The sequence below is a fragment of the Burkholderia sp. MR1-5-21 genome, from assembly GCF_053427715.1.
In genome coordinates, this window is the sequence record NZ_JBSAXD010000008.1 from 169,077 (window position 1) to 225,065 (window position 55,989).

Sequence of the window (55,989 nt, forward strand, 5' to 3'; positions counted from 1 at the left end):
GCGCGCCGAACATGCCGGCCGCGATGTGATTCTTGAACACCCACGCGCGCGACAGCGGCAGCTCGGTCGCATGCGCGGGCCCGATCGCGGTCAGCCCGAGGTAGTTGGTCGTCGACAGCACGAGGATCACGCACAGCGTGCCGAACCAGCAGCGCCGCACGATCGGCGCCCAGTTCGACTGGCGGAACGCGAGCGCGGCGAACGGCAGCAGCAGCAGCTTGTCGTACTTGGCGACCCAGCTCCACGCCTTGTCGTGCGGTGCGACGGTGTACGCGACGCTGGCGGCCAGCGCGGCCATCAGGAGCAGCGCCGCGAGCGACGCAGGCTGCGTGACGAACGAGCGGAGATCGCGCCAGAACTCGGGCGTGGTGACGAGCGCGACGGCGAACAGCGCGCAGAACACGTTCGTCAGCGCGGTGGAGACGGGCACCATGCACAGCGCGGCGACGGCGAAGGCGCGGGCGGCGGTCAGGCGCCGCGAGGCGGGAGCGGAAAACGAAAGCATCGAAACCTGTCGGATGGGCGTTTGCGGCATGCGGGCACCATGCTGCGCGCCGCGGTCCCGGCGGCACAGGCCAGGACAAACTGCGGAGTATACGCGAACCGTCGCGCGTTTCCGCACGGTTTCCGGGGACGTATCAGCTGAACGCGCGTTTGATCCGCGAGCGCAGCAGCGCGCGCTTCAGGCGGCCAGCGACAGCCGGCGTGTCGAGCGCGACGCGCGTGCCGGCCGCTTCGCCGCGGTGCAGGTAATAGCGGTCGAAGGTCGCCTGCGTCATGCCCCATTTGTTGAGGAACTGGCGGCGGCCGTCGTTCTTGACGATCTTGCCGGTGCTCTTCTGCTGGAAGTGGTAGACGAGGCTTTCGCCGACGCCAAGGAAGATCCGGCAGCCGGCGTCCCAGAATTTCATCGAGAAGTCGTTGTCGCTGCTCATGCCGGGCGACAGTTCGCTGCTGTAGCCGCCGATCCGGTTCCACCAGTCGCGGTGCACGAGGGTCGGCGGCCAGGTCGAGCCGAGCCAGTCCGCGCGCGCGAGCGTCGGGGCGGCCGCGACGAGGCCTGCCGCGTCGAAATGCTCGGCGTCACGGCCGAAATCGCTGACGACGACGCACGGGTTGCGCGTGTCGACCGGCTCGACCATCGTGCCGGACAGCATGAACAGGTCGGTCGGCATCTGCTCGATGCGGCGCACGAGCGCCGCGTCCCAGCCGGGGCAACAGAACATGTCGTCGTTCATGTAGACGACATAGTCGCGCGTCGCGCGCGCCGCGGCGAGGTTCACCGCGTGGCAGATGCCGATGTTGGCGGGCGACGCCGTGTACTCGATCCCTTCGCTGCGGACCCAGTCGAGCGTGCCGTCCGAGCCGTCGTTCACGTGCACGATGATCTGGTGCGCGTACGCGGAATGCCGGCGCAGGCTGTCGACGACGAGCTTGAGGTACGGCAGGTTGTTCCAGGTCGGGATGATGATGGAGAACATGGCGGTCGGAATCGGTGGTCGTCGTGTCGGGCGGCGCGCGGCGTCGCCGGTGGGCTCGGCGGTGCGAGCGCCGCGCGGGCAGGCCGGCATTGTAACGTCCCGGCGGCCGTGCGCCGCGGCGGCCTGGCGCGCCGGCGGCCCTGGCAGGCCGCCGGCGCGCAGGCGCGTCAGCGCGCGGATTCGTGGCCGAGCTTCAGGAAGCGGTAGTAGACGGTTTCGGCGTTGAACACGGCGATCATGAAGCCCGCGCGCCCGTCGAGAAAGCCGCGCCGCAGCACGTAGGTCCGCACGAACGCCCACAGGCCGCGGGCGACGGCCTTGCCGAAGCCGCCGCGCTGGCCGGCCGCGCGGCGCTGCCGGGCGCCCGCGGTCGAATACGCGTCGAGCTTGCGCACGACGGTCTCGAAATCCTCGTACGAGTAGTGCATCAGCTTGCCGGCAAGGCGCTGCGCGGGGGTGTCGAATACGAGGCGCTCGTGCACGAGGTCGTCGGAGAAGCGTGCCGCGCCGCGCCGGAACAGGCGCGGCACCCAGTCCGGATACCAGCCGCTGTGGCGGATCCACTGGCCGCAGAAGCTCGACAGCCGGTCGAGCGCATAGACCTGCGCGGCCGGCTGGCGGATCGCCGCGCGGATCGATTGCGCGAGTTCCGGGCTGACGACCTCGTCGGTGTCGAGCGACAGGATCCAGTCGGTGGAAAGCGCGGCGAGCGCGCGGTTCTTCTGCGGGCCGAAGCCCGGCCAGTCGCGCTCGACGATCACGCGCGCGCCGTGCGCCTGCGCGATCGCGACGGTGTCGTCGGTGCTGCCGCCGTCGATCACGACGACGTCGTCGGCGAACGCCAGCGCGTCGAGACACTGCGCGAGCCGCGCGGACGCATTGAGGGCGATGAGGGCGACGCCGAGGGTGGGTTCTGCCATGAAATCGTCAGAGGGATGGAGGACGCGGTGAGCGGCAGTATACCCGCGCGCCGGCTGCCCGCCGGCGTCGGCGGCGGCCATGCCGGCATGGGCTGTGCGGCTATAATGTTGGGCCTTTTCGGCACCCGCCCGGCGGGGTCGGATTCCCGGGCCGATGTCGTCCCCGGGCGCCGCGCCGCGGCTCAAGAAGGATTGCCTTGGATACTCAGAACACGCTTCGCAAACCCATGGACGCGTCCGGCACGTCGCCGGTGACCGTCCTCAAGCGCCTGTGGCCGTACATCAAGCCGCTGCTCGGCGTCGTCGTGCTCGCCGTAATGACGATGGGCGTCGTCGCGGCGACCGAAGCCGGGATTCCCGCGCTGCTCAAGCCGCTGCTCGACCACGGCTTCGGCTCGCACGGCAGCGACCGCGCGAAGTGGTACGTGCCGGCCGCGGTGATCGGCCTCGCGCTCGTGCGCGCCGTGTCGCAGTACGCGTCGAACTACCTGCTCAACTACGTCTCGAACCGGATCCTGCTGCAGCTGCGGCTCGAGATGTTCCAGCGGATGATCCACACCGGCGCGTCGTTCTTCCAGCGCGAAACCGCGAGCACGGTGATCAACGCGATCGTGTTCGAGGTCAACCAGATCCTGTCCGTGCTGACGGGCGTGATGGTCACGCTCGTGCGCGATTCGCTGACGGTGATCTTCCTGCTCGGCTACCTGTTCTACCTGAACTGGCGGCTCACGCTGATCGTCGCGGTGATCCTGCCGGGCATCGGCTGGCTGGTCAGCAAGATCAACCGCCGGCTGCGGCGCCTGAACCGCGAGCACCAGACGCTCACCAACGAGCTGTCGTACATCGTCGAGGAGACGGTCGGCGGCTACAAGGTCGTCAAGGTGCACAACGGCGAGTCGTACGAGATGGACCGCTTCACGGCGATGAGCAAGCGCCTGCGCGGCTATGCGATGCGCATGACGGTGTCCGGCGGCCTCGCGCAGCCGCTCACGCAGTTCCTCGCGTCGATCGCGCTCGCGGTCGTGATCACGATCGCGGTCGTGCAGTCGTCGAACGACCAGACGACGGTCGGCGGCTTCGTCGCGTTCGTCACGTCGATGCTGCTCGTGATCTCGCCGCTCAAGCACCTGATCGACGTGAACCAGCCGCTGCAGCGCGGGATGACGGCGGCCGAGCTGATCTTCGGCCTGATCGACGAGCCGGCCGAGCCGCAAGGCGGCGGGCGGCCGCTGCCGCATGCGCGCGGCGAGATCGAGTTCCGCAACGTGTCGTTCGATTACGGCGTATCCGAGCGGCCGACGCTCGACCGGATCTCGTTCAAGGTCGCGCCGGGCGAGATGGTCGCGCTCGCCGGGCCGTCCGGCAGCGGCAAGACGACGCTCGTGAACCTGCTGCCGCGCTTCTTCGACCCGACGGGCGGGGCGATCCTGCTCGACGGCGTGCCGGTCGCCGACTACGACATCCATGCGCTGCGCAGCCAGATGGCGATGGTCAGCCAGGACGTCGTGCTGTTCAACGACACGATCGCCGCGAACGTCGCATACGGCCAGACGCCGGACCGCGCGCGCGTGCAGGCCGCGCTCGAGGCCGCGAACCTCGCGGACGCGGTCGCCGCGATGCCCGACGGGCTCGACACGATCGTCGGCGGCAACGGGATGCGGCTGTCCGGCGGCCAGCGGCAGCGCCTCGCGATCGCACGCGCGATCTACAAGGACGCGCCGATCCTGATCCTCGACGAAGCGACGTCGGCACTCGACTCCGAATCGGAGCGCCACGTGCAGGCGGCGCTCGAGCGGCTGATGGAAGGCCGCACGACGCTCGTGATCGCGCACCGGCTGTCGACGATCGAGCGCGCGGACCGCATCCTCGTGCTCGAGGCCGGCAAGATCGCCGAAGAGGGCAGCCACGACGAGCTGCTGCGCGTCGGCGGCCTGTACGCTCACCTGCACCGGATCCAGTACCAGCAGCAGGCGGCCTGACAAGCGCGCGGTGCGGGCGCCGCGCGCGTTTGCATCATGCCGGTGTGCTAGTCTTCACTGCGCAAGCCGCAGGCGTTTCGTTCGACGTGACAACACGGAGGGAAGGCACGATGAAGAAGATGCACGGCATGATGTTGGCTGCACTGATCGCGGCGGGTTTCGCCGCGCCGCTCGCGATGGCGCAGGACCATGGTGACCATAACGACCAGGGCGGCCCCGCGATGCACCACGACCATGGACCGAAGCGGATGCCGCCCGGCCACGCGATGCATCAGGAGGAGGACGTGCCGCCGCGCTGGGCTGACGAGCCGCATCGCGACTGGCACAAGGGTGACCGGCTCCCGCCCGAGTTCCGTGACCGCCAGTATGTGGTCGAGGACTGGCGCGGCTATCACCTGAGCGCGCCGCCGCGCGGCTATCAGTGGGTCGGCATCGGCGGGGATTACCTGCTCGTGCAGATCGGCTCGGGTCTCGTATTCCGGGTCGGTCCGTAACGTTCCCGATCATCGTGTCGCCGGGCGCTGCGCGCCCGGCACGCGTCGACATCATCCCGCCGACCAACAGCGGACATCGCACCGCCGCGCCACCGCGCTACGCGCGTCTGAACCAGCGCCGCTCGATCCTCGACATCCCCCAGCACACGCCGAGCGCGCATACCGTGCCGAGCGTCACTTCACCGAGCCGCACGAGCGGAATGTCCCACAGCGGGCCGCTGCCCGGAAACAGCATCACGATCGTCGCGGTGACGCCGCCGAGCCGCGCCGCGCTGCCGACGTTCAGGCACCAGCAGCTGACGATCACGACCGCGACCGCGACCGCATAGGCGAGGATGTCGTGGCCGCCGCCGACCGCCGCGCCCGCGAAGCCGAGCACGCCGCCGACCATCGCGCCGACGAACTGGTCGCGCGACAGCGACATCGTGTCGGAATAGTTGTGCTGGGTGACCGCGATCGCGGTGATCGCCGCCCAGACGGCCTGCTCGGTGTGCAGCGCGCGGCCGATGCCGTACGCGAGGCATGCTCCGCAGACGGCCTGCAGTGCCATCAGGCCGCCTTGCGCGAGCCGCTCGCGCAGCGACAGTCCCTTGAACAGGTCGAAGATCGATTGCTGGATCTGCTGCCGGGTTTCGTTGAGTGTCCTGAGCGTATTCATCGGGTTGCCGTCATGAATCGGGGGAATCGCGGGGCGTGCCCGCGTCAGTGTGCTTCCTCGGGCGCCTCGGCAGCGGGCGCCTCGGCCGCATCGTCGCCATTCTCGACGCGCGTCTCCGGCATGCCGAGCCACACCAGCAGCACCGCGAGCGCGCCTGCGGCGGCGAGCCCGAAGAAGCTGACCGCATTGCCGAAGTGATCGGCGACATAGCCGGCCGCTGCCGTGCTGAAGGTTGCGCCGATCCCCGCCGCAAGGCCGAACAGGCCGATGCACAGGTTGTAGCGGCCTTTGCCGCCCGCGACGTCCGCGGCGATCAGCGGCAGCATCACGCCGAACACGGCGGCGCTGATGCCGTCGAGCATCTGCACCGGCACGAGCAGGTACGGGCTGCTCACGCCGGCGAACAGCAGCGCGCGCACCGGCAGCGCCGAGAAGCCGAGCAGCAGGATCGGCCGGCGGCCCCAGCGCTGCGCGGAGCGGCCGACCCACGGCGACAGCATCGCGACGATCGCCTGCGGCACGATGATGCACGCGGCGATCACGAGCTGCACGTTGTCGCCCATCCCGGCCGTCACTTCGCCGGCCGCGAGGTTGAGCATCGCCGCGTTCGACAGGTGGAACAGCACGACGCACGCGGCGAAGATCAGCATGCGCCGGTCGCGCAGCAGTTCGAGCAACGTCTCGCGCCGTTCGCCGTCGGCGTCGTCCTGTTCGTTGTCCCTCGCGCCATGCCGGGGCCCGCCGTGCGGGATCACCGTATGGGTCGGCTGGATCATCGCGAGCGCGAAGAGGGCGGGCAGCGCGAGCACCGCGGTCAGCCAGAACACCGCGCGCGCGGAGAAGTATTCGCCGGTGAGCCCCATCAGGCCCGCCGCGACCGCGCTGCCGATCGACGCCCAGCGCGCGTTGCGGCCGAGCCGGTCGCCGAGGTCCGCGCGGCCGACGAGCGCGAACGAGATCGCGGCCATCGCCGGCACGAGCATGCAGCTCGCGAAGCCGTGGAACACCTCGGCCGCGATCACCGGCACGATCGTCGGACTCGTCGCGAGCAGCACCGCGGACAGGATGATCGCCGCGATCGCCCACGCGGCCGCGCCTTTCTTGTTCTTCAGCGCGTCGACGGCCGCGCCGCCCGGCACCTGGCTCACCATTGCGCTGATCGTGCCGATCGACAGCACCATGCCGATCTCGCCCTGCGTCCACTTGTGCGATGCGAGGTACGAAGCGATGAAAGGACCGAAACCCGTTTGAACGTTTGCGACGAAGAAGTTGAGCCAGTCGAGGGCCCGCAGACTGCGCACGCTGACGGAATGCTGGATCGTCATCGTGCGGCACTCGCGGAAGACGCCGGCGTGGCGGCGGCGGGCGGCGATACCGCGACGACCGGCTTGTCGGCCGCGTAGGGCGGCGACGCCTTGATCTGCGCGTCGTTCAGGTCGAGCAGCGGGTGCAGCGCCTGGTCGCGCGTGACGAAGCGCAGCGCGGCCCAGTTCGCGGCGATCGTGCGGCCGTTCGGGTCGACGAGGCCGCCGAGATCGAGCACGATCGCCTGCGGCTGCGCGTCGCGGTCGATCAGCACGTCGACGACGCGGCCGATCTTCGCGCCGTTCGGCCGCTCGACGTCGCTGTCGAGGATCGGCAGGCGCGTCGCGGATGGCCCGGTGCCCGGGCCCGAACGCGGCAACGTCTTCGGGCGGGCGGCAGGTGGCAGCGCACCCGGCGGCACGTCGAGCACGATCGGCTCGCGCTTGCTGCCGGGCGTGAAGCGGAACACGTTCCACGGGAAGCTGACCTTGCGGTCGCCGACGCCCATGAAGCCCTGCAGGTTGACGATCATTTCGCGCGGCTTGCCGCTTGCGTCGGTCACCATGTCGATCGCGCGGCCGATCACCTTGCCGCCGCGCCGCTGCACCTCGCTGTCGAGCAGCGCGTGCAGCTGGTTGCGGTCGAGCGTGCGCGTCGCGATGAGCGGCGCCGGCGCGGGCGGCGCGGGCGGCGGCGAGACGGGACGCTGGACGGGCTTCGGCCGGACGGGTTCGCGGGGCGGCTTTTTCGGCGCCTCGGCACCAGGCGCGACCGGCGCGGGCATGGGCGGCATCGTGAGCGGCTCGCCGGCGGTCTCTTCGACCGGTTCGACGAGTGCCTCGCTGATCGGCGCGGGCGGGTTCTGGGTCGGCAGCAGCCCGCAGCCGGACAGCAGCGCAGCGGCGGCGAGGGCGAGGAAGGCTGTCGAGGACGGGAACGACATGCGGGACGCGGGAAGCGGATATCCGCCGCTCATTGAAACTCACTCCAAGGGTCGGGACGTGCGCGAATGCACGTGGCTGGCGATGGACGGCGGGTGCGGGCGGCGCACCACGCGAGGGGAGAGTTTAACGTGTCTCGCGGGAAAGGCCGATGAAGTCGGGGCGATCCCCGTAAATCGGCGAAGGAAACCGGGATGACGGGAGGGTCCGGCGGGCGCCGGCGTGGCCGGTACGCTTGCGGCCCCTCCGTCGTGCCGATCGACGGCGAAGGGGCCGCGTGGGGCGTTACTTGACCAGCCCGCCGAGCGCGGTCGTGACGGGCGCGAGCAGCCCGGTGCCGGTCTTCGTCAGCGCGCCACCTGAGGTGCCGCCTGTCAGCCCGCCGACCGGCGAGCCGCCGGCGGCACCCGAGACCGCGCCAGTCACCGTGCCGACGGCCGACGTGAGCGCACCGGCCGGGCTGCCGCCGCTTGTTGCACCGCCCGTTGCGCTGCCCAGCGCGCCGGTCGCAGTCGACACGAGCCCCGTCACCGGCGCGAGCGGATTCGTCGCGCCCGGGCTGCTGCCGCCGCCGAGCAGCGTGGTGCCCGCGTTCGCGACCGTGTTGCCGGCGGCCGTCACGACGTTGCCGACCCCGGTCGTCACCGGGTTGTTGCCCGTCTTCGCGATCGTCGTGCCGGCACCCGCGACGCCGTTGCCGACGGTCGTGACGATATTCGTGAGCGGTGCGCCGACCGGCGTGCTCGACGCAACGGTCTGCGTGACCGAGCCGACCGTCGACGTAATCGGCGTGATCGCCGAGCTCGCGGCGCCCGTGACCTGCGCGACGGGGGCCGTCGACAGCTGCGCGCCGAGCGTCGTGCCGCCGCCCGCGATCGTGTTGCCGAGCGTCGTGATCGCGCCGCCGACGGGCGACGTGACGGGCGCGAGCGGGGACAGCGCCGAACCGCTGCTGCCGAGGCTGGACACGACGCCGCCTGTCGCCGCGACCGCATTGCCGAGATTCGTGACCACGCCGCCCGTGCTGCCGACCGTCGTGCCGACCGGGTTCGACGACGCGCCGAGCTGGCCGAGCCCCGAGCCGATGCCGTTGCCGAGCGTCGTCACGGCGGCGCCCGTGTCCTGCACGACCGCACCGAGCCCTTGCGTCGTTGCGGGGCTGGCGCCCGGCACCGACTGGCCGGCGATCGTCGTGCCGACGCCGGAGACGGCGCCGCCCGCGGCAGTCACGATGTTGCTCGACGCGGCCGCCGTCTGGCCGACCGCATTGGCCGATGTGCCGCTGCTGCCCGACGTGCCGCCCGTGGTGCCCGTGCTTCCGGCGATGGTGCCGCTGCCGCTCGCGCTGCCGGAACCGCTGCCGCTGCTGCCCGAGCCGCTGCCGGTGCCGCCCGTCGTCGCGGTCGTGGTGCCCGAACCGGAACCGGAGCCGCCCGTGCCCTGGCTCAGCGTGCCGGAGCCGCCGCACGCGGACAGCGAGAGCAGGGTCGCGACGCCGGCCGCGATCAGGGTCGTTCGGAGTACTTGGCAATGAGTGTTCAACATGGTCGTGTCTTCCTCGTGTCGGGTCAATGGAACGGAGTCAGGCGGGCATCGCCGTCGGCAATGCGTCGCTGGCGAACATCTCGCCGAAGGGCGGGGGTGGTCGGCGCGTCATCGGTTGTCTCCCTGTTGTCCTGTCGTCGTCGTGCCTTGCTGTTTGCCTGGATCGGAATCCGGATCGCGTTTGAAACGAACGGTTGACATTCTTTCGTATTGCTTGCCGATCGCGTTGCGATTCGTCGGATTCTTCGCGATCAGAGTAGGTGAACGTTTGCGACACTTCCTTTAATCATCGTTAAATTGAAGTAAGCATCCGATTCACTTGTCCGATCAGGGAATGCGAGGTCAACGCGGTCGCGGGTCCGGGCGTGCGGGGGCTCGATGTGTGTGTCGTGCGTGTCGAGCGCAGTCGCGCATCGTGGCGGAAGGGGTGAGAGGGTGCAGCAGGAGAGGCAGAGGACGGGCAGAGGACAGGCAGGCGCCGGTGCGGCGCACGTGCGCGCGGCAGCGGTCCGCATCGACAGCCGGGCACGGGGCCGCGGCCGTCGATGCGACAGGACGATCAGGCCTCGGGATACCAGGCGTCGGTGAATGCGCCGAGTTCGACCTGGGCGAGTTCAGGGCGCGCTTCGAGCCACGCGCGGACCGTCTCGCGATCCGCGTCGGTCGTCGTGCCGCGCGGTGCGCCGGAGATCACGTAGGCGAGGATGCCTTCTTCCGCGGAGGCGACGGTCAACAGGCCGTTCGCCTCGACGAAGTCGATGAATGCGTCGACCATTTCGCCGCGTTCGAGGTCGGTCGGTTCGTTGCGGAATTGCGCGGAGATGGTGAAGGCCAGTTCCTGGAATTCGCCGATGTGGAGTTTCTTGCGCTGGCGGCGGTTGTAGTGCTTGCTCATGATGTGTGATGCGTGTGACTGGGTGGAAAGGGGAAATGCTGCGCCCGGTGCGGCCGGACGGCCGCGCGTTACATCAGCACGATGTCGTATTGCTCCTGGCTGAGATTCGACTCGACCTGCAGCGACACGGGCTTGCCGATGAAGTCGATCAGCATCGCGAGATGTTGCGATTCCTCGTCGAGGAACAGGTCGATCACCTGCTGCGCGGCGATCACGCGGAACTCGCGCGGATTGAATTGCCGCGATTCGCGCAGGATCTCGCGCAGGATGTCGTAGCACACGGTGCGCGGTGTCTTTACCTGGCCCTTGCCCTGGCAGGTCGGGCACGGCTCGCACAGCACGTGCGCGAGCGATTCGCGCGTGCGCTTGCGCGTCATCTCGACGAGCCCGAGCTGCGAGAAGCCGTTGACGGTCACGCGCGTGCGGTCGCGCGCGAGCGCCTTCTTCAGCTCGGAGAGCACCGCATCGCGATGCTCGGCGTTCTCCATGTCGATGAAGTCGATGATGATGATCCCGCCGAGGTTGCGCAGCCGCAATTGCCGCGCGATCGTGTGCGCGGCCTCGAGGTTGGTCTTGAAGATCGTGTCGTCGAAGTTGCGCGCGCCGACGTAGCCGCCCGTGTTCACGTCGATCGTCGTCATCGCCTCGGTCTGGTCGATCATCAGGTAACCGCCCGACTTCAGGTCGACGCGCCGCGACAGCGCGCGCTGGATTTCCGTCTCGATGTTGTACAGGTCGAACAGCGGCCGCTCGCCGGTGTAGTGGTGCAGCTTCGGGCTCACGGCCGGCGTGAACTCGCCCGCGAATTCGGCGAGGCGCTGGTACGTCTCGCGCGAATCGACCTGGATGCGCGTCGTGTCGTCGTTCGCGAAATCGCGCAGCACGCGCTGCGCGAGGTCGAGATCCTGGTACAGCAGGCTCGTCGCCGGCAGCCGCTGCGCCTGCGCCACGATCGTCGCCCAGGTCTTGCGCAGGTACGTGACGTCGCCGGCCAGTTCGTCGGACGTCGCATCCTCCGCGATCGTGCGCACGATGTAGCCGCCTTTCTCGTCCGGCGGGATCACCGCGGTCAGGCGCGCGCGCACGGCCTCGCGCTCGGCCTCGCTCTCGATCTTCTGCGAGATGCCGATGTGCGGCTCCTGCGGCAGGTAGACGAGCGTGCGGCCCGCGATGCTGACCTGCGTCGACAGCCGCGCGCCCTTCGTGCCGATCGGATCCTTGATCACCTGGACCATCAGCGTCTGGCCTTCGAACACGGTCTTCTCGATCGGCTGGTGCGGCGCGCTCGACTGCGGCTCGCCCGCGAGGCGCGGCTGCCAGATGTCGGCGACATGCAGGAACGCCGCGCGCTCGAGGCCGATGTCGATGAACGCCGACTGCATGCCGGGCAGCACGCGCACGACCTTGCCGAGATAGATGTTGCCGACCCGCCCGCGCGACAGCGTGCGCTCGACGTGAAGCTCCTGCACCGCGCCTTGCTGGACGAGTGCGACCCGCGTTTCCTGCGGCGTGAGGTTGATCAGGATTTCTTCGTTCATTTTGGGATTCAGAAGTCGACGCACGCGGCGCGCAGCAGTGCCGCGGTCTCAAAGAGGGGCAGACCCATGATACCCGAATGGGAGCCGGCGATTTGCTCGACGAATTCGGCCGCGCGCCCCTGGATCGCGTATGCGCCGGCCTTGCCGAACGGCTCGCCGGTCTCGACGTAGCGCGCGAACGCGTCGCGCGATGCGGCCGCGAAGCGCACCGACGAACGCGACAGCGAAGGCGGCAGCAGTTCGCCGCGCGCATCGACCACCGCCACCGCGGTCAGCACTTCGTGCTCGCGCCCGGCGAGGCGGCTGAGCATCGCGAGCGCGTCGGCGGGGTCGGCCGGCTTGCCGAGGATCGCGCCGTCGATCGTCACGGTGGTATCGGCGACGAGCAGCGGCGCGGCCGGCTTGCCGCTCGCGACGAGGCGTGCACGCGCGGCCTCGGCCTTCGCGACGGTCACGCGCAGCACGTAGTCGTCGGCGGCTTCGCCGGGCAGCTCGGCTTCGAGCGCTTCGGCGTCCTCGTCGGGGCGGGGCAGCAGCAGTTCGAAGCGCACGCCGATCTGCTGCAGCAGCTCCTGGCGGCGCGGACTTTGCGAAGCGAGGTAAAGCGTCGGGAAAAGCTCGGAGGCGGTGCTGGACGGCGGCATGGTGTCGTTATCTCGTGGGGCGCGCGACGCGCGCGTCGCGAGGACGACGCGTCACGCGCGGTGATAGGGGTGATTCTGCGTGATGCTCCACGCCCGGTAAAGCTGTTCGGCGAGCAGCACGCGCACCATCCCGTGCGGCAGCGTCATGCTCGAGATGCGCAGCAGCAGGTCGGCGCGCGCCTTCAGCTCCGGATCGAGGCCATCGGCGCCGCCGATCACGAACGCAACGTCGCGGCCGTCCTGCTGCCAGCCGGGCAGCGCCTGGGCAAGCTGCATCGTGGTCCAGTCACGGCCGCGCTCGTCGAGCGCGACGATCCGCGCGTTCTTCGGCAGCGCGGCCTCGATCTTCTGCCGCTCGGCGGCCATCACGCTTTCGGCGCTGCGGCCGCCGGAACGCAGTTCCGGCTTGATCTCGCGCAGCTCGATGCGCAGCTCGGGCGGCATCCGCTTCGCATATTCGTCGAAGCCGGACGCGATCCAGCCGGGCATCTTGTGGCCGACCGCGAGGATGAAGAGCTTCATCGGGACGATTCGTGACGACTCAGCGGCGGCGCGCGGGCGTCTTCCGCGCCGGACGGGCGACTTCTTCCTCGTCTTCGTCGTCGTCGTTGCTTGCCGCAGCCGCGCCGTTCGGGCTCTTGCCGCCGCCGAGCTTCATGCGGACCGGCTTGTCGCCCCAGATTTCCTCGAGGTTGTAGTACTGGCGCAACGCGGGTTGCAGGATGTGCACGACCGCGTCGCCGCAGTCGACGAGCACCCATTCGCCGGTGTCCTCGCCTTCGGAGCTGACGACGTCGCCGCCGGCTTCCTTGACCTTCTCGCGCACGCTCGACGCGAGCGCCTTGGTCTGGCGGTTCGACGTGCCGGACGCGACGATCACGCGATCGAACAGCTCGGTCAGGTGGCTCGTGTTGAACACTTTGATGTCTTGCGCCTTGATGTCTTCGAGAGCGTCGACGATCACGCGCTGCAGTTTGCGAATATCCATGGATTCAGGATTGGTAGAGACGATGTTGAAGAATATAGGCCCACACGGCGGGCGGCACGTGCTCGGCCGCCGCGTCGGGCATGTGCGCACGGCGAGCGAGGCAATCGCGCAGGTGCGCGCGGATGTCGGTCGCGGCGATGTCGAACGCGAGTGTCGTGTCGATCAGCAGGCGCCCGGCCGGCGTGGCCATCAGCACGTCCGCGCCGGCCTGCCGCGCGGCGACTTCCTGCGCGACCGCCTGCGGCGCCGCAGCAAGCTCGAAACCGGGGCGCGTCGACACGCAGATGTGCGCGTAGTCGAACAGCCGCCGCCAGTCGTGCCACGTATCGAGGCGCACGAGCTGGTCGGCGCCGATCAGCAGCGACAGCGATGCATCCGGACCGACCCGTTCGCGCCAGCGCGCGAGCGTATCGACCGTATAGGTCGGCCCCACGTGCTCGATCTCGTCGGTCGCGACGCTGACCGTCGCGCCAGGCAGCGCGAACGCGCTCGCGGCGGCGCGCGTCATCGCGAGGCGGTGCTCGGCCGCGGACACGTCGCGCTTCTGGTACGGCTGCCCGGCGGGCAGCAGCACGAGCTCGGTCAGGCCGAGCACCTCGGCGAAGCGGCGCGCGAGCGCGAGGTGGCCGTCGTGGATCGGGTCGAACGTGCCGCCCAGCAGGCCGATACGGCGTGGCAGCGGGGCGGGTCGGGCGGTGGTGTCCAGAAAAAGCGTCCTTTGTGTTGCGGTGCGGTACGTTGCGATGGGCGCGCGCGGGGCTCAGACCCAGTCGCGCGGCACGATGAAGTCGCTGTACAGGCGCGCTTCAGGCGTGCCCGGCTCGGGCTGCCAGTTGTAGCGCCAGTTCGCGACGGGCGGCATCGACATCAGGATCGACTCGGTCCGGCCGCCGCTTTGCAGGCCGAACAGCGTGCCCCGGTCGAACACGAGGTTGAACTCGACGTAGCGGCCGCGGCGGTAAGCCTGGAACGCGCGCTCGCGCTCGCCGTACGGCGTGTCGCGGCGGCGCTCGACGATCGGGAGGTAGGCGGCCAGGAACGCGTCGCCGACGCGCTGCATCATCTCGAACGCCCGTTCGAAACCGGGCTCGGCGAAATCGTCGAAGAAGATCCCGCCGATGCCGCGCGCTTCATTGCGGTGCTTGAGGAAGAAATACTCGTCGCACCACTTCTTGAAGCGCGGATACAGGTCCGCGCCGAACGGATCGAGCGCATCCTTGCAGGTCTGGTGGAAGTGCCGCGCGTCGTCCTCGAAACCGTAAATCGGTGTCAGATCCATGCCGCCGCCGAACCAGAACACGGGTTCCTCGCCGGGCTTCGTCGCGATCAGCATCCGCACGTTCATGTGCACGGTCGGGCAATACGGATTGCGCGGGTGCAGCACGAGCGACACGCCGATCGCCTCGAAGCCGCGGCCCGCGAGCTGCGGGCGCGCTGCGCTCGCCGACGGCGGCAACGCGTCGCCCGCGACGTCGGAAAAGCCGATGCCTGCGCGCTCGAACACCTGTCCGTCCTCGAGGATGCGCGTGCAGCCGCCACCGCGCAACCGCTCGCCGGGCGCGCGCTGCCATGCGTCGGTCGCGAGCGGCGTGCCGTCGAGCGCGCCGAGCGCGTCGGCGATGCGCGTCTGCAGGCCTTGGAGGTACGCGCGCACGCGCGCCACGTCGTAGGTCGAATCGGTCATGTCAGGACTGGGTGCCCCCTTCGGAAAAGGGTGTGCGTAAAAATGCATCTGCCGGGCATTCTATCGAACCCCGGCAGAGGAGAGGGCACGCCGCTCGGCGGCGCGCCCGGTTGCCAACGTCACACGCTCTTGCGATTCAGCGCGCGGTAGCCGATGTCGCGGCGGTACTGCATGCCTTCGAAATTGATCTGGTTGATCGTTTCGTAAGCGTGCTGCTGCGCCTCGCGCACCGAATCGGCGAGGCCGACCACGCACAGCACGCGGCCGCCCGACGTCGTCAGCTTGTCGCCATTGAGCGTCGTGCCCGCGTGGAACGTCACGGCCTGCTCGGTCTCGGCCGGGATGCCGTTGATGCGGTCGCCCTTGCGCGGCGCGTCCGGATAGCCGTGCGCGGCCAGCACGACGCCGAGCGCAGTGCGGCGGTCCCAGTCGAGCTCGACCGTGTCGAGCGTGCCCGCGATCGCCTGCTCGACGACCTTCGAGAAATCGCTCTTCAGGCGCGCCATGATCGGCTGCGTCTCGGGGTCGCCCATCCGGCAGTTGAATTCGAGCGTGCGCGGATTGCCTTCCTTGTCGATCATCAGGCCCGCGTACAGGAAGCCCGTGAAGCGGATGCCGTCCTTCTCCATCCCGCGTACGGTCGGCATGATGATCTCGCGCATCACGCGCGCATGCATCTGCGGCGTGACGATCGGCGCGGGCGAATACGCGCCCATGCCGCCCGTGTTCGGGCCGCGGTCCTCGTCGAGCAGGCGCTTGTGGTCCTGGCTGGAAGCCAGCGCGAGCGCGTGCTTGCCGTCGACCATCACGATGAAGCTCGCTTCCTCGCCGTCGAGGAACTGCTCGATCACGACGCGCGCGCCGGCATCGCCGAGCTTGTTGCCCGACAGCATCATGTCGACGGCCGCGTGCGCTTCTTCCAGCGTCATCGCGACGACGACACCCTTGCCCGCGGCGAGGCCATCGGCCTTGACGACGATCGGCGCGCCCTTCGCGTCGATGTACGCATGCGCGGCGACCGCGTCGGAGAAGGTTTCGTAGTCGGCGGTCGGGATGCCGTGGCGCTTCATGAACGCCTTTGCGAAATCCTTCGAGCTTTCGAGCTGCGCCGCTTCGCGGGTCGGGCCGAAGACCTTCAGCCCGCGCGCGCGGAACAGGTTGACGATGCCGGCCGCAAGCGGCGCTTCCGGGCCGACGAGCGTGAACGCGACGCCTTCGCTTTCCGCGAAATCGGCGAGCGCGTCGAGCGACGTGATGTCGACATTCTTCAGGCGCTCGTCCTGCGCCGTGCCGCCATTGCCGGGCGCGACGTAGACCATCTGGACGCGCGGCGACTGCGCGAGCTTCCACGCCAGCGCATGTTCGCGGCCGCCGGAACCGACGACGAGTAGTTTCATGGGATTCCCCGCAGACTAGAAAACAGGGCGGCCGGCACGCTCAGGCGCGCCGGCCGCGATATCGGTCGGGCCGCCGCCGCGAGCGTTGCACGGCGGCAGGCATCTCATTCCTCGACGACGATGGCGTTCGTGTACACGTCCTGCACGTCGTCGAGGTTCTCGAGCGCGTCCAGGAGCTTTTGCATCTTCACCGCGTCATCGCCGGTGAATTCGACTTCGTTCTGCGGCTTCATCGTCACTTCGGCGAGTTCCGCCTTGAAGCCGCCGGCTTCGAGCGCGTCCTTCACCTTCGAGAATTCCTGCCAGTCGCACAGCACTTCGATCGAGCCGTCGTCGTTCGTGCTGACGTCGTTCGCGCCCGCCTCGAGCGCCGCTTCCATCAGCGCGTCTTCCGACGTGCCCGGCGCGAACAGGAACTGGCCGACGTGATCGAACATGAACGCGACCGAGCCGTCGGTGCCCATGTTGCCGCCGAACTTCGAGAACGCGTGGCGCACTTCGGCGACCGTGCGGGTACGGTTGTCGGTCAGCGTGTCGACGATGATCGCCGCGCCGCCGATGCCGTAGCCTTCGTAGCGGATTTCCTCGTAGTTCGCGCCGTCCGCGCCGCCGACGCCGCGGTCGATCGCGCGCTTGACGTTGTCCTTCGGCATGTTAGCGTCGGCCGCCTTGTCGACTGCGAGACGCAGGCGCGGGTTCGAGCCGATGTCGCCGCCGCCGAGGCGCGCCGCGACCTGAATTTCCTTGATCAGGCGGGTCCAGATCTTGCCGCGCTTCGCGTCGGCCGCTGCCTTCTTATGCTTGATGTTGGCCCATTTCGAGTGACCAGCCATACGTTTCTCCGTCGCCCGGGCGCAGTGCGCGGGCGTTTAAGCCAATGTGTCGTTGAATCGGCGGCCGCTTGGGCGGGCATGAAGCCGCGGGGCCGCGTGTCGAGTGGATCGGGATTTTATCACGCGGCGGGCGCTCGCTTGAGGCCTCCGCGCATGGCCGAACGGCCGGAGGCGGCTGCCAGGGAGCGTCCGCCGCCTCGCACGGCCGAAGGCCGCGGATTCGCAGGACGGACACCGCGGCGTCCGTCCGCCGGACGGATCGCCCGCGGTTCGCCGGCGTCCGGGTGGCCGGCCCCGGATGGCCGTCCCCGGATGGCCGTCCCCCGGTTCGCCGGCCGTCCCGTCAGTTCTTCGTGCCGAACAGGCGGTCGCCCGCGTCGCCGAGGCCCGGCACGATGTACGCGTGCTCGTTCAGGTGCGAGTCGAGCGACGCGACGTACAGCTTCACGTCCGGATGCGCATCCTGGAACACCTGCACGCCTTCCGGCGCGGCGACGAGCGCGACGAACATGATGTTCGCGGCCGGCACGTTGCGGCGCTTCAGCACGTCGACCGCATGCACGGCCGAGTAGCCGGTCGCGACCATCGGGTCGCACAGGATGAAGATCCGGTCCTCGAGGTCCGGCAGGCGCACGAGGTATTCGACCGGGCGGTGGTCGTCCGCACGATACACGCCGATATGGCCGACGCGCGCCGACGGAACGAGGTCGAGCAGGCCGTCCGACATCCCGACGCCCGCGCGCAGCACCGGCACGATCGCGAGTTTCTTGCCGGCGATCACCGGCGCGTCGATCTCGACGAGCGGGGTTTCGACCCGCTTGGTCGTGATCGGCAGGTTGCGGGTGATCTCGTAGCCCATCAGCAGCGTGATCTCGCGCAGTAGCTCGCGGAACGTGCGCGTCGACGTGTCCTTGTCGCGCATGTGGGTCAGCTTGTGCTGGATCAGCGGGTGATCGAGGATGAAGAGATTCGGGAAACGGCTGTCCTGTTTCATGACGGGGTGCCCAGGGGCAAAAGGGGATCGGGGCGGCAGGCGGGCGGCGGGCCCGTTTGCGCGCAATGACGCAAGTTTACCAAGACGGCTCGCGCGATCCGGATATTATCGACGTCTCACCGACAACCCGCGCGCTGTCAGCGCCCGTTTGCGCGCGTTCGTGCGCGCGTCGCCGGCCCGTGTCCGGCGTGAACGGGCGGGCGGCCGGCGGCGCGCCTCAACCAGGGACATCGACGATGGATCTCGGCATCGCAGGAAAGACCGCGCTCGTGTGCGCGGCAAGCAAGGGCCTCGGGCGCGGCTGCGCGGAAGCGCTGGCCGCCGAGGGCGTGAATCTCGTGATCGTCGCGCGCACGCGCGACACGCTGGAGGCGACCGCGGACGCGATCCGCCAGGCGTCGGGCGTGTCCGTGACCGCGATCGCGTGCGACATCACGACGCCGGACGGGCGCGCGGCCGCGCTCGCCGCCTGTCCGCAGCCGGACATTCTCGTGACGAATGCGGGCGGCCCGCCGCCGGGCGATTTCCGCGATTTCTCGCACGACGACTGGATCCGTGCGCTCGAGTCGAACATGCTGACGCCGATCGAGCTGATCCGCGCGACCGTCGACGGCATGATCGCGCGCCGCTTCGGCCGGATCGTCAACATCACGAGTTCGGCGGTGAAGGCACCGATCGACGTGCTCGCGCTGTCGAACGGCGCGCGCTCGGGGCTGACGGGGTTCGTCGCGGGGCTCGCGCGCAGGGTCGCCGCGCACAACGTGACCGTCAACAACCTGCTGCCGGGCCTGTTCGACACCGACCGGATCGCGACGACGCTCACCGCGCAGGCGAGCGCGCAGGGCGTGACCGTCGACGAGATGCGCGAGCGGCGCGCGAAGGACATCCCGGCCGGACGCCTCGGCACGCGCGACGAGTTCGGTGCCGCGTGCGCGTTCCTGTGCAGCGTGCACGCGGGCTACATCACCGGGCAGAACTGGCTGCTCGACGGCGGCGCCTATCCGGGAACGTTCTGACGGGCGCGGCGCTTGCCGCGCTGCTTGCTTTCAACTGACGACAACACACTGAACGACGAAGGATCTGGAGATGAGCACACCCCGCATCGCGCTGATTGCGCACGACGCGAAGAAGGACGAGATCGTCGCGCTCGCGGGCGAATATCGCGCGACGCTCGCGCAATGCCGGCTGGTCGCGACCGGCACGACGGGCGGCCGCATCGCGGCCGCGCACGGGCTCGACGTCGAGCGCAAGCTGTCCGGGCCGCTCGGCGGCGACCTGCAGATCGGCGCCGAGCTGGCCGAGGGCCGGGTCGACATCGTCGTGTTCCTGCGTGACCCGATGACCGCGCAGCCGCACGATCCGGACATCACCGCGCTCGTGCGCGCGTGCGACGTGCATAACGTGCCGTGCGCGACCAACGCCGCGACTGCGCGGATGCTGCTCGACGACCTGATGCGGAAGGTGGTGGGGGCCGGCTAGGTGAGGGCCGCCTGGGTGCGGCCGGCCCGGCGAGGCGCCGGAACACGGTAGTCGTCGGAATTGTCCCTGTTGTCGGCAGGGCAATGCAGGGATCGTCGCGACGCGCGAGAATCGGGCGTCGCGATGCACGGCTCGCCCGGAATCAGGCCGGAGCAGGGCGCGCAGCATCGCCGGACCCGAACTTTCCCCAGACAGAACACGAAGACAAGGAGCGAAACGATGCCGAAAGCAATCCGATACGACCAGGCCGGCGGCCCGGACGTGATGAAGTGGGTCGATGTCGAGGTCGGCGAGCCGCAGGCGGGCGAGGTCCGCATCAGGCAGCACGCGGTCGGGCTCAACTACATCGACGTGTATTTCCGTACGGGCCTCTATCCGCAGCCGCTGCCGGGCGGCCTCGGGATGGAGGCGGCGGGCGAGGTGACGGCGGTCGGCGCCGGCGTCACCGCGTTCAAGCCGGGCGATCGCGTCGCCTATTGCGGGCAGCCGCCGGGTGCGTATGCGCAGGAGCGCGTGATGTCCGCCGAGCGCCTGGTCAGGCTGCCGGACGGGATCAGCTACGACGACGCGGCGTCGGTGATGCTGCAGGGCCTGACCGCGCATTACCTGCTGCGCCGCACGTACCCGGTGAAGGCCGGCGACACGATCCTGATCCACGCGGCGGCGGGCGGGGTCGGCCTGCTCGCGTGCCAGTGGGCGAAGGCGCTCGGCGCGACCGTGATCGGCACGGTCGGCTCCGACGAGAAGGCCGAGCTCGCGAAGGCGCATGGCTGCGACCATCCGATCGTCTACACGCGCGAGAACTTCACGCAGCGCGTGAAGGAGATCACGAACGGCGCGGGCGTGCCGGTCGTCTACGATTCGATCGGCAAGGATACCTACATCGGCTCGCTCGACTGCCTCGCGCCGCTTGGGCTTTTCGTCAGCTTCGGCAACGCGTCGGGCCCGCTGCCGCCGATCGACTCGAAGGAATTCTCGTCGCGCGGCTCGCTGTTCTTCACGCGGCCGACGCTGTTCTCGTACATCGCGAAGCGCGCGGACCTCGAAGCGGCAGCCGCCGAGCTGTTCGACGTGCTCCTGTCGGGCAAGGTGAAGACCAGCATCAACCAGCGCTATCCGCTCGCGGAAGTCGCACGCGCGCACGCCGATCTCGAGGCGCGCAAGACCACCGGCTCGACGATCCTGATCCCCTGACCCCGCCGCGCCGGCCAGGCGCCGGCACGTGACCTCCCGGGCGGCGCTGCGGCGCCGCTCGTGCGTTTACGCCTTTTTTACATCCGCCCCGGCACCTTTGACCCGTCCTTTACGCGCGTTCCAATAACGTTCTAGTCGTCTGATTTCGACGATGGAGCACACAAAAATGGATGCGGTTTTCATCGGCGGTCTTGTGCTGTTCACGGCACTGATCGTTGGCTTGGTCGCCGGTTGCGAGAAGCTTGCGCAATACGGTCGCGGGGGGCGAGCATGACCTGGATGCTGTGGTTGGCGGGTGCTTCGACCGCCTTGCTGTTCGCGTATCTCGTCTATGCGCTGCTGCGCGCGGAGGACATCGAATGAACGCGAACAATCTGTTCCAGTCGCTGCTGTTCATCGTCGTCTTGCTGGCGGCGGCCGTGCCGGTCGCGCGCTATCTGACCGCGGTGATGGACGGCAGCTCGCGCGTCGTGCGTGTGTTCGGCCCGCTCGAACGCGTGCTGTATCGCATCGCCGGCGTCGACGCCAGCCGTGAAATGAACTGGAAGCAATACGCGATCGCGACGATTGCGTTCAACGCGCTCGGCGCGCTGTTCCTGTATGCGCTCTTGCGCGTGCAGGGCATGCTGCCCGGCAATCCGCAGCAGTTCGGCGCGATGACGGTCGACGGCGCGTTCAACACGGCGGTCAGCTTCGTCACCAACACGAACTGGCAGGACTACACGCCCGAGCAGACAGTCAGCTACCTGACGCAGATGCTCGGTCTCACCGTGCAGAACTTCCTGTCCGCGGCAACCGGCATCATCGTCGTGATCGCGCTGATCCGCGGCTTCGCGCGCCATACCGCGCAGACCATCGGCAACTTCTGGGTCGACCTGACGCGCGTGACGATGTACGTGCTCGTGCCGATGTCGGCCGTGATCGCGGCGCTGCTGATCAGCCAGGGCGCGATCCAGAACATGAAGGCGTACGAGGACGTGCCGGCGCTGCAGACGACCACCTACGCCGCGCCGAAGCTCGATGCACAGGGCAACCCGGTCAAGGACGACAAGGGCAACCCGGTGACGGTGCCGACCCAGCTCACGAAGCAGACGCTCGCGATGGGCCCGGTCGCGTCGCAGGAAGCGATCAAGATGCTCGGCACCAATGGTGGCGGCTTCTTCAACGCGAACTCCGCGCACCCGTACGAGAACCCGACGCCGTTCGCGAACTTCATCCAGATCTTCGCAATCCTGATCATCCCGGCCGCATTGTGTCTCGTGTTCGGCCGCATGGTCGGCGACCGCCGGCAGGGCATCGCCGTGCTCGCGGCGATGACGGTCGCGTTCGCGATCGCCGTCGGCGTCGAGGTGAGCGCCGAGCAGGCTGGCAACCCGACGCTCAATACGCTGCGTGTCGACCAGTCGGCGAGCGCGCTGCAGTCGGGCGGCAACATGGAAGGCAAGGAAACCCGCTTCGGCATCGCGCAGAGCAGCATCTTCACGGTCGCGACCACGGCCGCGTCGTGCGGCGCGGTGGACACGATGCACGATTCGCTGACGCCGCTCGGTGGCCTCGTGCCGATGCTGCTGATCCAGCTCGGCGAAGTGATCTTCGGCGGGGTCGGTTCGGGCCTCTACGGGATGCTCGTGTTCGCGCTGCTCGCGGTGTTCGTCGCCGGCCTGATGATCGGCCGCACGCCCGAATACGTCGGCAAGAAGATCGAGTCGTACGAGATGAAGATGGTGTCGATCGTCGTGCTGCTCACGCCGCTGCTCGTGCTCGTCGGCACGTCGATCGCGGTGCTCGCGGACGCCGGCAAGGCCGGTATCGCGAACCCGGGCCCGCACGGCTTCTCGGAAATCCTGTACGCGTTCAGCTCGGCCGCGAACAACAACGGCAGCGCATTTGCCGGTCTGACGGTCAGCACGCCGTTCTACAACTGGCTGACGGCGATCGCGATGTGGTTCGGCCGCTTCGGCACGATCGTGCCGGTGCTCGCGATCGCGGGCTCGCTCGCCGCGAAGAAGCGCATCGCCGTGACGAGCGGCACGCTGCCGACGCACGGGCCGCTGTTCGTCGTGCTGCTGCTCGGCACGGTGCTGCTGGTCGGTGCGCTGACCTACGTGCCCGCGCTCGCGCTCGGGCCCGGTGTCGAGCACCTGATGATGTGGTTGGGCGCCTGAGCGGCGCGCTGACAAACAAAAGGCATTGAAGAGATCGCAATGACTCAACATTCCGCAACACGGTCCATGTTCGATCCGGCGCTGCTGCGCCCGGCGATCGTGGACTCGTTCAAGAAACTTACGCCGCGCACGCAGTTCCGCAATCCGGTGATGTTCTGCGTGTACGTCGGCAGCATCCTGACGACGATCCTGTGGGTGGCCGCGCTCGCGGGCCAGGCCGAGGCGCCTGCGGGCTTCATCCTCGCGGTGTCGCTGTGGCTGTGGTTCACGGTGCTGTTCGCGAACTTCGCGGAGGCGCTCGCCGAAGGGCGTTCGAAGGCGCAGGCCGCATCGCTGCGCAGCGCGAAGCGCGACGTGATGGCGAAGAAGCTCAACGAGCCGCATCCGAAGTCGCCGATCCGCATCACGACCGCGACCGAGCTGCGCAAGGGCGACGTCGTGCTGGTCGAGGCGGGCGACGTGATCCCGGCCGACGGCGAGGTGGTGGACGGCGTCGCGTCGGTCGACGAGTCGGCGATCACCGGCGAATCCGCGCCGGTGATCCGCGAATCGGGCGGCGACTTCTCGTCGGTGACGGGCGGCACGCGCGTGCTGTCCGACTGGATCGTCGTGAAGGTCACCGCGAACCCCGGCGAGGCGTTCCTCGACCGGATGATCGCGATGGTCGAAGGCGCGAAGCGCAAGAAGACGCCGAACGAGATCGCGCTGACGATCCTGCTCGTCGCGCTGACGATCGTGATGCTGCTCGCAACCGCGACGCTGCTGCCGTTCTCGATCTTCTCGGTCGAGGCGATGAAGGCCGGCCACGTGGTGACGATCACCGCGCTCGTCGCGCTGCTCGTGTGCCTGATCCCGACGACGATCGGCGGCCTGTTGTCCGCGATCGGCGTGGCCGGGATGAGCCGGATGATGCAGGCGAACGTGATCGCGACGTCGGGCCGCGCGGTGGAAGCGGCCGGCGACGTCGACGTGCTGCTGCTCGACAAGACCGGCACGATCACGCTGGGCAACCGCCAGGCATCGACGTTCCTGCCCGCGCCGGGCGTGACGGAAGAGGCGCTTGCAGACGCCGCGCAGCTGTCGTCGCTCGCCGACGAGACGCCGGAAGGCCGCAGCATCGTCGTGCTCGCGAAGGAGCGCTTCAACATCCGCCAGCGCGACATGGCGCAGCTGCACGCGACGTTCATCGGCTTCTCCGCGCAGACGCGGATGTCCGGCGTCGACATGTCCCCCGAGGGGACTTCCTCCGGGGCGCCGCACCGCGAGATCCGCAAGGGTGCGGCCGATGCGATCAAGCGCTATGTCGAGACGCACGGCAGCCGCTTCCCCGAGGAAGTGCGCCGCGCGGTCGACGACGTCGCCCGCCGCGGCAGCACGCCGCTCGTGGTGGCCGAACTGCATGAAGCGGCCGCGCGCGTGCTCGGCGTGATCGAGCTGAAGGACATCGTGAAGGGCGGCATCAAGGAGCGCTTCGCGGAACTGCGCAAGATGGGCATCAAGACCGTGATGGTGACGGGCGACAACCGGCTGACCGCGGCGGCGATCGCAGCGGAAGCGGGCGTCGACGACTTCCTCGCGGAAGCGACGCCGGAAACCAAGCTCGCGACGATCCGCGAGCACCAGGCGGCAGGGCGCCTCGTCGCGATGACGGGCGACGGCACCAACGACGCGCCGGCGCTCGCGCAGGCGGACGTCGCGGTCGCGATGAACAGCGGCACGCAGGCGGCGAAGGAAGCCGGCAACATGGTCGACCTCGACTCGAACCCGACGAAGCTGATCGAGATCGTCGAGATCGGCAAGCAGATGCTGATGACGCGCGGCTCGCTGACGACGTTCTCGATCGCGAACGACATCGCGAAGTACTTCGCGATCATCCCGGCCGCGTTCGTGACCACGTATCCGCAGCTGAAGGTGCTCGACATCATGCACCTGACGTCGCCGTCGTCCGCGATCCTGTCGGCGGTGATCTTCAACGCGCTGATCATCATCGCGCTGATCCCGCTCGCGCTGAAGGGCGTCACGTACCGTCCGCTCGGCGCCGCGTCGCTGCTGCGCCGCAACCTGCTGGTCTACGGGCTCGGCGGCGTGCTGCTGCCGTTCCCGTTCATCAAGCTGATCGACATGACGCTCGCCGCGCTCGGCTGGGCCTGACACGGCCCGGCCCAGGCGGCCCCATTTGAAGGAAATTTGCTATGAAAACGTTGATTCGTCCGCTTATCGTGATCTTCGTCGTGCTGACCGCGGTGACGGGGCTCGCCTATCCGGCCGTGATGACCGTGTTCGGCCAGGTCGCGTTCCCGTCGCAGGCGAACGGCAGCCTGATCGAGAAGGACGGCAAGGTGGTCGGCTCCGCGCTGATCGGCCAGCAGTTCGATGCGCCGAAGTACTTCTGGGGCCGTCTGTCGGCCACCTCGCCGATGCCGTACAACGCGACCAACTCCGGCGGCTCGAACCTCGGCCCGCTGAACCCGTCGCTCGCCGACCAGGTGAAGGCGCGCATCGCCGCGCTGCACGACGCAGGCACCGACATGTCGAAGCCGGTGCCGGTCGACCTCGTGACCGCGTCCGCGAGCGGGCTCGATCCGGAGATCACGCCGGCCGCCGCGGCCTACCAGGTCGAGCGTGTCGCGAAGGCGCGCAACCTGTCGCCGGACGCGATCGCGCAGCTCGTCGCCGCGAACACGAGCGGGCGCCAGTTCGGCGTGCTCGGCGAGCCGCGGGTGAACGTGCTGAAGCTGAACCTCGCGCTGGACGCGGCGCAGGCCGCGCACTGAGCGCGGCGCGCGCACACCCGGCAGCACCCGGCATCCCGCGCGGCACCGCGCCGCGCGGGATGCGCTCTGGCTCGACGGCGCACGTGCGCCGTCTTTGCCTTTTGTGGCGATTTGGATCAACAATGCTCGTACATACGCTTACACACGCGCCTCGCACGCCTCACGCATGAACCGTCCCGATCCCGACCAACTCCTCGACAAGCTGCAGCGTGACGAAGAAAAGCAGCGGCGAGGCCAGCTCAAGATCTTCTTCGGCGCATCCGCCGGCGTCGGCAAGACCTACGCGATGCTGCAGGCCGCGCGCCAGCGCAAGCAGGACGGCGTCGACGTCGTCGTCGGCATCGTCGAGACCCATGGCCGCAGCGAAACCGCCGCGCTGCTCGACGGCCTCGACGTGCTGCCGCTCACGCGGATCGAATATCGCGGCCGCAAGCTGGCCGAATTCGATCTCGACGCCGCGCTTGCGCGCAAGCCCGAGCTGGTCCTCGTCGACGAGCTCGCCCACTCGAACGTGCAGGGCGCGCGCCACCTGAAGCGCTGGCAGGACGTGTACGAGCTGCTCGATGCGGGGATCGACGTCTATACGACCGTCAACGTTCAGCATCTCGAGAGTCTGAACGACGTGGTCGGCGCGATCACCGGCATCCGCGTGTGGGAAACCGTGCCGGACCGCGTGTTCGACGCGGCCGACGAGGTGACGCTCGTCGACCTGCCGGCCGAGGAACTGCTCGCGCGGATGCGCGACGGCAAGGTCTATCTCGCGCAGCAGGCCGAGCGCGCGGTGCGCAACTTCTTCCGCAAGGGCAACCTGATCGCGCTGCGCGAGCTCGCGCTGCGGCGCACCGCGGACCGCGTCGATGCGCAGATGCGCGAATACCGGGCGGACCGCTCGATCCAGCGCATCTGGCAGGCGCGCGAGCGGCTGCTCGTGTGCGTCGGGCCGGGCCCCGAGGCGCCGACGCTCGTGCGCGCGGCCGCGCGTCTCGCCGCGAGCCTGAAGGCCGACTGGATCGCCGTCTACGTGGAGACGCCGAAGCTGCAGCGGCTGCCCGACGCGCAGCGCGAGCGCACGCTGAACGCGCTGAAGCTCGCCGCCGAGCTCGGCGCGGAGACGGCGACGCTCGCCGGCGGCGACGCGGTCGCCGCGCTGATCGGCTACGCGAAGGTGCGCAACGTGTCGAAGGTCGTCGCGGGCGGCTCGCAGAAGACCGGGCTCGCGCGCTGGTTCGCGCGGCCGTTCGGCGAGAAGCTCGCGGAGCGCGCGGGCGACGTCGACCTGATGCTGATCCGCGCGTCGGCGAGTGACGAGGTGCGCGCAGCGCCCCTCGACGCGCGCGCGCGCGACTGGCGCGACGCGTTCGCGAGCCTCGGCGGCCATCGGTCGCCGCCGCGCCATTACGCGTACGCGGCCGCGATCTGCGCGGCGATCACCATGGTCGCGAGCGTCGTGTCCGAGCGGCTCGACCTGACGAACCTCGTGATGCTGTACCTGCTCGGCGTCGTGTTCTCGGCGGTGCGCCTCGGGCGCGGGCCGGGCGTGCTGCAGTCGTTCCTGTCGGTGGCCGCGTTCGATTTCTTCTTCGTGCCGCCGCGCATGTCGTTCTCGGTCAGCGACACGCAATACCTGCTGACGTTCTTCGGGATGCTGCTGACGTCGCTCGTGATCAGCCACCTGACGTCGACGCTGACCCGCCAGGCGAGCGTCGCGCAGCGCCGCGAGCGCCGCACGGGCGCGATGTACGCGATGGCGCGCGAGCTGGCCGCGGCGCTGACCACCGAGCAGATCGTCGAGATCGGCAGCCGCCACGTGAGCGAGGTGTTCCGCGCGCGCGTCGCGATCCTGCTGCCCGACAGCGTGGACAAGGTGCAGCAGAAGATCGAGGAGCCGGACGCGGCCGTCACGCTGACGGGCGCCGATCTCGACAGCGACGTCGGCCAGTGGGTGTACGACCAGCAGAAGCCGGCCGGCCGCGGCACCGACACGCTGCCCGCGACGGCTGCGCTGTACCTGCCGCTGAAGGCGCCGATGCGCACGCGCGGCGTGCTTGCGGTCGTGTCGAAGGATCCGCGCGAGCTCGAGGTGCCCGAGCAGCAGCGGATGCTCGATGCGTTCGCCGCGCAGATCGCGCTCGCGCTCGAGCGCGTGCACTATGTCGAGATCGCGCGCGACGCGCTCGTCAGCATGGAATCGGAGCGGCTGCGCAACTCGCTGTTGTCGGCGATCTCGCACGACCTGCGCACACCGCTCACGACGATCGTCGGCTTTTCGTCGATGCTCGCGAACGCGCGTGCGGCCGCGCAGCGCGGCGATCCGGCGGCCGTGCCGCGGCACGGGCCGCGCGAGGACGAGCTTGTCGAGGCGATCCACGACGAGGCGCTGCGGATGACGGGCATCGTCACCAACCTGCTCGACATGGCGCGGCTGCAGGCGGGCAGCCTGCAGCTGAAGCGCCAGTGGTCGCTGCTCGAGGAAACCGTCGGCGCGGCGCTTGCCGCGTGCCGGCGCGTGCTCGCGCGACATCCGGCGCGCGTCGCGCTGCCGCCCGACCTGCCGCTGCTGCAGATGGACGCGGTGCTGATGGAGCGGCTCTTTTCCAACCTGTTCGAGAACGCCGCGAAATACACGCCGGCGGACACGCCCGTCGAGATCGGTGCCGAGCGCGTGACCGAAGACGGCCTGCCGTTCGTGCGCGTGCACGTCGACGATTACGGCCCGGGCCTGCCGCCGGGCATGGAAACGCGGATCTTCGACAAGTTCACGCGCGGCGAGAAGGAATCGGCGACGCCGGGCATCGGGCTCGGCCTCGCGATCTGCCGCGCGATCGTCGAGGCGCACGGCGGTAGAATCGGCGCGTTCAACCGCACGGCACCCGACGGGCGCGTGACAGGCGCGCGCTTCTGGTTCACGCTGCCGGTCGAGACGCCGCCCGCAACACCCGCCGTGTCCGAAGACGAAGCAGAGGCGCTGCACGCGCTGCCAGATGCGCCACGAGATGCGCCACCCTCATCCGAGCCACCGCCAGACCATGAGTGAACCGAGCCTGACCGTCGTCCTGATCGAGGACGAAAAACAGATCCGCCGTTTCGTGCGCGCCGCGCTCGAGGAGGAGGACATCGCCGTATTCGAGGCCGAGACCGGCAAGCAGGGGCTCATCGACGCGGCGACGCGCAAGCCGGATCTCGTGATCGTCGATCTCGGCCTGCCGGACACCGACGGCCTCGACGTGATCCGCGAGTTGCGCGGCTGGTCCGAGGTGCCCGTGATCGTGCTGTCCGCACGCACGCAGGAGGAAGAAAAGGTCGCCGCGCTCGACGTCGGCGCCGACGACTACCTGACCAAGCCGTTCGGCGTGTCGGAGCTGCGCGCGCGGATCCGCGCGCAGTTGCGGCGGCGCAACCAGGGCGGCGCGAACGAGTCGCCGAAGGTGAACTTCGGCACGGTGTCGGTCGACCTCGCGCTGCGCCAGGTCTGGCGCGACGGCGAGATCGTGCACCTGACACCGCTCGAATACCGGCTGCTCGCGACGCTCGTGCGCCACGCGGGCCGCGTGCTCACGCACCGCCAGCTGCTGCGCGACGTATGGGGGCCGTCGCACGTCGAGAGCCATCACTACCTGCGCATCTACATGGCGCACCTGCGCCAGAAGCTCGAGCGCGACCCCGCGCAGCCCGAATACATCATCACCGAGACGGGCGTCGGCTACCGGCTCGTCGGCGCTGCGTGACTCGGGCAGCGCGTGGGCACGGCGGCAGCGCGGTGTGTCGCGCGGCTGCCATTCATCGCCCACCCGCTGCGAATTCCCCGTTATGCTGGCCGTTCTGCGAACGGAACGAGGAGCGTACGATGCTTGCCCGACTGGCCATCTCCTGTGCGCTGGCGCTCGCCATGTCCGGCGTGTGCGCGCAACCGCTGCCGCCCGGGCAGCAGCCGCAGCCGCCGAAGGCGGCGCTCGCGAATCCGGCGTCCGTGAACTGCGTGAAGCTCGGCGGGCGCCACGTGATCCGCAACTCGCCGCAGGGCGACGTCGGCATGTGCGTGTTCAAGGACGGCCGCGTGTGCGAGGAATGGGCGATGTACCGCGACGACCGCTGCGTCGGCGCCGGCAAGCCGAAACGCGTGTCGCACTGACCGCGCCGCGCCCGGCCGCCCGGCTGCGGGTTTCGCCGCCGCAGCCTGCACGGCTGTAAGCAGTTTGTTATACTCGGCGCCGCCCGGGGACGACCCCGGGTCATTCGTTTCAACGGGGACGGCCCCATCCGATCCATGGAGCGCGTCGAGATGGCGTGGGGATTGTTGTTGATCGCCGGTTTGCTGGAAGTGGCCTGGGCGGCCGGCATGAAATCGTCTGAAGGCTTTACGCGGCTCGGGCCGTCGGTGTTTACGATCGTGACGGCGCTGGCCAGCTTCGGGCTGCTCGCGGTCGCGATGCGCCAGCTGCCGCTCGGCACCGCGTATGCGGTCTGGACCGGCATCGGCGCGGTCGGTGCGTTCGTGTTCGGCATCGTGATGATGGGCGAGGCATTGACCTTCGCCCGGCTCGCGAGCGCATCGCTGATCGTCGTCGGCTTGATCGGTCTCAAGCTTTCGTCGGTCGCCTGAGGGTTCTCCGCAACGGGGATTTGCGCCGGACGGCCGGCTTCCCTGTCTATAATGGAACGCATTCGAGCCTGAATGCCGTGCTGTCGCGCGCCGAGCGCGACCCGGCATGCGCCGCCGGGCGCCACGCGCCGCGCGGCCGGCCATTCTCATCGATCGGCGAAGCGCACGGAAAGTGCAAGGAGAGGGCCATGATCGAAGCCATTTCGCTCGGCGCGGGGCTGGCGTGGGCGAGCGGTCTGCGCCTGTACCTGACGGTGCTGATCGCAGGCGTGCTGGCGCGCGCCGGCTGGCTCCACCTGCCCGATACGCTTGCGGTGCTCACGTCGCCGTGGGTGATCGGCGCCGCGGCCGTGCTCGCGCTCACCGAATTCCTCGCCGACAAGATTCCCGCGTTCGATTCGCTGTGGGATGCGGTGCATACGTTCATCCGCATTCCCGCCGGCGCCGTGCTCGCGGCCGGTGCGCTCGGCCATGCCGATCCGACCGTGCTCGCGATCGCGGGGCTCGCGGGCGGCTCGCTCGCCGGCGCCGCGCACATCACGAAGGCCGGCACGCGCGCGCTCATCAACCTGTCCCCCGAGCCGATCTCGAACTGGATCGCATCGTCGACCGAGGACGGCCTCGTGTTCGGCGGGCTCGCGCTCGCGTTCTTCGTGCCGCTGCTGTTTCTCGTGCTGCTGGCCGCGTTCATCGCCTGCTCGGTGTGGGCGCTGCCGCGGCTGTGGCGCGGCGTGTCGGGCGGCTTCCGCGGGATGGCGAACCACATGGTGACGCGCCTCAACTCGATCGGGAGCAAGCGGGATTGAAGGGGCGGCCATCCGTGGGGCGGCCATCCGTGGGGCGGCCGTCGGGGGCGCAGCCGTCTGTCGCCGCGCGCGACGGTAGCGGGCCGGCGCACGTCGGGCGGTTCGGCTGGCCCGACCTGATCCGGCAGGCCGCGCGGATGACCGGGCGCGACTGGCGTGCGGGCGAGCTGACGCTGCTCGTGCTCGCGCTGGTGCTGGCGGTCGCGGCGCTGACGAGCGTCGGCTTTCTCGCCGACCGGCTGCGTCAGGGGCTCGAGCGCGATGCGCGGCAGATGCTCGGCGCCGATTTCGTCGTGCGCTCGGATCGTCCCGTCGACGCGTCGTTTGCCGAACAGGCGCGCGCACTCGGCCTGCGCACCGCGACCACCGCGATCTTCCCCAGCATGATCAGCTCGACCGTCGGCGAAGCGACCGGCGATGCGCCGCCCGCGCGGCTCGCGGCCGTGAAGGCCGTGTCGCCGGACTATCCGCTGCGCGGCGCGGTCGAGATCGTGCCGGCCGACGGCGCGCCTGCGCGCAAGGCGGCCGCGATTCCGGCGCCCGGCACCGTGTGGGCGGACCCGGCGCTGCTCGATGCGCTGCACCTGAAGATCGGCGCCACCGTGCGCGTCGGGCTGCGCACGTTCACGGTCGCGGCGTCGATCTCCCGCGAGCTCGATCGCGGCTTCTCGTTCGTGAATTTCTCGCCGCGGCTGATGATGCGCGCGGACGAACTGGCAGCAACCGGGCTCACCGGCTACGGCAGCCGGGTCACCTACCGGCTGCTGGTGGCGGGCGACGACCAGGCGGTCACGCGCTTCGAGACGGTTGCGCATGCACGCGTCGACGGCGGCAAGCTGCGTGGCGTCGGCCTCGAATCGCTGCAGGAAGGGCAGCCGCAGGTGCGGCAGACGCTCGACCGCGCCCGCCATTTCCTGACGCTCGTCGCGCTGCTGACCGCGCTGCTCGCGGCGGTCGCGATCGCGATGGCCGCGCAGCGCTACATGCGGCGCCATCTCGATGGCTGCGCGACGATGCGCTGCCTCGGCGTCAGCCGCCGTACGCTCGGCGCGCTGTTCGCGCTCGAATTCGCCGGGGTCGGCATTGCGTGCGGCGTGGCGGGTGCGCTGCTCGGCTACGGCGGCCACTGGCTGCTGCTCGCGTCGCTCGGCAGCCTGATCGACGTCGTGCTGCCGCCACCGACCGTGTGGCCGGCGCTCGTCGGCATCGGTGCCGCGCTGGTGCTGCTGCTCGGCTTCGCGCTGCCGCCGCTCGCGCCGCTGACGCGCGTGCCGCCGGTGCGCGTATTGCGGCGCGAATGGGGTGATGCGGCGCGCATCGCATGGGTCGCTTACGCGGTCGGCATCGCGCTGTTCGCGGGGCTCCTGATCGCGGCCGCCGGCAACCTGAAACTCGGGCTGATCGTCGCGGGCGGCTTCGCGGGCGCGCTCGTCGGCTTCGCGCTGATCGTCCGGCTCGCGCTGTTCGCGGCGGCGCGCGCGGTGCGCAACGGGCGCGTCGCGACGGGCATCGGCTGGCGTTATGCGCTCGCGTCGCTGCACCGGCGCGGCACCGCGAGCGCGCTGCAGATCACCGCGCTCGCGCTCGGCCTGATGTGCCTGCTGCTGATCGCGATCACGCGCAACGACCTCGTCGACGGCTGGCGGCAGTCGATGCCGCCCGATGCGCCGAACCAGTTCCTGATCGACATCCAGCCGGACCAGCGCGCGGACGTCGCCGCGTACCTGGCCGCGCACGGCGTGCGCGACGCGGTGCCCGCGCCGATGGTGCGCGGCCGGCTCGTCGCGATCAACGGCAAGCCGGTGAATCCGGACGCGTATGCGTCCGACGACGCGCGCCGGCTTGTCGACCGTGAATTCAACCTGTCGTATACGACCGAGCTGCCGCCCGACAACCGGGTCACGGCCGGCGACTGGTTCGGCATGTCGGCGACGCCGCAGATCTCGATCGAAGCGGGGCTCGCGAAGATGCTCGACGTGAAGCCCGGCGACGTGCTGCGCTTCGACGTGACGGGCCTGCCGGTCGAGGCGCCGGTCACGAGCGTGCGCAAGCTCGACTGGAACACGTTCCGCGTCAACTTCTTCGTGCTGATGCCGCCGGCGGTGCTGCGGGATTTCCCCGCGATCTACCTGACGAGCTTTCATCTGCCGGCCGAGCGCGCGGCGCTGCTCGATCCGCTGATCGCGCGCTATCCGAACCTGACCGCGATCGACGTGGCGCCGATCCTCGCGCAATTGCAGCGGATGATGCTGCAGGTCGTCGGCGCGGTGCAGTTCCTGTTCGTGTTCACGCTCGCGGCCGGCGTGCTGGTGCTCTATACCGCGCTCGCGGGCTCGCGCGACGAGCGGGTGAGGGAAGCGGCACTGTTGCGCGCGCTCGGCGCGTCGCGCGCGCAGGTCAATGCGGTCCAGCGCGCCGAATTCGTCGTCGTCGGCGTGCTCGCCGGCGCGCTGGCCGCGGCGGGCGCGATCGGCGTCGGCTGGGTGCTCGCGTCGCGCGTGTTCGATTTCCGGCTCGCGATCGATCCGTGGCTCGTGCCGGTCGGCATTGCGGCCGGCGTGGCTTGTGCCGGTGCAGCCGGCTGGCTGAGCCTGCATAATGTGCTGCGGCGTCCCGCGCTGCAGTCGCTGCGCGACGCGTGAGCGTCGCGGGTGCCCCTGAAGATCCCGTTTTCCGATTATCCGTATGACTGATGTGAATGATGATGATGCGCCGTCGCAGCCGACGGCGTTCGAACTCGTAGGCGGCGAAGGCCGCGTGCGCGAGATGGTGGACCGCTTCTACGACCTGATGGACCTCGAGCCGGAGTTCGCGCAGATCCGCGCGGTGCATCCGGCGTCGCTCGACGGTTCGCGCGACAAGCTGTTCTGGTTCCTGTGCGGCTGGCTCGGCGGGCCGGACCACTACATCAGCCGCTTCGGCCATCCGCGCCTGCGCGCGCGGCACCTGCCGTTCCCGATCGCGTCGGTCGAGCGCGACCAGTGGCTGCGCTGCATGGCGTGGGCGATGGAGGACGTCGGCCTGCCCGAGCCGCTGCGCGAGCGCCTGATGCATTCGTTCTACGAAACGGCCGACTGGATGCGCAACCGGCCCGGTTGATCCACCGGTACGCCGCCGCCCGGCTGCCGTCCGCAGTGCGTCTGGCCGGCGGCGCAGCCGCGCGCGACACTGGTCGTTCCCCTTCACGACGAGAGTGCTCCGATGACGACACATGCATTGTTTCGGGAAAACGCGTACCTGGCCCACTGCGAAGCGGTCGTCACGGCGGTCGACGAGGACGGCATCCGGCTCGACCGCACGGTGTTCTATCCGCTCGGCGGCGGCCAGGCCGGCGACAGCGGCGTGCTGATGCTGCCGGACGGCGCATCGATCGCGATCGCCGACACGCGCAAGGCGAAGTTCGACGGCGCGACGCCCGACGACGCGGTGCACGTGCCGGCGCCGGGGCAGGACGCGGGCATCGCGGCGCTGGCGCCCGGCGCTCGGGTCGTCGCGGAGATCGACTGGGCGCGCCGCTACCGGCACATGCGGCTGCACACGGCCGCACACCTGATGTGCGCGGTGCTGCCGTATCCGGTCGACGGCTGCAGCGTGACGGCCGACTATGTGCGGCTCGATTTCGCGACGGCCGAGCCGATCGACCGCGACGACGTCGAGCGGCGGCTGGCCGCGCTGATCGGCGGCGCGCATCCGGTGACGACCGAATGGATCACCGACGACGAGATGGCCGCGCGGCCCGATCTCGTGCGCACGATGAGCGTGAAGCCGCCGATGGGCCTTGGCCGTGTCAGGCTGCTGCGGATCGAAGGCGTCGACCTGCAGCCGTGCGGCGGCACGCACGTGCGCAACACGGCGGAAATCGGCGGCCTGCGGGTCGCGAAACTCGAAAAGAAGAGCGCGCGCACGCGGCGCCTCGTGCTGGAGCTGGCATGACGGTCAATTACACGAACAACGATGACGCGGCGCTCGATCCGCGCGCGGGCGAGGTGCTGGATTTCTGGTTCGGCGTGCCCGGCTCGGCGGAATTCGGCCGCGAGCGCAAGGTGTGGTTCAACGGCGGCAAGGCGTTCGATGCCGAGTTGCGCGAGCGCTACGGCGCATTGCTCGACGCGGCCTGCGACGGCGCCTGCGACCACTGGGCCGTGTCGCCGCTCGGCACGCTTGCGCTGATCGTCGTGCTCGACCAGTTCTCGCGGAACATCCATCGCGGCACGCCGCGCGCGTTCGCCGCGGACCCGAAGGCGCTTGAGCTCGCGCGCCGGCTCGTCGCCGCGGGCTGGGACGCGAGACTGCCGAGCGGGCAGCACCGCGCGTTCGCGTATCTGCCGTTCGAGCACGACGAGTCGCCGGCCAGCCAGCGCGAGGCCGTGCGGCTCTGCGAAGGCATTCGGGACGAGGCGGAGTGCGCCGGTTATCACGACTTCGCGCTGCGGCACGCGGCGGTGATCGAACGCTTCGGCCGCTTCCCGCACCGGAACGCGATTCTCGGACGCGCGTCGACCGATGACGAGGCCGCGTTTCTGCGCGAGCCGGGTTCGTCGTTCTGAGCGGCGTCCCGGCGTTCCGGCCGGCGGGTCAGCGGTCGGCGCGACGGGGGCCGCGCCGCCACGCGTGATCGCTTATTGCAGGTGCCGCTCGGGCGTGCGCACGTACACGCGCAGCAGTTCCTCGTCGTCGCCGGGGCGCGCGCCCGACCAGAACAGCTGCCATTCGCTGCCGGGCTTCGGGTCGACCGCGCGCACGCCCTGGACGATCATCCACGTGCAACGCGTCGTCTTCGCGTTCGAGATCGGCGTGTGCTGGATGCCGGAGAAGTAGTACAGCATCGGCGCTTCCGATTCGCCGAGCCCGTGGAGGCTCGCCATGCAGTCGCCGTCGTTCCATTCGAGCGCGAGGTGCGTGTTCAGGTCGTCGAACACCGAGCGATAGCTCTTCGCGACATCGAGCCACGGCAGCAGCAGCGTATAGACGAGCCCCCACGCGACGAGCGCGCCCGCGGCCCACGACAACGCGCCGCGCCAGCGGCCCGTCGTGCGCAGCGTCGGCAGCAGCCAGAGCCAGCCGATCGTCAGCGCGAGCGCACCGAGCACGAAGCCGGGCTCGATCGGCATGGTCCAGTCGAGCGGCAGCCAGCGGCCGAGCGGTGCGAGCCGCGCATGCGACGCGGCCGGATCGGCCATCACCGACCAGATCGTCCACGCGAGCAGGATGACGGTGCCGAACAGCGCGCGGCTCAGGTAGTCCCAGCCGGTATGCAGCGCGCGCGGCAGGCGGTCGATTGCCTGCGCGGCGACGAGCGCGAGCGGCGCGATGAACGGCAGGATGTAGAGCTGGCGCGACGTCGCGGACACCTGCAGCACGAGCAACCCGACCCCGGCAAACACGACCGGCAGCGCGATGCGCGGCGCGCGCCAGTCGCGCCATGCGCCGCGCGCGAGCGCAACGATTGCGAGCGGCGCGACCGGGAAGCCGACGGTCAGGAATACGCGCAGGATGTACAGCGGCTTGTCGTTTTCGGCACCGAGTTCGGGCACGGAGAAGCCGAAGAAGCGTCCGACGTTGTTGTCCCAGAACCACGCGAGAAACAGCGTTTCCGAGCGCAGGAACAGTGCGGTCGGCCAGATGATTGCGAACGGCGCGAACACGAGCGCGGCGACGCCGAGCGCGCGCGCGAACGCACGGGTGCGGCAGGCGGGGTACAGCACCAGCACGGCGAGCAGCGTGGCCGCGAACACGAGCGGCACGAACAGTCCCTTCGTCATCAGCGCGATCCCGACGCCGGCGCCGAACATCGGCGCCGCCCAGCGGTTCAGCGGCTGCGCCGGCAGCCCGAGCTGCACTTGCCGTGCGCGGGCCCGATGCAGGATCACGAGTTCGAGCAGGCCGCAAAAGCCGATCGCCGTGCCGGCGAACAGCGCAACGTCCGTCATCATGTCGTGCACGTGCTTGATCACGACGAGGCTGCTCGCGCACAGCGCGACGGGCCCGATCACCTTCGCGTCGAACCAGTCGGCCGCGCCGCTCGCAATGCGCGCGGCGCGAGCCGTGAAGCCGAACGCGAGCACGGCGAACAGCGCGCTCGCGAGCCGCGCCGCGTCGTGCAGCGGCAGCACGCGCTGCAGCAGCCACGCGAGGCTCGTCGCCACCCACGCGTAGAGCGGCGGCTTTTCCATGAACGGCTGGCCGGCATTGGTCGGCACGACGAAATCGCCGGTCTCGAGCATGTGCTGGATGATGCCGAACGTATAGGTTTCGTCCTGTTTCCACGGGTCGTGGCCGAGCACGCCGGGCAACACGTACGCGCAGACTACCGCGGCGACCAGCAGCCAGACGCGCCAGCCGAGCCGCTCGGCGCGGCTGCGCGCAGGCGTCGTCGCGGCGGCGCCGGCCGGAGCAGGCGTGCCGCCGGCGCGAAGGGAGGCGGAGAGGTCGGCTTCGGTGGACGAATGGACGTGCTGAGCCGTGACGGGCACGGACGTGCGTCGCCCGCTGGGCGCTGCGGTTCCCTGCATGGAAAAGATCTCTGGTCGCGCCGGCCGGACGGCTTGGGCCAGGCCGATTGGGGGCCGCACTTCGGCGGCGGGGGACAGGCGGCGGCGCCGACTGTCGTGAACAATGGCCGCTAGTAAATCACGGATTTGTTACGGAGGTTTACGAAATCTGTCGCGGAATTGTGGAGATTTGTGGCGGCCTGGTTAAGTGTTGTGTAGTTGCAACACTTTGGGCGGAAACGGCCGGGCTACCGGCCGCCGCCGACGTCGAGCAGCGTGGCCGTCGTGTACGACGCGGCGTCGCTGAGCAGCCAGACGATTGCCTCGGCGATTTCATGTGCTTCGCCCGCGCGGCCGAGTGGTGTCTGCGCGCCGAGGCGGGCGGCGCGCCCCGGCTGGCCGCCGCTTGCATGGATCTCGGTCTCGATCAGGCCCGGCCGCACCGCGTTGACGCGCACGCCGTGCGGGCCAAGTTCCTTCGCGAGGCCGATCGTCAGCGCATCGACCGCCCCCTTCGAGCCCGCGTAGTCGACGTATTCGTTCGGCGAGCCGAGCCGCGCGGCGATCGACGACACGTTGACGATCGCGCCGCCGCGGCCGCCGCGATCGGTCGACAGGCGGCGCGCGGCTTCCCGCGCGCACAGGTACGCGCCGAGCACGTTCGTGTCGAACATCCGCTGCAGCCGCTCGAGCGGCATGTCGGCGAGCGGCAGCGACGGCGCGACGATGCCCGCGTTGTTGACGAGCGCGTCGAGCCGGCCGAGCGTCGTGGTGACGGTATCGAACATCGCGATGACGTCCGTTTCGTTCGACACGTCGCCCGCCACGACGCAGGCGCGGCCGCCCGCATTGCGCACGGCATCGGCGGTCGCGATTGCCGCCGCCGCGTCGCGCGCGTAGTTGATGCCGACGTCCCAGCCGCGCGCGGCCGCGAGCACGGCGGTCGCGCGGCCGATGCCGCGACTCGCGCCGGTGATGAGGACGACTTTGCGTTCGGACGGTTCGGTCATCGCGCGGCGGTGTCGGTCATTCCGTTTCGTCGGGCGCCCACTTATCGCGTGCGGGCGGCTGGTAGCGGCGCAGGCGTTCGATCAGTGCGGCCGGATCGGCATCGATGCACAGCGCCTCGAAATAGGCCGGCCGCATGAAGCCTTCGTCGACCGTGTGCTTGAGCAGCGCGATCAGCGGATCGTAGAACGCATCGATGTTGTAGAGCGCGACCGGCTTGCGGTGATAGCCGAGCTGCGCCCACGTGTAGACCTCGAAGAACTCCTCGAGCGTGCCGGCGCCGCCGGGCATCGCGACGAACGCGTCGGCGAGGTCGGCCATCATCTTCTTGCGGTGATGCATGTCGGGCACGACGTGCAGTTCCGACAGGCCCGTGTGGCCGACTTCCTTGTCGACGAGCAGCTTGGGGATCACGCCGACGGCGCGGCCGCCGGCCGCCATCACTTCGTCGGCGATCGTGCCCATCAGCCCGACGCGGCCGCCGCCATAGACGAGCGCGAGATCCGCCGCGACGAGCGCGCGGCCGAATGCGCGCGCGGCGTCCGCATAGACGGGCCGCACGCCGGGCGACGACCCGCAATAGACGCACACTGCCTTCATTGCTTTGCGTCCTTCGCACCGGCCGTCCCGCCGGCGGCGCGCGGCGAACCGTCGCGCGGCGGCAGGTAGTCGTAGAACTCGCGCTTCGGCAGCTTGCCGGACGCGAGATCGTCGAAGATCTGCCGCGAGCGGCCGCGCAGGTACGGCGCCATCACGGAAATCACGTGCATGCTGACCTGGTGCAGTTCCTCGCGGATCGCATCCTGGTCGTTGTACTTGCGCGGGTGCATCACGTACTGGTACGACAGCCAGTAGGTCGAGATCACGGCCATGTTGGTTGCGATCACCTCGATCTCGGCGGGCGTCGCGACCATCTCTGCATCGGAGACGAGCAGCTCGCACATCTCGCGTGCGAAGCGCACCTTGTGGCTGATGATCTGCTTGAAGTGCGTCTCGAGCGTGCGGTTGCGCGCGAGCAGGTCGTTGAGGTCGCGATACAGGAAACGGTACGTCCACATGAAGTCGGCCATGTACTGCAGGTACGACCATGTCTCGTCGATTGTCGGACGGTGATCTTCGGGAAAGCGCAGGCGCTTTTCGATCGCCTGCTCGAACTGCGCGAAGATGCTGTTGATGATGTCGTCCTTGTTGCGGAAATGGTAGTACAGGTTGCCTGGACTGATTTCCATTTCCTCGGCGATCGTCGTGGTGGTCACGTTCGGTTCGCCGATCTCGTTGAAGAGTTTCAACGACAACTCGAGAATCCGTTCGCGCGTGCGGCGGGGAGGTTTCGCTTCCATGTCGTCCGGCCCTGTGAGTGCCGGACTGGCGGGCGCTGCAATCGATGCTGCGTGATTCGTCCGGCGCGGGTTACTGTTCTATGTCTAGCGGACGATTATAAACCGGGGTTTCGCCGCCCCGGTTGCATTTCAGCATCGGGGCATACCCGGCGATGATGCACTGCCGCATCGGGCGCACGCGGCCGTTCGCGCTGAATGCGCGAAAAGGGCCTAGTAGCCGAGCCAGCGCATGACGACCGGGCCGAGCACGAAGCCCCACGTCGTCACGCACGCGAACAGCGCAACCGTCACCGCTGCGCTGCCGAGATCCTTCGCGCGCTTCGACAGTTCGTGGCGCTCGAGCGAGATGCGGTCGATCGCCGCCTCGACGCTCGAGTTCAGCAGCTCGACGATCAGCACCAGCAGCACCGACGCAATCAACAGCGCGCGCGACGCGGCCGGCACCGGCGCGAACGCGCCGATCGGCAGCATCAGTGCGGCGAGCGTGAGCTCCTGGCGGAACGCGCTTTCCTCGCGGATCGCCACCTTGAAGCCGTTCAGCGAATGCTTGAGCGCATACCACGCGCGCGTGAGGCCGCGATTGCGCTTGTACGGGTTCGGCGCCAGCGGCGCGAGCGGATCGTCGGGGCCGAGCGGCTCGTGCGGGCCCGCGTCCGCATGATGCGACGGGTCGTCCTCGTCGAACGGCGCGTGCCGTTGCGCTCGCGTGGCGGCAGACAGTGTGCGGTCGTGCGGGTCGCGTTTCAAACGGCAGCACCTTCGGGAGCCGAGTACGCGTCCTTCGGCAGCGGCTGCAGATGCGACGCGAACTGTTCGGATGCCGCGCGCCACGAGAAGCGCTCGGCCCACTCGCGGGCCGTCACGCGCTCGATCTTCAGCGCTTCGAGGCAGGCCTCCTGCAGGTCCTCGTGCATCGCGCCCGCGGTACCGCCGCCGAGCACGTCGATCGGGCCGGTGACCGGGTACGCGGCGACCGGCGTGCCGCACGCGAGCGCTTCGAGCAGCACGAGGCCGAACGTGTCGGTGCGGCTCGGGAACACGAACACGTCCGCGGCCGCGTACACCTTCGCGAGTTCCGCCTGCGACAGCACGCCGAGATAGTTCGCTTCCGGATAGCGCGACTTCAGTTCCGCGAGCGCGGGGCCTTCGCCCGCGACCCATTTCGAGCCGGGCAGGTCGAGCCGCAGGAACGCCTCGACGTTCTTCTCGATCGCGACGCGCCCGACATACAGGAAGATCGGCCGGGCGGTGTTGAGGACCTTGGATTCCATGGGTCGGAAGATATCGAGATCCACGCCGCGTGTCCACAGCACGACATTCGTGAAGCCGAACTTCTCGAGGTCCTGCTTGACGACCGGGGTCGGCGCCATCACCGCGCGCGACGGGCCGTGGAACCAGTGCAGGAAGCGGTAGGTCGCGGCCAGCGGGATGCCGAAGCGGGCCTGCACGTATTCGGGAAAGCGCGTGTGATACGCGGTCGTGAACGGCAGCTTGCGCGCGCGCGCATAGCGGCGCGCGGCGAGGCCGAGCGGGCCTTCGGTCGCGATGTGCAGCGCATCGGGCGCGAACGCGTCGATCCGCGCGCGCAGCTTGCGGTACGGCAGGATCGACAGGCGGATTTCCGGGTAGGTCGGGCAGGGCACCGTGCGAAATTCCAGCGGCGTCAGCATTTCGACGCGGTGGCCGAGCGCGGAGAGTTCGCGGGACGTGCTCTTCAGCGTGCGCACGACGCCGTTGACCTGCGGTTCCCACGCGTCGGTGACGATCATGATCTTCATCGCGGCATGTGTCCTGTAAGGGTGAGTCAGGCGGTGGCTTTGGTCTTGCGCGATGCGGATTCGGACGGCGTGCGCATCACCGTCCAGTAGACGACCTTCAATTCGCCCTCCATCGTTTCGACGAGTGCGGACAGGCTCTCGACCCAGTCGCCGTCGTTGCAGTACAGCACGCCGTCGATGTCGCGGATCTCCGCCTTGTGGATGTGGCCGCACACGACGCCGTCGCAGCCGCGGCGGCGCGCCTCGTCGGTCATCACGGTCTCGAACTGCGAGATGAAGTTGACCGCGTTCTTCACCTGGTGCTTCAGGTACTGCGACAGCGACCAGTACTGGAAGCCGAGGCGGCTGCGGATCCGGTTGAACCAGCGGTTCAGCACGAGGATCAGCGTGTACAGCGTGTCGCCGAGATAGGCGAGCCACTTCGCATGCTGGATCACGCCGTCGAACAGGTCGCCGTGCACGATCCACAAACGTTTGCCCGCGAGCGTCGTGTGGAAGGCCTCGCCGCGCACCTGGATGTCGCCGAACGCGAGGTCGCAGAACTGCCGCGCGCCTTCGTCGTGGTTGCCGGGGATGTAGACGACCTGCGTGCCCTTGCGCGCCTTGCGCAAGATCTTCTGCACGACGTCGTTGTGTGCCTGCGGCCAGTACCAGCCTTTCTTCAGCTGCCAGCCGTCGATGATGTCGCCGACGAGGTACAGGTATTCCGAGTCGTTGTGACGCAGGAAGTCGAGCAGGTAGGGCGCCTGGCAGCCGCTCGAGCCGAGGTGGATGTCGGACAGCCAGATGGTGCGGTAGCGATGGGCGGACGGTTCGTGGTCGTCGTGCTGCCTCGCGTGCGCGGCGGGCGGGTCTTGCGCGGCGAGGGCATCGGCCGCGGCCGAGCCGGACAGGAAAGCGGTGGCGGCGCGGGCGCCGAGAGGGTGACGAAACAGAGGGGTCGCGGACGTTTTCTGGCCCATGCATGACTCGCGCCGGTTGACAGTACCGGCATTCCGCCATGCGGGCGTGACTGTGCCGTGACAGTCACGAGACGTTCTTATTACGGCGTGCAAGCCGTGTTCAGGGGTGAATTTTCACGCGGCGCGGTGCGGCCGGCCGTAACGGTCCGCGTGCGTCGAAACCGCTGGCCGTCGGCATGCGCGTGGAACGCGCGGTGCGGGCGCTATGCGGCTGGTATGCAGGCGTTAGCGCGGCAGCGCGACGATGCGGGTGCGCGCGAGCAGGTCGTGCGGGAACTGGCGCGTAGGGTTCAGCCGAGCGGCACCGGCCCAGATGGCGATCCACGCGCCGGCAAGCGCCAGCGTGACGGGCACCGACAGGCCGAGAAGCGGATGCAGCGCGAGCGGCGGCAGGAACCACAGCCAGCCGAACGCGTAGCGGACGAGCGCATGCCCGGCGGTCAGCGGCCGGCCGGCAGCCGACTCGATCCGCAGGCGCCATGTCTTCATCGGCAGCGTCTGGCCGCCGTGGGTCCAGAACCAGACGAAATATGCGCCGACGACGAGCGCGATCCACGCGGCAAGCAGGTTGTGATGGACGAGGCCGTTGCGCTGCTGCGTCGCGAGGCTGAACGCGAGGCCGGCGAAGAACACGATGCCGAACAGCAGCACGCCCTCGTACAGCATCGCGGCGAGGCGCCGCCGGACGGACGGCGGGGCGGCGAGCACGGTGGAGTTCACGGGGGCGTGCGGCACGGCCGCTCAGGATCCCTTGAACAGCGACGGCGCGTCGGCGGGCGACACGGGCGTGACCGTGGCCGGCACCGGCGTGGTGCCCGAGGTGGACGAAGCGACGGCTGGCGGCGCGGCGGCCGCACCGCTCGATGCGGGCTGCGGCTGCGGCACGACATTCGGGTTGCTGGCCGGATGGTCGTGCGCGTTGACGAGGCGGCGGACGTCGCGGTCGCCCTTGCCGGTCGGCGGCGCGCTGACGACGGAGGGCCGGCGGCGGCGCTCGACGGCCGCGAGGCGCTCCTTCTGCTCCTCGGGCAGTTGCTGGTAGGCCTTCCATGCGCGCTCGCGTGCCTGTGCGGACAGCCCCTTCGCGACCTGGTAGTTTTCGCGCGCGACGCGGCGCTGATCGGGCGTCATCTTGACCCATTCGGTCATGCGCTCCTGCAGGCGCTTTTGCTCGTCAGGCGTCATCTTCGGGAAACGCGACGCGATCTTCAGCCATTTCCGCTTGCGTGCGTCGCTGAACGAATCCCATTGTTCGGCGAACGGCGCGAGCGCGACGTGCTGCGCGGGCGACAGGCGCGCCCACGACAGCGGGCCGCTCGCCGCGGGGAGCGGCGCGAGATCGGTGGTGAGCGCGATGGCGGCGGACGCGATGGCGGGCGCGCCGGTCGCGGCGGCGACCGCCGCGGGTTCCGGGTGAAAGCGCGAATACGTGGCGACGTAGGCGATGGCGATCGCGATCACGCATCCGAAGAATACGGCCAGGCCGTGTTTCTGACTCACCCGTGCGGTCCCCTCGTTGCGTATTGGTTTAGTGGGCGTGCGAAAGATACGCGTTGAACCCGTGATCGAGATAAGCGTTGAGCGGCAGGTCGTCGCTGAGCATCGCCGCGTCGATGTCGGCCAGCTCGGCGGTGCGCTGCATGTCTTCCCAGTACGCGATGCCGACGAGCCCTGCGAGCAGCAGCGCGAGCGGCCACGCGCGCAGCAGGCGGCGCGCGAACGACGCCGGCGGGCCGGCAGGTGCGCGGACCGGCCCGTACGCACCGGCCGCGCCCGCCAATGCGGGCACGAACACCGGCGCCGTTGCGGGCTCGGGTTTCTTGCGCGCGAGCGCAGCCCGGCGGGCCGCAGCCAGTCGGTCGGTGGTGGCAGCAGGCAGCGCGGCGGAACGCTCGTCGAGCGCGCGGCGCACCTTCAGCGCGAATTCGAGTTCTCGGTTTGCGGGATTGGAGCTCATAGCGTGATTCCTTTGGCCTTGAGCGCGTGTGCCAGCGTATGGGTGGCTCGCGAGCAGTGCGTCTTGACGCTGCCTTCGGAGCACCCCATTGCGGCGGCAGTCTCGGCGACATCCATATCTTCCCAGTAACGCATCAGGAACGCTTCCCGTTGACGCGCCGGAAGTTTCTGGATTTCTTCGTCGATCAGGGCCAGGACCTGCTCCCGTTCGAGCTGGTGCTCGCTGCTCTCGACGCCCGGGGTCTGGTCCGCCGATTCGAGCGTCTCTAGGGGGTCGAAGTCTTCGTCGTCCGTATTGTTGAGCGACGAAAAGAGCGTGACCCAGGTGTTGCGGACCTTTTGCCGGCGGAACCAGTCGTGGATCGTGTTCTGCAGGATCCGCTGGAACAGCAGTGGCAACTCGGCGGCCGGGCGGTCGCCGTATTTTTCTGCCAGCTTGATCATCGCGTCCTGCACGATGTCGAGCGATGCGTCGTCGTCGCGTACCGCGTAGGCAGCCTGCTTGAACGCGCGCCTTTCGACGCCCGCCAGAAAGTCGGCGAGTTCCTTGTCTGATGCCATTCCGTGAAGGTATGCGCTGCGGACTGCGGCGTGAAGAGGGTCGAAAAATTTCGTAAAACCCGCGGATGCTAACAAATTTTCGCGATGCTTGACACCGGGGCCGGATCCGCGCGTTGTGCGCGAGCCGCGATATGCGGGCGCAGCCGGATGTCGATGGTGCGCTGCGGGACATTTCACTTGACGGCGTCCGCGCGACCCGCTATCGTCGTCCGTTCGCAACATAAGTGATGGTCTCATTTGAGGCTGGCCCAAGAAGCCCGCCCTTCAAACTGGACGCGCCGCTTGAACCCGAGCCACAAGCCCGGCAGAGAGCACCCGATCAATTTTTTGCCGAAAATTCGATAGGTCAACGATGAACATGCCCAGCGCGGAATTCTCCACGTCGGAACCCCTTTCTCCTCCCGATAGCGACTCGATCGGCGCCACCGTGCTCATGAAGGCACTGGCCGACGAAAACGTCGAATTCATCTGGGGCTACCCCGGCGGCTCGGTTCTCTATATCTACGACGAGCTCTACAAGCAGGACAAGATTCAGCACGTGCTGGTGCGCCACGAGCAGGCGGCCGTGCACGCAGCCGACGCGTATGCGCGTTCCACCGGCAACGTCGGCGTCTGTCTCGTGACGTCCGGCCCCGGCGTCACCAACGCGGTGACCGGCATCGCGACGGCCTACATGGATTCGATCCCGATGGTCGTGATCAGCGGCCAGGTGCCGACTGCGGCGATCGGCCAGGACGCGTTCCAGGAATGCGACACGGTCGGCATCACGCGTCCGTGCGTGAAGCACAACTTCCTCGTGAAGGACGTGCGCGAACTCGCCGAAACGGTCAAGAAGGCGTTCTACATCGCGCGCACCGGCCGCCCGGGCCCGGTGCTGATCGACATCCCGAAGGACATCTCGAAGACGCCGTGCGAGTACGTGCCGGTCAAGAGCGTGTCGCTGCGTTCGTACAACCCGGTCACGAAAGGCCACTCGGGCCAGATCCGCAAGGCCGTGTCGCTGCTGCTGTCGGCGAAGCGCCCGTACATCTACACCGGCGGCGGCATTATCCTCGCCGACGCGTCGCGCGAGCTGAACCAGTTCGCGGACCTGCTCGGCTACCCGGTCACCAACACGCTGATGGGCCTCGGCGGCTATCGCGCGTCGGACAAGAAATTCCTCGGCATGCTCGGCATGCACGGCACCTACGAAGCGAACATGGCGATGCAGCACTGCGACGTGCTGATCGCGATCGGCGCCCGCTTCGACGACCGCGTGATCGGCGACCCGGCGCACTTCGCGTCGCGTCCGCGCAAGATCATCCACATCGATATCGACCCGTCGTCGATCTCGAAGCGCGTGAAGGTCGATATCCCGATCGTCGGCGACGTGAAGGAGGTGCTGAAGGAACTGATCGAGCAGCTGCAGACGGCCGAGCACGGCCCGGACACCGAAGCGCTCGCGCAATGGTGGAAGGACATCGAAGGCTGGCGCGCGAAGGACTGCCTGAAGTACGACCGTGAAAGCGAGATCATCAAGCCGCAGTACGTGGTCGAGAAGGCGTGGGAGCTGACGGACGGCAACGCGTTCGTGTGTTCCGACGTCGGCCAGCACCAGATGTGGGCCGCGCAGTTCTACCGCTTCAACAAGCCGCGCCGCTGGATCAATTCGGGCGGCCTCGGCACGATGGGCTTCGGCCTGCCGGCAGCGATGGGCGTCAAGATGGCGCACCCGGACGACGACGTGCTGTGCATCACGGGCGAAGGCTCGATCCAGATGTGCATCCAGGAACTGTCGACCTGCCTGCAGTACGACACGCCCGTGAAGATCATTTCGCTGAACAACCGCTACCTCGGCATGGTCCGCCAGTGGCAGCAGATCGAATACAGCAAGCGCTATTCGCATTCGTACATGGATGCGCTGCCGGATTTCGTGAAGCTCGCCGAGGCTTACGGCCACGTCGGCATGCGTATTGAAAAGACTGCGGACGTCGAGCCGGCGCTGAAGGAAGCGCTGCGCCTGAAGGACCGCACCGTATTTCTCGACTTCCAGACCGATCCGACCGAAAACGTCTGGCCGATGGTCCAGGCCGGCAAGGGCATCACCGAGATGCTGCTCGGATCGGAAGACCTGTAACGGCGCGACGCGCGCCCGGCCGCGGGCGGCCGCCTTCACGAAGGGCGGCGCGGCACGCGGCGGTGCGCGACGCAGGCTAATCGACACGGATATATTCTGGAAGAAGCGAACATGAGACACATCATTTCCGTCCTGCTGGAAAACGAACCGGGCGCGCTGTCGCGCGTGGTCGGTCTGTTCTCCGCACGCGGCTACAACATCGAAACCTTGACGGTGGCGCCGACCGAAGACCAATCGCTGTCGCGGCTCACCATCGTTTCCATCGGCTCCGACGACGTGATCGAACAGATCACGAAGCATCTGAACCGCCTGATCGAGGTGGTGAAAGTGGTGGACCTGACCGACGGTGCACACATCGAACGCGAGCTGATGCTGATCAAGGTACGTGCAGTGGGCAAGGAGCGCGAAGAGATGAAGCGGATGTCGGATATTTTCCGGGGCCGCATCATCGACGTGACCGAAAAGACCTACACGATCGAATTGACGGGCGCGAGCGACAAGCTCGACGCATTCATCCAGGGGCTGGACGCGGGCGCGATCCTCGAGACCGTGCGCACCGGCAGCTCCGGCATCGGACGCGGCGAGCGCATCCTGAAGGTGTGATGCCAGAGAGGCACGCCGGGTGCGCCGTCATGTCCCGGCCCGCAGTACTCAATCGAACGAATTTTTGAATATCTGAATTAGCGAAGGAACAATCATGAACGTTTTCTACGACAAAGACGCCGATCTCTCCCTCATCAAGGGCAAGCAAGTCACGATCATCGGCTACGGCTCGCAAGGCCACGCACACGCGCTGAACCTGAAGGACAGCGGCGTGAACGTGACGGTCGGCCTGCGCAAGGGCGGCGCGTCGTGGAGCAAGGCCGAGAACGCCGGCCTCGCGGTGAAGGAAGTCGCCGAAGCCGTGAAGGGCGCCGACGTCGTGATGATGCTGCTGCCGGACGAGCAGATCGCCGACGTGTACGCGAAGGAAGTGCACGCGAACATCAAGCAGGGCGCGGCGCTCGCATTCGCGCACGGCTTCAACGTCCACTACGGCCAGGTGATCCCGCGTGCGGACCTCGACGTGATCATGGTCGCGCCGAAGGCGCCGGGCCACACGGTGCGCGGCACCTACTCGCAGGGTGGCGGCGTGCCGCACCTGATCGCGGTTGCACAGAACAAGTCGGGCGCGGCGCGCGACATCGCGCTGTCGTACGCAGCAGCGAACGGCGGCGGCCGTGCCGGCATCATCGAGACGAACTTCCGTGAAGAGACGGAAACCGACCTGTTCGGCGAGCAGGCCGTGCTGTGCGGCGGTACCGTCGAGCTGATCAAGGCCGGTTTCGAGACGCTGGTCGAGGCAGGCTACGCGCCGGAAATGGCGTACTTCGAGTGCCTGCACGAGCTGAAGCTGATCGTCGACCTGATCTACGAAGGCGGCATCGCGAACATGAACTACTCGATCTCGAACAACGCCGAATACGGCGAGTACGTGACGGGCCCGCGCGTCGTCACGGAAGAGACGAAGAAGGCGATGAAGCAGTGCCTGACCGACATCCAGACCGGCGAATACGCGAAGAGCTTCATCCTCGAGAACAAGGCCGGTGCGCCGACGCTGCAGTCGCGCCGCCGCCTGACGGCCGAGCACCAGATCGAGCAGGTCGGTGCGAAGCTGCGTGCGATGATGCCGTGGATCGCGAAGAACAAGCTCGTCGACCAGTCGAAGAACTAAGCTCCGCGTGCTGTTCCGGCCCTTCGAGTGGAGGGTCGGTTTCAAAAAGCCGTCCGAAGGCAGCAGTGCCCCGGGCGGCTTTTGTTATGCTACGGGCTTTGCAATTCACCGAATACAGAACGAATCCATGAACTATCCTCATCCGATCATCGCGCGCGAAGGCTGGCCGTTCATCGCGATTGCAGCTGTCGTCGCGCTGTTGATCCATGCCGTCGGGGGCTTCGGCTTCGCGTGGCCGTTCTGGCTGCTGGTCGTCTTCGTCGTCCAGTTCTTCCGCGACCCGCAGCGCCCGATCCCGGCACAGCTGAACGCGGTGCTGTGCCCGGCCGACGGCCGCATCGTCGCGGTCGAGACCGCGCAGGACCCGTACGCGAACCGCGAAGCGCTGAAGATCAGTGTGTTCATGAACGTCTTCAACGTTCACTCGCAGCGTTCGCCGGTCGACGGCGCGGTGACCAAGGTCGAGTATTTCCCGGGCGCGTTCCTGAACGCGGCGATCGACAAGGCATCGACCGAGAACGAGCGCAATGCGGTCGTGATCCAGACCGCGAGCGGCAAGACCGTTACCGCCGTGCAGATCGCCGGCCTCGTCGCGCGCCGCATCCTGTGCTATGTGCGCGCTGGCGAGCCGCTGTCGCGCGGCCAGCGCTACGGCTTCATCCGCTTCGGTTCGCGCGTCGACGTGTACCTGCCGATCGGCAGCCGCGCGAAGGTGTCGATCGGCGAGAAGGTCTACGCGTCGTCGACGATCCTCGCCGAGCTGGAACAGTAAGCGACGGGGCGCACGATGGCCGCATTCAAACCGCGCCGGCCGCGCAACGGCAACACCCAGGTGCCGCGGCCGTTCCGCCGTAACAAGTCGATCTCGCCGGATCCCGCGCCGCTCGAAAGCCGCCGTGTCGCGCGCCAGCAGTTCCTGAAGACGCGCGGCATCTACCTGCTGCCGAACGCGTTCACGACCGCCGCGCTGTTCTGCGGGTTCTTCGCGGTCGTGCAGGCGATGAACGTGCGCTTCGAGATCGCCGCGATCGCGATTTTCGCGGCGATGGTGCTCGACGGGATGGACGGACGGGTCGCACGGATGACGCACACGCAAAGCGCGTTCGGCGAGCAGTTCGACAGCCTGTCCGACATGGTGTCGTTCGGCGTCGCGCCGGCGCTCGTGATGTACGAATGGGTGCTGAAGGATCTCGGCCGCTGGGGCTGGCTCGCCGCGTTCGTCTACTGCTCGGGTGCCGCGCTGCGTCTCGCGCGCTTCAACACGAACATCGGCGTCGTCGACAAGCGCTTCTTCCAGGGGCTGCCGAGCCCGGCCGCCGCGGCGCTGATCGCCGGCTTCGTGTGGCTTGCGACCGACAACCGCGTGCCGATGAAGCTCGGCTGGCTGCCGTGGGTCGCATTCGTGCTGACCATCTACGCAGGCGTCACGATGGTGTCGAACGCGCCGTTCTACAGCGGCAAGGCGCTCGACGTGCGCCATCGCGTGCCGTTCGCGGCGACGCTGCTGGTCGTCGTCGCGTTCGTGCTGGTGTCGTCCGATCCGCCGCTGATGCTGTTCTGCCTGTTCGTGCTGTACGGGCTGTCCGGCTACGTGTTCTGGGCCTACATGGCGGTGCGCGGGCGCCCGAATCCGGCGCGCTCGTCGCAGCGCGAGCATTGATGCGCAATGCGTGCAATACGCGCCTGAGCGGCGGCCTGCGGGCCGCCGTTTTTATTTGCCCCTTTTTGATGCGCGCTTCGGGCGCCGTCCGATTGCGCGCCCCGCGGAATGCCGCTATAGTCTTCGGCATGACTGCGTTTTCCCGCCTCTCCCTCCTTCCAGCCGGTGCGCCGCTATGCGCGCTAGCGCTAGCGCGCCTGCCGCGCTGATCGTTTTCGCCCCCCGTCCAGGCTCGTCTGTCGTTCAGCGTCGCCAGCGGTGGCGCAAACCCGTCTCGTTGTACCCCCGAACAAAGAGCCTTGGAGCACCCCATGACAGACAAGCTGATCATTTTCGATACGACGTTGCGTGACGGCGAGCAGTCGCCCGGCGCGTCGATGACGAAGGAAGAGAAAATCCGGATCGCGAAACACCTCGAACGGATGAAGGTCGACGTGATCGAGGCTGGCTTCGCGGCCAGCTCGAACGGCGACTTCGACGCGATCCACACGATCGCGGGCCTCGTGAAGGACAGCACGATCTGCTCGCTGGCGCGGGCGAACGACAAGGACATCCAGCGTGCGGCCGACGCGCTGAAGCCGGCCGAGAGCTTCCGGATCCACACGTTCATTGCGACGTCGCCGCTGCACATGGAGAAGAAGCTGCGGATGACGCCCGACCAGGTGTTCGAGCAGGCGCGTCTCGCGGTGCGCTTCGCGCGCAAGTTCACCGACAACGTCGAATTCTCGCCGGAAGACGGTAGCCGCTCGGACATGGATTTCCTGTGCCGCGTGCTGGAAGCCGTGATCGCCGAAGGCGCGACGACGATCAACATCGCCGACACGGTCGGCTACGGCGTGCCGGAGCTGTACGGCAACCTCGTGAAGACGCTGCGCGAGCGCATTCCGAACTCGGACAAGGCGATCTTCTCGGTGCACTGCCACAACGACCTCGGGATGGCGGTCGCGAACTCGCTCGCCGGCGTGAAGATCGGCGGCGCGCGGCAGGTCGAATGCACGATCAACGGTCTCGGCGAGCGCGCGGGCAACACGTCGCTCGAGGAAATCGTGATGGCCGTGAAGACCCGCAAGGACTATTTCGGTCTCGACGTCGGCATCGACACGACGCAGATCGTGCCGACGTCGAAGCTCGTGTCGCAGATCACCGGCTTCGTCGTGCAGCCGAACAAGGCAGTGGTCGGCGCGAACGCGTTCGCGCATGCGTCGGGCATCCACCAGGACGGCGTGCTGAAGGCGCGCGACACGTACGAGATCATGCGCGCGGAAGACGTGGGCTGGACCGCGAACAAGATCGTGCTCGGCAAGCTGTCGGGCCGCAACGCGTTCAAGCAGCGTCTGCAGGAGCTCGGCATCGCGCTCGACAGCGAAGCCGAGCTGAACGCCGCATTCATGCGCTTCAAGGACCTGGCCGACCGCAAGTCGGAGATCTTCGACGAGGACATCATCGCGATCGTGTCCGAGGAAGCCGCGCAAGCCGCCGAGCAGGAGCACTTCAAGTTCGTGTCGCTCGCGCAGCATTCGGAGACGGGCGAGCAGCCGCACGCGAAGGTCGTGTTCGCGGTCGAAGGCAAGGAAGTGACCGGCGAGGCGCGCGGCAACGGCCCGGTCGATGCGACGCTCAATGCGATCGAAAGCGAAGTCGGCAGCGGCTCCGAGCTGCTGCTGTACTCGGTCAACGCGATCACGACCGGCACGCAGGCGCAGGGCGAAGTGACCGTGCGCCTGTCGAAGAGCGGGCGGATCGTCAACGGCGTCGGCACCGATCCGGACATCGTCGCGGCGTCCGCGAAGGCCTACATCGCGGCGCTGAACAAGCTGCACGCGAAGGACGACAAGCTGAATCCGCAGCGCTCGTAAGCGCGTCGCGCACGATCGAAACGCCCCGGGCGGCCGCGAGCCGCCCGGGGCGTTTTGTCATGCGGCGCTCATTCCGCGGCCGGCGCGCGGAACTGCCAGCGCCGCGCGGCCGGGTGGGGCGGCGGGGCCGGCCGGCGGAATTCGACCGCGATTCCGCGCCGCGGCGCATCCGCGACGAATGCGTCGAGCAGCTCGAGCACGTCATGGTCGATGTAGTCGGCGCGCGTTGCGTCGATGATCACCGCCGCGCGGTCCGGAATGTGCCGCAGATGGTGCTTCACCTGCACCTTGCCGAGAAACGACACGTCCTTGCGGAACGACAGCAGGTAGTGATCGTCGTGCTGCGCAAGCGTGACGGGGCTCTTCAGGTTCGCGACGGCCACCGTGAGGACGCTGCACGCGAGGCCGAGCGCGATGCCGAACAGCAGGTCGACGGCGAGCACGCCCGCGATCGTCGCGGCAAACGGCGCGAACGCGGCCGGCCCTTGCTTCATGACCGACCGGAACAGCGCGGGCTTCGCGAGCTTGAAGCCCGTATGGATCAGGATCGCGGCGAGGCTCGCGAGCGGGATCAGGTTGATGAGGCCCGTGAGCGCGAACACGCTGACGAGCAGCAGCGCGCCGTGGACGATCGCCGACATCCGGCTTTGCGCGCCCGCGTGGACATTCACTGAACTGCGCACGATCACCGACGTGATTGGCAGGCCGCCCACCGCGCCCGCGACGAGGTTGCCGACGCCTTGCGCCTTCAGCTCGCGATCGGGCTGCACCGGCCGGCGCTTCGGATCGATCTGCTCGACCGCTTCGAGGCTCAGCAGCGTCTCGAGGCTCGCGACGACGGCGAGCGTGATCGCCACCCGCCAGACGTCGGGATTCACGAGCTGCGCGAAATTCGGCCCCAGTTCCGCGTGCTTCAGCGACGCCGCCAATGCGGCAAACGACGCGAGTTCGGGCAGCGCGACGCGATGCGTGGCGCCCGGCGCGAACGCAGGTGCCAGCGCGCCGAGCACGAGCGTGGCGGCGATGCCGAGCACGACGACCGCGAGCGGCGCCGGTACCGCGCGCACCAGCGCGAAGCGGCGCAGCGCGGGGGTCTCCCATGAGATCAGCAGCGCGAGCGAGCCGAGCGCGATGGCCGCGGCCGTCCACGCGGCGGGCAGGCCTGGCAGCGCGGCAAGCGGCTGCGCAGCGGCGCCTCCGATGCCGAGTGCGAACGGGATCTGCTTGACGATCAGCAGCAGCCCGATCGCCGCGAGCATGCCCTTGATGACGGGCGACGGCACGTACGCGGCGAAACGGCCGGCGCGCAGCATCCCGAAGGCGAACTGCAGGACGCCGGACAGCAATACCGCGAGCAGGAACGCGGAAAAGCTGCCGAGCTGCGCGATCCCTTCGACGACGATCACGACGAGTCCGGCGGCGGGGCCGCTGACCGACAGCGACGAGCCGCTCAGCAGCGCGACGACGAGCCCGCCGACGATGCCGGACACGAGCCCGGCGAATGGCTCGACGCCGGACGCGTTGGCGATGCCGAGACACAGCGGCAGTGCGACGAGGAACACGACGATGCCGGCGACGATGTCGCGCGGCAGGGTGAACAGACGCTCGTTCAGATTCATGATGGGGAGGGGTTCCGTTGGCGTATCGGAGCGGGGCGCGATCAGCCGAGCGCCGGCACGGGGGCGGCTTGTACGGCCGCGTCGTGGGCCGGCCGGGCCGCGTAACCGGAGTCGAGCTCCTTCAGGCGGCCGTCCGCGAGCGAGAAGATCCAGCCGTGCACGAGCGGCGGCCGTTCGCGGTCGCGCACGATCGGCGATGCGCGCAGCGCGCGGACCTGTTCGAGCACGTTCAGCTCGGCGAGACGGTCGGCTGCGGCCGTGTCGTCGAGGCCTGCGAGCGTGTCGCGATGGCGCCGCGCGAGCGCGCATAGCGGCGCGATGCGGCGCGCGACGTGCGGCAGGCCGGCCGGCGGCGGCAGCAGCGATGCGCGTACGCCGCCGCAGCCGTAATGTCCGCACACGATCACGTGATCGACGTCGAGCACGCGCACCGCGTACTCGAGCACGCTCGCGCAGTTGTCGTCGTCGGGGTGGAACAGGTTCGCGATGTTGCGATGGACGAACAGGTCGCCGGGCGCGCTTTGCGTGATGGTCTCGGCCGGCACGCGGCTGTCCGCGCAGCCGATCCACAGCACGCGCGGGTTCTGGCCGCGCGCGAGCGCGTCGAAGAACCCGGGCGTGCGTTCGCGCGTTTCGCGGGCCCAGGCGATGTTGGCCACCAGCATGCTCTTGGGGCGATTCATGAGGACTCCTCTTTGATAATGGGAAAAAATAGCCGGCGAAATGGGTGGGGCGGAATGCTTTCTGAATTGAAAGGTTCAATAAGAACGGATATTAGGGGTATGCCCTGAGCGCCGGTGGGCGCTGAAACAAATTGTTGCAAATTAAGTTGAGATACTGGATTCAATGCACCATTGCGATGCATTAGATGTATTGCTGGTGCGATTTTCCGGCGAACCCAGGTGTGGCGGGGCATTCGGCCAATCCGGATCAATCGTTATTGGTCTGGAAAAGATTGCCGAAATATCGATTGAGTCGATTATTCAAGGTGGTAAAAAAGAAAGGCCAATCACGCATCAATTGGTGAATGGCCATTGCAGGGAATGCGCGAAAATCGCGCGATTTGTTCAGAAGAGATTGCGGCGGTCGGGATCGTGCAGCGGGTCGGGCGTCTTCTGCGTGAGCCGCAGGATGCCCTGCTGGTCGAAATAGAAGCTGTACATCATGTACCAGACGTTGTCCTCGAGGTAGCGGTAGGTCCACGCCTCGCGCTTCATCAGCGGGAAATAGGACGTCTCGACCGGGCGGCCGAAATTGACGAGCACGTCGGTCTTCGTCCATTTGCCGATCTCCGCGCGATAGAACTCGCTCGGCTGCAGCACCTGGCGCACGTTGACGATCTTGCCGGATCCGTCGACGTCGGCAGCGACCGTGAACTCGCCCATCGGCTGGGTCGGCCACATCAGGCGCTTGCCGCCGCCGGGCAGGTCGTAGATCTCGCGCGGCGGCCCCATGCGCGCGACGATCGCCGACTGGTCCTGGCCAGCCTGATATTGCTGCCACGGCTGCGCGCAACCGGCGAAGAGCGCCGCAGTGCAGGCGAGCAGCACCGGGAGACGATTACGCATGGGGTTCTCCAGAAAACACGGGAATACGCTTGTTGTATCACGGACC

Annotated in this window: 55 protein-coding genes (1 of these 55 cut by a window edge); 24 read left to right on the forward strand and 31 right to left on the reverse strand. The window is 68.5% G+C overall.

From position 1 onward, the window contains the following. The 3 genes from ACV229_RS13700 to ACV229_RS13710 all read right to left on the reverse strand — a co-directional run. Positions 1-505: the 5' end (the start) of an O-antigen ligase family protein gene (locus tag ACV229_RS13700; protein WP_448083659.1), read on the reverse strand. The gene continues 776 nt to the left of window position 1, outside the view; 505 of the gene's 1,281 nt are visible here — the first part of the coding sequence; its start codon is at positions 503-505; its stop codon lies beyond the left edge, outside the window. 133 nt (positions 506-638) lie between these two features. Continuing rightward, positions 639-1,481, reverse strand: coding sequence for a glycosyltransferase family 2 protein (locus tag ACV229_RS13705; RefSeq protein ID WP_448083660.1), 843 nt, complete (start codon positions 1,479-1,481; stop codon positions 639-641). A gap of 167 nt (positions 1,482-1,648) precedes the next feature. Further along, positions 1,649-2,401, reverse strand: coding sequence for a glycosyltransferase family 2 protein (locus ACV229_RS13710; protein WP_448083661.1), 753 nt, complete (start codon positions 2,399-2,401; stop codon positions 1,649-1,651). Between the two features lie 227 nt (positions 2,402-2,628). Here ACV229_RS13710 and msbA point away from each other — a divergent pair, with 227 nt between their 5' ends. Together msbA and ACV229_RS13720 are read left to right on the forward strand one after the other, a co-directional pair. Further along, a complete protein-coding gene (msbA, locus tag ACV229_RS13715; protein ID WP_448083744.1) occupies positions 2,629-4,380 on the forward strand; it encodes a lipid A export permease/ATP-binding protein MsbA in 1,752 nt (583 codons plus the stop codon). A gap of 110 nt (positions 4,381-4,490) precedes the next feature. Then, a complete protein-coding gene (locus ACV229_RS13720; RefSeq protein WP_448083662.1) occupies positions 4,491-4,874 on the forward strand; it encodes an RcnB family protein in 384 nt (127 codons plus the stop codon). Positions 4,875-4,971: 97 nt separating this feature from the next. Here the strand turns inward: ACV229_RS13720 and ACV229_RS13725 are convergent, their stop codons facing one another. The 14 genes from ACV229_RS13725 to upp form a co-directional block, all read right to left on the reverse strand. Continuing rightward, positions 4,972-5,532: an FUSC family protein gene (locus ACV229_RS13725; protein ID WP_448083663.1), complete on the reverse strand. Its 561-nt coding sequence runs from the start codon at positions 5,530-5,532 to the stop codon at positions 4,972-4,974. A gap of 44 nt (positions 5,533-5,576) precedes the next feature. Beyond that, a complete protein-coding gene (locus tag ACV229_RS13730) occupies positions 5,577-6,857 on the reverse strand; it encodes an MFS transporter (protein WP_448083664.1) in 1,281 nt (426 codons plus the stop codon). Beyond that, complete coding sequence (locus ACV229_RS13735) at positions 6,854-7,813, reverse strand: PRC-barrel domain containing protein (protein ID WP_448083665.1); 960 nt, start codon at positions 7,811-7,813, stop codon at positions 6,854-6,856. The genes ACV229_RS13730 and ACV229_RS13735 overlap by 4 nt, the downstream gene beginning before the upstream one ends. A gap of 250 nt (positions 7,814-8,063) precedes the next feature. Beyond that, complete coding sequence (locus tag ACV229_RS13740) at positions 8,064-9,323, reverse strand: collagen-like triple helix repeat-containing protein (RefSeq protein WP_448083666.1); 1,260 nt, start codon at positions 9,321-9,323, stop codon at positions 8,064-8,066. Positions 9,324-9,882: 559 nt separating this feature from the next. Next, positions 9,883-10,218, reverse strand: a complete 336-nt coding sequence (locus tag ACV229_RS13745; protein WP_448083667.1) for a YggL 50S ribosome-binding family protein — start codon at positions 10,216-10,218, stop codon at positions 9,883-9,885. A gap of 68 nt (positions 10,219-10,286) precedes the next feature. Continuing rightward, complete coding sequence (gene rng / locus ACV229_RS13750; RefSeq protein ID WP_448083668.1) at positions 10,287-11,756, reverse strand: ribonuclease G; 1,470 nt, start codon at positions 11,754-11,756, stop codon at positions 10,287-10,289. A gap of 8 nt (positions 11,757-11,764) precedes the next feature. Then, positions 11,765-12,400: a Maf family protein gene (locus ACV229_RS13755; protein ID WP_448083669.1), complete on the reverse strand. Its 636-nt coding sequence runs from the start codon at positions 12,398-12,400 to the stop codon at positions 11,765-11,767. A gap of 51 nt (positions 12,401-12,451) precedes the next feature. Next, positions 12,452-12,922 (reverse strand): 23S rRNA (pseudouridine(1915)-N(3))-methyltransferase RlmH, encoded by a 471-nt coding sequence (rlmH, locus tag ACV229_RS13760; protein WP_448083670.1) that lies wholly within the window; start codon positions 12,920-12,922, stop codon positions 12,452-12,454. A gap of 19 nt (positions 12,923-12,941) precedes the next feature. Next, a complete protein-coding gene (rsfS, locus tag ACV229_RS13765; RefSeq protein ID WP_448083671.1) occupies positions 12,942-13,388 on the reverse strand; it encodes a ribosome silencing factor in 447 nt (148 codons plus the stop codon). A 4-nt stretch (positions 13,389-13,392) separates the two neighbouring features. Continuing rightward, on the reverse strand, positions 13,393-14,094 hold the full coding sequence (locus tag ACV229_RS13770) for a nicotinate-nucleotide adenylyltransferase (protein ID WP_448083745.1): 702 nt from the start codon (positions 14,092-14,094) through the stop codon (positions 13,393-13,395). Positions 14,095-14,148: 54 nt separating this feature from the next. After that, positions 14,149-15,072 (reverse strand): oxygen-dependent coproporphyrinogen oxidase, encoded by a 924-nt coding sequence (gene hemF / locus ACV229_RS13775; protein ID WP_448083672.1) that lies wholly within the window; start codon positions 15,070-15,072, stop codon positions 14,149-14,151. A 119-nt stretch (positions 15,073-15,191) separates the two neighbouring features. Then, positions 15,192-16,469 (reverse strand): phosphoribosylamine--glycine ligase, encoded by a 1,278-nt coding sequence (gene purD, locus ACV229_RS13780; protein WP_448083673.1) that lies wholly within the window; start codon positions 16,467-16,469, stop codon positions 15,192-15,194. 104 nt (positions 16,470-16,573) lie between these two features. After that, entirely contained in the window at positions 16,574-17,302 is a 729-nt protein-coding gene (locus ACV229_RS13785; protein ID WP_448083674.1) for a YebC/PmpR family DNA-binding transcriptional regulator, read from the reverse strand. 343 nt (positions 17,303-17,645) lie between these two features. After that, positions 17,646-18,296, reverse strand: a complete 651-nt coding sequence (gene upp / locus ACV229_RS13790; protein WP_010091140.1) for a uracil phosphoribosyltransferase — start codon at positions 18,294-18,296, stop codon at positions 17,646-17,648. A 236-nt stretch (positions 18,297-18,532) separates the two neighbouring features. Between upp and ACV229_RS13795 the strand changes: the two genes are divergently transcribed. The 16 genes from ACV229_RS13795 to ACV229_RS13870 all read left to right on the forward strand — a co-directional run bounded on the left by ACV229_RS13795 (position 18,533) and on the right by ACV229_RS13870 (position 35,861). Further along, entirely contained in the window at positions 18,533-19,312 is a 780-nt protein-coding gene (locus tag ACV229_RS13795) for an SDR family oxidoreductase (RefSeq protein ID WP_448083675.1), read from the forward strand. 70 nt (positions 19,313-19,382) lie between these two features. Beyond that, the gene (locus ACV229_RS13800) at positions 19,383-19,775 is read left to right on the forward strand and encodes a methylglyoxal synthase (protein WP_448083676.1); all 393 of its coding nucleotides are present in this window, start codon (positions 19,383-19,385) and stop codon (positions 19,773-19,775) included. A gap of 219 nt (positions 19,776-19,994) precedes the next feature. Next, a complete protein-coding gene (locus tag ACV229_RS13805; protein WP_448083677.1) occupies positions 19,995-20,969 on the forward strand; it encodes a quinone oxidoreductase family protein in 975 nt (324 codons plus the stop codon). Between the two features lie 270 nt (positions 20,970-21,239). After that, positions 21,240-21,332: a K(+)-transporting ATPase subunit F gene (gene kdpF / locus ACV229_RS13810; protein ID WP_017331558.1), complete on the forward strand. Its 93-nt coding sequence runs from the start codon at positions 21,240-21,242 to the stop codon at positions 21,330-21,332. Further along, positions 21,329-23,134 carry a potassium-transporting ATPase subunit KdpA gene (gene kdpA, locus ACV229_RS13815; protein ID WP_448083678.1) on the forward strand — a complete coding sequence of 602 codons (1,806 nt, stop codon included), beginning with the start codon at positions 21,329-21,331 and terminating at the stop codon, positions 23,132-23,134. The genes kdpF and kdpA overlap by 4 nt, the downstream gene beginning before the upstream one ends. Before the next feature lie 39 nt (positions 23,135-23,173). After that, on the forward strand, positions 23,174-25,285 hold the full coding sequence (kdpB, locus tag ACV229_RS13820; protein WP_448083679.1) for a potassium-transporting ATPase subunit KdpB: 2,112 nt from the start codon (positions 23,174-23,176) through the stop codon (positions 25,283-25,285). Positions 25,286-25,326: 41 nt separating this feature from the next. Beyond that, positions 25,327-25,908 carry a potassium-transporting ATPase subunit KdpC gene (gene kdpC, locus ACV229_RS13825; protein WP_448083680.1) on the forward strand — a complete coding sequence of 194 codons (582 nt, stop codon included), beginning with the start codon at positions 25,327-25,329 and terminating at the stop codon, positions 25,906-25,908. A gap of 166 nt (positions 25,909-26,074) precedes the next feature. After that, the gene (locus ACV229_RS13830; RefSeq protein WP_448083681.1) at positions 26,075-28,942 is read left to right on the forward strand and encodes a DUF4118 domain-containing protein; all 2,868 of its coding nucleotides are present in this window, start codon (positions 26,075-26,077) and stop codon (positions 28,940-28,942) included. Next, positions 28,935-29,633: a two-component system response regulator KdpE gene (gene kdpE, locus ACV229_RS13835; protein WP_448083682.1), complete on the forward strand. Its 699-nt coding sequence runs from the start codon at positions 28,935-28,937 to the stop codon at positions 29,631-29,633. The genes ACV229_RS13830 and kdpE overlap by 8 nt, the downstream gene beginning before the upstream one ends. Before the next feature lie 119 nt (positions 29,634-29,752). Then, positions 29,753-30,037 (forward strand): putative hemolysin, encoded by a 285-nt coding sequence (locus ACV229_RS13840; RefSeq protein ID WP_448083683.1) that lies wholly within the window; start codon positions 29,753-29,755, stop codon positions 30,035-30,037. Between the two features lie 150 nt (positions 30,038-30,187). Then, positions 30,188-30,508, forward strand: coding sequence for a quaternary ammonium compound efflux SMR transporter SugE (gene sugE, locus ACV229_RS13845; protein ID WP_448083746.1), 321 nt, complete (start codon positions 30,188-30,190; stop codon positions 30,506-30,508). A gap of 188 nt (positions 30,509-30,696) precedes the next feature. Beyond that, positions 30,697-31,314 carry a DUF4126 domain-containing protein gene (locus ACV229_RS13850; protein WP_448083684.1) on the forward strand — a complete coding sequence of 206 codons (618 nt, stop codon included), beginning with the start codon at positions 30,697-30,699 and terminating at the stop codon, positions 31,312-31,314. Between the two features lie 137 nt (positions 31,315-31,451). Beyond that, positions 31,452-33,956, forward strand: coding sequence for an ABC transporter permease (locus ACV229_RS13855; protein ID WP_448083747.1), 2,505 nt, complete (start codon positions 31,452-31,454; stop codon positions 33,954-33,956). Between the two features lie 43 nt (positions 33,957-33,999). Continuing rightward, positions 34,000-34,413 carry a group II truncated hemoglobin gene (locus ACV229_RS13860; protein WP_448083685.1) on the forward strand — a complete coding sequence of 138 codons (414 nt, stop codon included), beginning with the start codon at positions 34,000-34,002 and terminating at the stop codon, positions 34,411-34,413. 102 nt (positions 34,414-34,515) lie between these two features. Beyond that, positions 34,516-35,247: an alanyl-tRNA editing protein gene (locus tag ACV229_RS13865; RefSeq protein WP_448083686.1), complete on the forward strand. Its 732-nt coding sequence runs from the start codon at positions 34,516-34,518 to the stop codon at positions 35,245-35,247. Further along, on the forward strand, positions 35,244-35,861 hold the full coding sequence (locus tag ACV229_RS13870; RefSeq protein WP_448083687.1) for a DUF924 family protein: 618 nt from the start codon (positions 35,244-35,246) through the stop codon (positions 35,859-35,861). Before ACV229_RS13865 ends, ACV229_RS13870 begins: the two co-directional genes overlap by 4 nt. A gap of 72 nt (positions 35,862-35,933) precedes the next feature. Here ACV229_RS13870 and ACV229_RS13875 read toward each other — a convergent pair whose 3' ends face one another. From ACV229_RS13875 to ACV229_RS13925, 11 genes are all read right to left on the reverse strand, one after another. After that, positions 35,934-37,826 carry an ArnT family glycosyltransferase gene (locus ACV229_RS13875; protein WP_448083688.1) on the reverse strand — a complete coding sequence of 631 codons (1,893 nt, stop codon included), beginning with the start codon at positions 37,824-37,826 and terminating at the stop codon, positions 35,934-35,936. 227 nt (positions 37,827-38,053) lie between these two features. Further along, on the reverse strand, positions 38,054-38,815 hold the full coding sequence (locus tag ACV229_RS13880; protein ID WP_448083689.1) for an SDR family oxidoreductase: 762 nt from the start codon (positions 38,813-38,815) through the stop codon (positions 38,054-38,056). 16 nt (positions 38,816-38,831) lie between these two features. Then, a complete protein-coding gene (locus ACV229_RS13885; RefSeq protein ID WP_448083690.1) occupies positions 38,832-39,413 on the reverse strand; it encodes an LOG family protein in 582 nt (193 codons plus the stop codon). After that, positions 39,410-40,153: a TetR/AcrR family transcriptional regulator gene (locus ACV229_RS13890; RefSeq protein WP_448083691.1), complete on the reverse strand. Its 744-nt coding sequence runs from the start codon at positions 40,151-40,153 to the stop codon at positions 39,410-39,412. The genes ACV229_RS13885 and ACV229_RS13890 overlap by 4 nt, the downstream gene beginning before the upstream one ends. Before the next feature lie 210 nt (positions 40,154-40,363). Continuing rightward, positions 40,364-40,900, reverse strand: a complete 537-nt coding sequence (locus ACV229_RS13895) for a diacylglycerol kinase (protein WP_448083692.1) — start codon at positions 40,898-40,900, stop codon at positions 40,364-40,366. Beyond that, the gene (locus ACV229_RS13900) at positions 40,897-41,931 is read right to left on the reverse strand and encodes a glycosyltransferase family 4 protein (protein ID WP_448083693.1); all 1,035 of its coding nucleotides are present in this window, start codon (positions 41,929-41,931) and stop codon (positions 40,897-40,899) included. The genes ACV229_RS13895 and ACV229_RS13900 overlap by 4 nt, the downstream gene beginning before the upstream one ends. A gap of 26 nt (positions 41,932-41,957) precedes the next feature. Next, positions 41,958-42,893 carry a UDP-2,3-diacylglucosamine diphosphatase gene (locus tag ACV229_RS13905; RefSeq protein WP_448083694.1) on the reverse strand — a complete coding sequence of 312 codons (936 nt, stop codon included), beginning with the start codon at positions 42,891-42,893 and terminating at the stop codon, positions 41,958-41,960. Positions 42,894-43,118: 225 nt separating this feature from the next. After that, complete coding sequence (locus ACV229_RS13910) at positions 43,119-43,628, reverse strand: RDD family protein (RefSeq protein ID WP_448083695.1); 510 nt, start codon at positions 43,626-43,628, stop codon at positions 43,119-43,121. A gap of 6 nt (positions 43,629-43,634) precedes the next feature. Next, positions 43,635-44,393, reverse strand: a complete 759-nt coding sequence (locus ACV229_RS13915) for a DUF3106 domain-containing protein (protein ID WP_448083696.1) — start codon at positions 44,391-44,393, stop codon at positions 43,635-43,637. Positions 44,394-44,421: 28 nt separating this feature from the next. Beyond that, a complete protein-coding gene (locus tag ACV229_RS13920) occupies positions 44,422-44,850 on the reverse strand; it encodes a DUF3619 family protein (RefSeq protein WP_448083697.1) in 429 nt (142 codons plus the stop codon). Further along, on the reverse strand, positions 44,847-45,410 hold the full coding sequence (locus tag ACV229_RS13925; protein WP_448083698.1) for an RNA polymerase sigma factor: 564 nt from the start codon (positions 45,408-45,410) through the stop codon (positions 44,847-44,849). The genes ACV229_RS13920 and ACV229_RS13925 overlap by 4 nt, the downstream gene beginning before the upstream one ends. A gap of 352 nt (positions 45,411-45,762) precedes the next feature. On the opposite strand from ACV229_RS13925, the gene ACV229_RS13930 reads away from it, so the two are divergent. From ACV229_RS13930 to ACV229_RS13955, 6 genes are all read left to right on the forward strand, one after another. Then, positions 45,763-47,526 (forward strand): acetolactate synthase 3 catalytic subunit, encoded by a 1,764-nt coding sequence (locus ACV229_RS13930; RefSeq protein WP_448083699.1) that lies wholly within the window; start codon positions 45,763-45,765, stop codon positions 47,524-47,526. 111 nt (positions 47,527-47,637) lie between these two features. Next, positions 47,638-48,129, forward strand: coding sequence for an acetolactate synthase small subunit (gene ilvN, locus ACV229_RS13935; RefSeq protein WP_006398781.1), 492 nt, complete (start codon positions 47,638-47,640; stop codon positions 48,127-48,129). Positions 48,130-48,223: 94 nt separating this feature from the next. Further along, a complete protein-coding gene (gene ilvC, locus ACV229_RS13940) occupies positions 48,224-49,240 on the forward strand; it encodes a ketol-acid reductoisomerase (protein ID WP_448083700.1) in 1,017 nt (338 codons plus the stop codon). Positions 49,241-49,367: 127 nt separating this feature from the next. Then, entirely contained in the window at positions 49,368-50,012 is a 645-nt protein-coding gene (locus tag ACV229_RS13945) for a phosphatidylserine decarboxylase (RefSeq protein WP_448083701.1), read from the forward strand. A gap of 15 nt (positions 50,013-50,027) precedes the next feature. Continuing rightward, positions 50,028-50,900, forward strand: a complete 873-nt coding sequence (pssA, locus tag ACV229_RS13950; RefSeq protein WP_448083702.1) for a CDP-diacylglycerol--serine O-phosphatidyltransferase — start codon at positions 50,028-50,030, stop codon at positions 50,898-50,900. A gap of 311 nt (positions 50,901-51,211) precedes the next feature. After that, positions 51,212-52,756, forward strand: a complete 1,545-nt coding sequence (locus ACV229_RS13955) for a 2-isopropylmalate synthase (RefSeq protein WP_448083703.1) — start codon at positions 51,212-51,214, stop codon at positions 52,754-52,756. 68 nt (positions 52,757-52,824) lie between these two features. Here the strand turns inward: ACV229_RS13955 and ACV229_RS13960 are convergent, their stop codons facing one another. From ACV229_RS13960 to ACV229_RS13970, 3 genes are all read right to left on the reverse strand, one after another. Further along, a complete protein-coding gene (locus tag ACV229_RS13960) occupies positions 52,825-54,375 on the reverse strand; it encodes a SulP family inorganic anion transporter (protein ID WP_448083704.1) in 1,551 nt (516 codons plus the stop codon). Positions 54,376-54,416: 41 nt separating this feature from the next. Next, positions 54,417-55,058 (reverse strand): carbonic anhydrase, encoded by a 642-nt coding sequence (locus ACV229_RS13965; protein WP_448083705.1) that lies wholly within the window; start codon positions 55,056-55,058, stop codon positions 54,417-54,419. 384 nt (positions 55,059-55,442) lie between these two features. Next, positions 55,443-55,943, reverse strand: a complete 501-nt coding sequence (locus ACV229_RS13970) for a hypothetical protein (protein WP_448083706.1) — start codon at positions 55,941-55,943, stop codon at positions 55,443-55,445. Positions 55,944-55,989: the final 46 nt, after the last annotated feature.

Excerpts from the sequence above, each read along its gene's own strand:
- ACV229_RS13705 (WP_448083660.1), bottom strand. The coding sequence starts at position 1,481 with ATGTTCTCCATCATCATCCCGACCTGGAACAACCTGCCGTACCTCAAG.
- ACV229_RS13710 (WP_448083661.1), bottom strand. The coding sequence starts at position 2,401 with ATGGCAGAACCCACCCTCGGCGTCGCCCTCATCGCCCTCAATGCGTCC.
- msbA (WP_448083744.1), top strand. The coding sequence starts at position 2,629 with ATGGACGCGTCCGGCACGTCGCCGGTGACCGTCCTCAAGCGCCTGTGG.
- ACV229_RS13720 (WP_448083662.1), top strand. The coding sequence starts at position 4,491 with ATGAAGAAGATGCACGGCATGATGTTGGCTGCACTGATCGCGGCGGGT.
- ACV229_RS13725 (WP_448083663.1), bottom strand. The coding sequence starts at position 5,532 with ATGAATACGCTCAGGACACTCAACGAAACCCGGCAGCAGATCCAGCAA.
- ACV229_RS13730 (WP_448083664.1), bottom strand. The coding sequence starts at position 6,857 with ATGACGATCCAGCATTCCGTCAGCGTGCGCAGTCTGCGGGCCCTCGAC.
- ACV229_RS13735 (WP_448083665.1), bottom strand. The coding sequence starts at position 7,813 with ATGAGCGGCGGATATCCGCTTCCCGCGTCCCGCATGTCGTTCCCGTCC.
- ACV229_RS13740 (WP_448083666.1), bottom strand. The coding sequence starts at position 9,323 with ATGTTGAACACTCATTGCCAAGTACTCCGAACGACCCTGATCGCGGCC.
- ACV229_RS13745 (WP_448083667.1), bottom strand. The coding sequence starts at position 10,218 with ATGAGCAAGCACTACAACCGCCGCCAGCGCAAGAAACTCCACATCGGC.
- rng (WP_448083668.1), bottom strand. The coding sequence starts at position 11,756 with ATGAACGAAGAAATCCTGATCAACCTCACGCCGCAGGAAACGCGGGTC.
- ACV229_RS13755 (WP_448083669.1), bottom strand. The coding sequence starts at position 12,400 with ATGCCGCCGTCCAGCACCGCCTCCGAGCTTTTCCCGACGCTTTACCTC.
- rlmH (WP_448083670.1), bottom strand. The coding sequence starts at position 12,922 with ATGAAGCTCTTCATCCTCGCGGTCGGCCACAAGATGCCCGGCTGGATC.
- rsfS (WP_448083671.1), bottom strand. The coding sequence starts at position 13,388 with ATGGATATTCGCAAACTGCAGCGCGTGATCGTCGACGCTCTCGAAGAC.
- hemF (WP_448083672.1), bottom strand. The coding sequence starts at position 15,072 with ATGACCGATTCGACCTACGACGTGGCGCGCGTGCGCGCGTACCTCCAA.
- purD (WP_448083673.1), bottom strand. The coding sequence starts at position 16,469 with ATGAAACTACTCGTCGTCGGTTCCGGCGGCCGCGAACATGCGCTGGCG.
- ACV229_RS13785 (WP_448083674.1), bottom strand. The coding sequence starts at position 17,302 with ATGGCTGGTCACTCGAAATGGGCCAACATCAAGCATAAGAAGGCAGCG.
- upp (WP_010091140.1), bottom strand. The coding sequence starts at position 18,296 with ATGAAACAGGACAGCCGTTTCCCGAATCTCTTCATCCTCGATCACCCG.
- ACV229_RS13795 (WP_448083675.1), top strand. The coding sequence starts at position 18,533 with ATGGATCTCGGCATCGCAGGAAAGACCGCGCTCGTGTGCGCGGCAAGC.
- ACV229_RS13800 (WP_448083676.1), top strand. The coding sequence starts at position 19,383 with ATGAGCACACCCCGCATCGCGCTGATTGCGCACGACGCGAAGAAGGAC.
- ACV229_RS13805 (WP_448083677.1), top strand. The coding sequence starts at position 19,995 with ATGCCGAAAGCAATCCGATACGACCAGGCCGGCGGCCCGGACGTGATG.
- kdpF (WP_017331558.1), top strand. The coding sequence starts at position 21,240 with ATGACCTGGATGCTGTGGTTGGCGGGTGCTTCGACCGCCTTGCTGTTC.
- kdpA (WP_448083678.1), top strand. The coding sequence starts at position 21,329 with ATGAACGCGAACAATCTGTTCCAGTCGCTGCTGTTCATCGTCGTCTTG.
- kdpB (WP_448083679.1), top strand. The coding sequence starts at position 23,174 with ATGACTCAACATTCCGCAACACGGTCCATGTTCGATCCGGCGCTGCTG.
- kdpC (WP_448083680.1), top strand. The coding sequence starts at position 25,327 with ATGAAAACGTTGATTCGTCCGCTTATCGTGATCTTCGTCGTGCTGACC.
- ACV229_RS13830 (WP_448083681.1), top strand. The coding sequence starts at position 26,075 with ATGAACCGTCCCGATCCCGACCAACTCCTCGACAAGCTGCAGCGTGAC.
- kdpE (WP_448083682.1), top strand. The coding sequence starts at position 28,935 with ATGAGTGAACCGAGCCTGACCGTCGTCCTGATCGAGGACGAAAAACAG.
- ACV229_RS13840 (WP_448083683.1), top strand. The coding sequence starts at position 29,753 with ATGCTTGCCCGACTGGCCATCTCCTGTGCGCTGGCGCTCGCCATGTCC.
- sugE (WP_448083746.1), top strand. The coding sequence starts at position 30,188 with ATGGCGTGGGGATTGTTGTTGATCGCCGGTTTGCTGGAAGTGGCCTGG.
- ACV229_RS13850 (WP_448083684.1), top strand. The coding sequence starts at position 30,697 with ATGATCGAAGCCATTTCGCTCGGCGCGGGGCTGGCGTGGGCGAGCGGT.
- ACV229_RS13855 (WP_448083747.1), top strand. The coding sequence starts at position 31,452 with ATGACCGGGCGCGACTGGCGTGCGGGCGAGCTGACGCTGCTCGTGCTC.
- ACV229_RS13860 (WP_448083685.1), top strand. The coding sequence starts at position 34,000 with ATGACTGATGTGAATGATGATGATGCGCCGTCGCAGCCGACGGCGTTC.
- ACV229_RS13865 (WP_448083686.1), top strand. The coding sequence starts at position 34,516 with ATGACGACACATGCATTGTTTCGGGAAAACGCGTACCTGGCCCACTGC.
- ACV229_RS13870 (WP_448083687.1), top strand. The coding sequence starts at position 35,244 with ATGACGGTCAATTACACGAACAACGATGACGCGGCGCTCGATCCGCGC.
- ACV229_RS13875 (WP_448083688.1), bottom strand. The coding sequence starts at position 37,826 with ATGCAGGGAACCGCAGCGCCCAGCGGGCGACGCACGTCCGTGCCCGTC.
- ACV229_RS13880 (WP_448083689.1), bottom strand. The coding sequence starts at position 38,815 with ATGACCGAACCGTCCGAACGCAAAGTCGTCCTCATCACCGGCGCGAGT.
- ACV229_RS13885 (WP_448083690.1), bottom strand. The coding sequence starts at position 39,413 with ATGAAGGCAGTGTGCGTCTATTGCGGGTCGTCGCCCGGCGTGCGGCCC.
- ACV229_RS13890 (WP_448083691.1), bottom strand. The coding sequence starts at position 40,153 with ATGGAAGCGAAACCTCCCCGCCGCACGCGCGAACGGATTCTCGAGTTG.
- ACV229_RS13900 (WP_448083693.1), bottom strand. The coding sequence starts at position 41,931 with ATGAAGATCATGATCGTCACCGACGCGTGGGAACCGCAGGTCAACGGC.
- ACV229_RS13905 (WP_448083694.1), bottom strand. The coding sequence starts at position 42,893 with ATGGGCCAGAAAACGTCCGCGACCCCTCTGTTTCGTCACCCTCTCGGC.
- ACV229_RS13920 (WP_448083697.1), bottom strand. The coding sequence starts at position 44,850 with ATGAGCTCCAATCCCGCAAACCGAGAACTCGAATTCGCGCTGAAGGTG.
- ACV229_RS13925 (WP_448083698.1), bottom strand. The coding sequence starts at position 45,410 with ATGGCATCAGACAAGGAACTCGCCGACTTTCTGGCGGGCGTCGAAAGG.
- ACV229_RS13930 (WP_448083699.1), top strand. The coding sequence starts at position 45,763 with ATGAACATGCCCAGCGCGGAATTCTCCACGTCGGAACCCCTTTCTCCT.
- ilvN (WP_006398781.1), top strand. The coding sequence starts at position 47,638 with ATGAGACACATCATTTCCGTCCTGCTGGAAAACGAACCGGGCGCGCTG.
- ilvC (WP_448083700.1), top strand. The coding sequence starts at position 48,224 with ATGAACGTTTTCTACGACAAAGACGCCGATCTCTCCCTCATCAAGGGC.
- ACV229_RS13945 (WP_448083701.1), top strand. The coding sequence starts at position 49,368 with ATGAACTATCCTCATCCGATCATCGCGCGCGAAGGCTGGCCGTTCATC.
- pssA (WP_448083702.1), top strand. The coding sequence starts at position 50,028 with ATGGCCGCATTCAAACCGCGCCGGCCGCGCAACGGCAACACCCAGGTG.
- ACV229_RS13955 (WP_448083703.1), top strand. The coding sequence starts at position 51,212 with ATGACAGACAAGCTGATCATTTTCGATACGACGTTGCGTGACGGCGAG.
- ACV229_RS13960 (WP_448083704.1), bottom strand. The coding sequence starts at position 54,375 with ATGAATCTGAACGAGCGTCTGTTCACCCTGCCGCGCGACATCGTCGCC.
- ACV229_RS13965 (WP_448083705.1), bottom strand. The coding sequence starts at position 55,058 with ATGAATCGCCCCAAGAGCATGCTGGTGGCCAACATCGCCTGGGCCCGC.
- ACV229_RS13970 (WP_448083706.1), bottom strand. The coding sequence starts at position 55,943 with ATGCGTAATCGTCTCCCGGTGCTGCTCGCCTGCACTGCGGCGCTCTTC.